This is a genomic window from Corynebacterium sp. HMSC064E07 (assembly GCF_001815745.1).
Classification (GTDB): domain Bacteria; phylum Actinomycetota; class Actinomycetes; order Mycobacteriales; family Mycobacteriaceae; genus Corynebacterium; species Corynebacterium jeikeium_D.
The window spans coordinates 1-57195 of record NZ_KV821810.1; the positions used below are offsets into that span (position 1 = coordinate 1).

Sequence of the window (57195 nt, forward strand, 5' to 3'; positions counted from 1 at the left end):
ACACCGAGCGGACACACTTTTTGTCACTTAACCCTTAGGCGCTAGTCGGCAATCCCATCAATGTGCGCCAGCAGGGCCGAGTTGTAGTACTCCGGGGTTTCCTGGTTGAGCAGGTGCTTGGCCGGCGAAATGACGACCATGGTCGAGCCCGCGATGCCGTCGTGAAGCGAAGTGACGACGTCGAGAGACGTAGAGGTGTCCTGCTTACCGGCGATGACCAGCGTCGGAGCGGTGATCTCGGCGAGGCGCTCGCGGGTGTCGAAGCGAGAGAGTGCTCCGCAGGCGCCGATGTAGCCGTCATCGGGGCAATCTGCGATCATGTCGCGGAAGCGGGCGGGGAGCTCAGGGGCGGTGTCGAAGCACTCGTCGGTAAACCAGTTGCGGACGACAGTGTCCGCGAGCGCGACCGTGCCCTTGTCGCGCACGAGCTCGGCCTTTTCCTGCCAGGCCTCGGGTGTGCCGAATTTCGGCGCCGTCGACGACAGTGTCAGACTGACCACGCGATCGGCGTGTTCTAGTGCGATGGTCTGGGCGATAGCGCCGCCGAGAGATAGTCCCACAAAATGTGCACGGTCAACATCCTCCTCATCGAGGACCTCGATGATGTCGGCGGCCAAGTGGCTCATGTCCCACTCACCCTCGGGGATAGGGGAATCGCCATGGCCGCGGACATCTGGCGTGATGACCTGGTACTTTTCGCTCAAAGCGGCTACCTGGGGCTCCCACATCTCCTGTGTGGTGCCCAGCGAGCCAATCAGGACAACCGTACCGTTGTCCTTGTGGTTGATTGCATGTGCGGTGTAGTCGATGGCCACGAGATCCTCCTTGAAGGTGTTGGCTGTGTCAGCTGTGCCAGCTGTGTCTGCTAATTCTCGGCGTTGCGAGCAGCTTCAGCGGCAGCCCGACCAGGGCCGTCGTCCTTCTTGGCCTCTGCCTCAGCGGCTTCCACGCGCTGCTTCGCCATGGACTCACGAGCGGCCTCCAGCCACTCCGGCATCTGCTCGAGCAAATCCTTAATCTCCGCCGTTGTCAGCGGCTTGTCCATGTCGTTCTTCTTCAACGCCGTGATAGTGATGCCCAGCTTGCGGGCAACTTCTGGACGCGGGTGCGGTCCGTTGCGGCGTAGCTCAGCGAGCCATTCCGGCGGATTGGATTGCAGTTCGGCAAACTGCGCGTGCGAAATCTCACCAGTGCGAAATTCCTCGGGTGTGGCCGGGAGGAAAATGCCAAGTTTTTTGGCTGCGGTTAGGGGTTTCATGGGTTCAACGCTAGCACCCATTCGAGTAACCTTGCGGAGTATGTCGACTCCTGAACCCGCCGTCCTGCGCATCGTGTTCGCCACCGGCACCAGTCCCGAGAAGTGGTTTCGCCGCTTTAGGGATCGAATTCCGGCAACACTGCACACCCACGCCGCCGACGATCCGATGTCCGACCTGGTCGGCGGTGCCGCTGACATGGCGCTGGTTCGGTTAGAGTCCGAAAGCTCGCTGCCCGAGTCGCTCCATCGCATCCGGCTTTACGACGAAGCCTGGGGCGTGGCCTTCGAGAAAGAGCACGTGTTCTCCCTCACAGAGTCCGTGCCGGAGGAGCTGTTGGCGGACGAAACTGTGCTGTTGACCTCCGTGGATCCGGATGAGCTGCGACAGATGCTGCCCGTTGCGGCCACTGGTGCAGGTGTCGTGGTGGGACCTCGCACGATTTTGAAGGCGCTGTCGAAGAAGGCGGTGGCCTCATCGAACTTGGTGGCCGAGGAAGGCGCCACGGAACCGCTGTCTCGGACAGCTATTTGGTTGGTGTGGCCGAAAGTAGAGGACGACGAGCTCCGGCAGGAGTTCGTCGGCATTGTCCAGGGGCGCAGGGAGGGCTCGACACGCACGCAGTTGGGGCGCAAGAGGGCTGACGAGCAGCCGAAGAAGTTGTCGGCCCGAGAAAAGACGCTTGCTAAGCAAGCCCGCCGGCAGCGCGCTGGGACCGTCGTAAAGCATGCGCGCAGTGGTCGTGGTGGACGTCGAAGCAGCGGCGGAAACGGGCGACCGCGCAGGCGAAAGTAATCTTTTTACAATATTTTTGCCGTTTCGTTCGACGTGCGCGGAAAAATTAGCCACACTTGTAGTTATGGCTGAAAAGAAGCGCGATTTCACGATTCGAATGATGCGTGAAGAGGACTATCCACAGATCCAAGAGATCTACGAGATTGGCCTGGATACGGGGCACGCGTCCTGGGAGCACTCCGCTCCCGAGTGGGACGAATTCATCGCACTCAAACGAGTGGATTTGTGTTACGTCGCCGTCGACGCAGAAAACCCGGACAAGATTCTGGCTTGGGCATCGGCAGCGCCGGTATCCAAGCGCCCGATTTTCAATGGCGTCATCGAAGACTCCATCTACGTCCATCCTGACGGGCAGGGCATGGGGCTGGCGGCGACGCTGCTGCAGAAGCTTATCGACGATGCCACGGAGCTCGACTGCTGGTCGATTCACTCGTGGGTCTTCCCGGAGAATGTGGGATCGTTAAAGCTGCATCGAAAGCTCGGCTTCCGTGAAGTGGGGATTTACCACCACATGGCAAAGATGACCTACGGCCCAATGGCGGGGCAGTGGCGCGATGTCATTATTTTGGAAAAGCTCCTGGAAAAGCCAGAGGAGCGCGCACTGAAGCGCGTCCAGGAAGAAGCAGAAGCCGCCGGTGAGCCGAACCGTCCGATTCTGGACAAGCTCGACCGCGCCGACGGCCAGGTGGGGGCATAGCTGCCGGGAGCCGCGGCTCCCGCGAATTAATTATTCGACGGTTTCCTTCAACGGATCCTCGCGAACAAAGAACACAATGATTGCTGCCAGAATAATCACTGGCATTAGTACCAAGAAGATCGGCGTCAAACCATCGTTGTAGCTGGAGATCAGCGCTTCATGGATTGGCGCCGGCATGCTATCTAGTACGTGCGGCGTCAGTGAACCGATCGACTTAGAGGAAAAGCCCTCCGGGCCCATCTGCTTTGCGAACTCTGCTGCAGCCTCCGGTGATGCGGCCTTGATTTGTTCGACAGCAGCCGGAACGCGTTCGCCTGCCAGGTCCTTCATGCGGTGGATGAAAATCGAACCCACAATGGAGGAACCGACCGCACCACCAATCTGGCGGAAGAAGTTATTCGCAGCGGTAGCGGTACCGACCATGGCGACCGGGAAGGAGTTCTGCACGATGAGAACCAGAACCTGCATGCCGGTGCCCAGGCCGAAGCCCATGATGAACAGGTACACACCAACCTGCCACAGCGGGGTGGTGGTCTCCAGCGTGGACAGCAAGTAGAGGGAGACAGCCATAATCATCAGGCCGACGAAGGGGTAGAAGCGATACTTACCAGTCCGCGAAATAATCTGGCCAACGCCAATTGAGGTGAGCAGCATGCCGACCATCATCGGCGTCATCATCAAACCTGCAGCGGTCGGTGACATTGAGTGCACCATCTGCAGGTAGGTCGGAATATAGGCCATAGTGCCGAACATCGCGATACCCAGAATGAGACCCGACACAGTCGTGAGCACGAAGTTCCGGTTATTAAACAAGTGCGTCGGAATCAGTGGGTTGGAAACGCGAGTCTCGGTGAGGAAGAACAGCACCCAGGAAACGACAGAGGCAACGATAAGCGAGATGATGACCCCGGAGTTCCAGTCGTACTGTGTACCGCCCCACGTGGTGGTGAGAATTAGCGTCGAGGCAGCGGCAGTCAAGAACATCGTGCCGATGTAGTCGAAGTTTCCTTCACTCTGGCGTCGGGGCAGCTTCAGGAAGGCCGCAGCTGCCGATAGTGCAACCACGCCCATCGGGACGTTGATCCACAGGCCCCAGCGCCAGCCCGGGCCGTCGGTGAACCAGCCTCCCAGCACTGGTCCCAGCACGGAACTCAGACCGAACACAGCACCCATGATGCCCATGTACTTACCGCGCTGGCGTGCGGGAATAACCTCGGCCAGGATGGCCTGTGAGGAAACCATCAATGTACCGCCAGCAAATCCCTGAAAAGCGCGGGCGGCGATGAGCAGGCTCATGGAGTTGGTGATTGCACCCATGACGGAACCGACCATGAACAGCGCGATGCCCATCATGAACAGGCCCTTGCGCCCAATCATGTCACCGAGCTTGCCGACAATCGGCATTGCCACAGTCTGTGCCAACAGGAATGCAGAAATAACCCACGACATGTGGTCAACTCCGCCGAGCTCGCCGACGATGGTCGGCAGGGCGGTGGCGAAAATCATCTGCCCCAGCGAGCTCATCAGCATAGTGAGAATGAGCGCGAAGAAAATGATTCCCAAGTGGGACTTGTTGTCAGAAACCGTGGTGTCGGTTTGATCTTGAGCAGTGGTGTTGCTAGCTGTCACTATTCCTCCTCCAGAAATTTTTAACGACGTCGGCGGCGTCGTGAAGCGGTGTATCTGTTGTGAATTCGTCCCGATGAGCCGATGAGTACAGCACGCATTCGCGGACGAAACCGACCGACAGTGCTACCTCGTGCCCGACGGGCAGCTCGGGGTGCGTGCGCGACTGTGGATTCATCTCGAAATAGCGCTCAAAGGCAGAACGGACGCGGCGCATTGAGTTGCCAAAATTCGAAATGACAACCGTCGATAGCTTTGGCTCATTGCGCAAAATCTCGCGGATACGCTCCTTGAGCAGACGGTGAAACTCTTCGGTTGCCCCCAGCTCTTTATATCGGAGTAGCTGGGATTGCTGCTTTTTCTCGATGAAATCGAGCATGTCCGCGATGGGGTCTTGGTGAATTTGGGCGAGGAATACCTCTTCATCGTCAGCATCGAATGACATGATGCCGTTGCCGAAGATGGCTTGATCCTTGGAGTCGAAGTAATTGAAGAATGTGCGTCGACTGATATTGACCCGCTGACAGATGTCTTCGATGTTGACTTGGTCGTATCCGCGATCCAATACAAGGGCGGTCGCGGCATCGGCCAAAGCGCAGTGTGTTTGAAACCTTTTGAGCTCCCGGAGACCGCACTCGGGGTGTTGGCCCGGGTCCAATCTGTGATAGGTATTCTCATCAATTTGCACGAGGTGCAAAGTTACACCGAGTGCAATGTGATGGCAAGTTGATGAGTCAACAGGTGTTTGAGTACCTATGCAGAGAGCATCTTTGGGTTGTTCAGGATGCCGTGGACTCAGGCGCAGGGGTCGGGTTGTTGATAGTCGCAACGCGCCATTCAATTACACAACCTTCGTGTTTTGTGTAGGCACGGTGGAAGGCTACGTCTCCTTCAATAGCTCGTGGCGCAGGGCGTCGTTAAGCGAAGTGAAGCGGAACCTGTGCCCCGCCTTTTGCAGCGCTGCTGCCTCTACTCTCTGATTCGCGAGAGCCAACTCCGCAGCACCGCGTTTGCCCAGCAGTACTGCAGGCCCCAGTGAAGGAATCGGAACCGCCGTCGGGCGGTGCAAGACCTCTCCCAATACCCTCGTGAACTCCGCATTATTCACTCCGGAAGCCAGTGGCACCACCGCATTGACAGGTCCGGCAAGTGCGGAATCTGCCAACGACCGGTGATAGATGTCCAACAGGTCGTCCAAAGCAATCCACGGGAACCACTGCTCGCCCGACCCCAATCTTCCTCCAAGTCCGGTGAACACCACGCCCGCTAGTAGCGGCAAGAGTCCGCCGCCACCAGCAAGCACGAGACCAGTACGGACGTTTACGACCCGCTTGCCTGCATCGCGAGCGGGATCCCATGCATTTTCCCAATCGCGCACGATAGCCGAGAGACTGTCCGCGGCGGCGCTGCCGTCGTAACGCTGCGCTTCCGCGCCAGGGCCAGCGTCCTCGGTGAGCACCTCTGGGCCACGATCCGCACCGTAGAACCCCACCGCCGACGCTCCAACCGCGACCTTCACGCTGTCAGTAGATGCAACGAGCTTTGCCAGAGCTCGCGTTGGTTCGACACGGGAATGGCGAACCTTTCGAAGATGCGCCTCCGTGAAGCGCCCCGCAATCGGTGCGCCGGCCAGATGGATGACCGCGTCGACTCCCTCCAGCAAGTCAGCTGCGGGTGCCGCAGTATCCCAATATCGCTTGTCCACACCCGTCTGTTCACGTGAGCGCACCAGCAAAATCACCTCATGTCCGGCCGTGGTCAGTAGCGCGCGCAGCTGCGTTCCGACGGTCCCCGTAGCTCCACTGATCGCCACTGTCAGCGGCTCCTGCACATGCCCCAAATACTCCGAAAGCCTATCGACGGCCGCAAGGTCGCCAGCAACCTTCGTAGCACGGTAGGCGAACATCGAATCCAACCCGGGTACCGGAACCTTGGTGTCAACGGTGTCCTCTAAAACCGTGCCAGCGCTGCCGTCGTCAAGCGGAGTATCGGAGAGAACGTGGGTGTGCTTCCACCCCGTGATGCGGCGAAAGGGCTCGCTGGTGACTTCGTCAATGAATCTCTGGCCGGGGAGGAAACCGGCCGGGTCGTGACGTGCAATCCATTTGAGGCCAGCCGGCATGGAGAATACGGTCGTGCCGTCGGCGAGGTTGGCGGATTCGGATTTCGGTGACATCGGGAGAAGCCCCGGTGTTAGGCGGGTGACAGCGCCTGGGCGGGAGAACCACTCGGCGACGCAACGGCGAGGAAATGCGATGGTGTGGCGATAGGTGGGAATAGTTAGTCACTCTCTGAAACTTGTCCGACGTTAAGGAAAAATAGTAGACCCCGAAGTCTTTCAGCGAAGTGAGACTACGGGGTCTTATGCGTAAGGTGCTCTCACACCTTCGAGTTCAGAAAGAACTAGTCACGATCAGTGTTGGCCATTGCCAGCACGTCGAGGCGCTTGTCCAGCTCTTCCTCGGTCAGCTTCTCGCCGTCGACGAAGCCCATGTCGATAACAGTCTGACGGATGGTCTTACCTTCCTTCAGAGCAGTCTTAGCGACCTTAGCTGCGTTCTCGTAGCCGATGGCGGAGTTCAGCGGGGTCACAATCGACGGGGAGGACTCAGCCAGAGTCTTCATACGCTCAACGTTCGGCTCGATGCCGTCCACCAGCTTCTCGGCGAAGACGCGTGCGGTGTTCGCCAGCAGCTTAGCGGACTCCAGCACGTTACGTGCCATGACCGGGATGAAGACGTTCAGCTCGAATGCGCCGTTAGCGCCAGCAAACTCAACAGCGGTGTCGTTGCCCAGAACCTGCGCTGCGACCTGGGTGGCAGTCTCGCACAGAACCGGGTTGACCTTACCCGGCATGATGGAGGAACCCGGCTGCAGATCCGGCAGGTGAATCTCAGCAAGGCCGGTCAGCGGGCCGGAGCCCATCCAGCGAATGTCGTTAGCGATCTTGTTCAGGGAGACTGCGACGGTGCGCATAGCGCCGGAGAATTCGACCAGGGCATCGCGGTTAGCCTGAGCCTCGAAGTGGTTCTGAGCCTCGCGCAGCTCCTTGATGCCGGTCAGTTCGACGAGCTCAGCGGTGACCTTGGCACCGAAGTCCGCCGGGGTGTTCAGGCCGGTGCCAACAGCGGTACCACCGATTGGCAGCTCGCCCAGACGCGGCAGGGTGGCCTCGATGCGCTCAATGCCAGCCTCAATCTGGCGGGCGTAACCGGAGAACTCCTGACCCAGGGTCACCGGGACAGCGTCCATCAGGTGAGTGCGGCCGGACTTAACAACGGTCTCCCATTCCTTGGCCTTCTTAGCCAGGGACTCCTGCAGAACCTTCAGTCCCGGGACGAGGTCCTTGACAGCTGCCTCGGTTGCTGCGACGTGAGTGGCAGTCGGGAAGGTGTCGTTGGAAGACTGACCCATGTTGACGTGGTCATTCGGGTGAACCTCAACGCCGTTGGCCTTTGCGATGGACGCAATGACTTCGTTGGTGTTCATGTTGGAAGAAGTGCCCGAACCGGTCTGGAAGACGTCAATCGGGAACTCAGCATCGTGCTTGCCTTCGGCAATTTCCTTGGCAGCGGCGACGATGGCATCTGCCTGCTCAGCAGACAGCAGGCCGCGCTCCTTGTTGACGATGGCGCAAGCTGCCTTCAGCAGACCCATAGCGCGAATCTGTGCAGACTCCAGCGGACGGCCGGAAATCGGGAAGTTCTCAACTGCACGCTGAGTCTGTGCGCGCCACAGGGCGTTAACCGGAACCTTAACCTCGCCCATGGTGTCGTGCTCGATGCGGAACTGCTGCTCTGTCATTCGTTGCCTCTTTCAGTTAGGGGAACTTGAGTGCGCGCAGAACGGCCCCTCATTGCGCATGCAATTTTCATGCGATGCAGAACCGTTAGCGCATTCATCTTCAAGTATGAATCAGTTTGTTAAAAAAGTGGTGCCCTGAGGGCACCACTAAAGGGGTAGTTACTTACAGATCGATGTCAGGCATCTCGCCCTTGCCGTAGTCGATGCTGGCGTACTTGCGCAGCTTCTCCAGGGAGTGGAAAGCCTCGATGCGACGAATGGTGCCGGACTTGGAGCGCATAACCAGCGAGCGGGTCCACGCGCCGTTACCGCGGTAAGCGACACCGCGCAGCATGTCACCGTTGGTGACACCAGTGGCAACGAAGTAGCAGTTGTCGGATGCGACCAGGTCATCGGTGGTCAGAACACGAGAAAGATCGTGCCCAGCGTCGAGAGCCTTCTTAATTTCGGCCTCATCGCGCGGGTGCAGTTTGCCCTGGATTTCGCCGCCCATACACTTCATGGCGCATGCGGTGATGACACCTTCTGGGGTGCCGCCGACGCCCATCATGATATCGACCGAGTTCGTGTTCTGAGCTGCGGCAACAGCGCCAGCAACGTCACCATCGCCAATCAGTCGAACCTTGGCGCCAGCTTCGCGGATGTCACGAATCATGTCAGCGTGGCGCGGGCGATCCAGCACGACAACAGTGACATCTTCCGGACGCAGCCCCTTGGCCTTAGCAACGACCTTGATGTTGTGCTCAACTGGAGCCTCGATGTCAATCTTGCCGGCAGCCTCCGGGCCAACAGCAATCTTATCCATGTAGAACACAGCCGACGGGTCGTACATGGAGCCGCGGTCTGCAGCAGCAAGAACAGCGATAGAGTTCGGGCGGCCCTCTGCCATCAGAGTCGTGCCGTCAATCGGGTCAACCGCGATGTCAACGGCCGGGCCTTGGCCGTTGCCGACCTTTTCGCCGTTGAACAGCATCGGGGCTTCGTCCTTTTCGCCCTCGCCAATAACAACGACACCGTTCATAGCCACGGTGTTGATGAGCTGACGCATGGCATCGACGGCAGCGCCGTCGCCCTTTTCCTTCTGACCACGACCGACCCACTGACCAGCTGCCAGTGCAGCGGACTCAGTAACTCGGACGAGCTCCATCGCAAGGTTGCGATCTGGTGCTTCAGGATTCGAGGCGTTCATTGACTTCTGGCCCTTCCGTGGTTTTTGAGAACTCTTTTGAGGTTTGAGAATGTGCTGGGAGACGCCACGCCAGGAAACTGGGGTTTAGCGTTGCAACAATTTCTATTGATTGATGTTTGGCGCATCAGTTTTAGCGCCTTTGCATCTGTTACTAGTGTTCCACCTTTTTGGTGTTCGGGGGTGGACGCAGCGCCAAAGTGGGGGGAGTTTCAGGGCTAAACCCCCACATCACGCGGTTATCAAAAGTTTGTTCCGGCGTCAGTTCGCTTGACGACGTCGACAGCGTCCGTCATCAAGTATTGCTAGCTGCAGCTGTGCGGGTGCGAATGATGACTAGGTTCGTTGCGGGGCCTTTGGCATACTTGAGCGCGTGGCGAATGAGAAACCTAGGATTTTGCAGGACAGTCGAGACATGATTCTCACCCTCGTGGTGATGTTTCTTGCGGTGGCTGTCACCATTGGCTTTACCGGCCTGTGCAGTTTTAACCCCGGGAAGCCGGAAAACGGTCCGGTGCACGAAGTCGATGCTGCCCCATTCGTGAACGTGGAGGCTCGGCGCGTGGACTATCCAGTTCGCCTGCCGAAGGTGCCTGAGGGCTGGACTTCAAACTCGACCCGCGCGGGTATGGCGGCGGGGAAGCAGACGACCATTATTGGCTATGTCACCGCTAGCGGAGCATTCATTCAGGTCACGCAAACAGATGCGGAAGCAGGTCAGCTGCCGGATGATGGTAAGAACCGTCTCCGGGACGGTACTACTGACGTGGAAGGTACAACCTGGACTAAGTATGAGCCGGCTGAGGACAACGTGCGTCGCGTATGGGTTGGGGACCTCGGTGACTCCCGCGCAATTATCGAGGGCACTGCCAACGACGAGGAGTTCACACAGTTGGCGGCGGCTATGCAGAAGGCCGAGCCAATCGATCCGGACGCGACAATGCCGGATTCGTCACAGCCGCAGCCGACTGCGTCCGAGATGCCGTCGGCACCAGCAAAGTAGGCCGAGTCGAGCACTCACCTGGAGTGGTAATCCCGACTAGAGCCATAAAATAGCTGAACTCAGCTATCAGCGAAGAGACGAGAAACGATATGAACCGACGATCGTTTCTCGTCTCTTTTTAGTCCTCATCGCCCACATTCTCGGCAGAAGCCGAGACATCCTGATTCTTGCTGGCCAAGGCGGCTTCAACCTTTGCCCGGGCGCCAGCCAAATGCTCCTCGCAGCGGCGGGCCAGCGCCTCGCCTCGCTCCCACAGCGCCAGGGATTCATCCAGGCTCATCTGTCCGAGTTCTAGGAGCTTGACGGTCTCGACCAGCGCATCTCGAGCCTGCTCGTAGCTCAGGTTCTCCACCGGTACCTGTTCCTCCGAAGAGGGAGCCTGACCCGCGCCGAAAACATTGTCATTCATTAGCGAATACGTCCTTCACATTTAGTAGTTAAAGCTTCAAGGTTGGAAAAGTCATTGCTTACTAATTCGCCGGCTTCGTAGCTAGCGTCGCTGCAGAGATGGAGCCGTCACTGACGCGAATTCGCAGTTGGGAACCCATCGGAGCATCTGCAATAGAGGTCACAATCTGTGGTTCCGGCTGAGTAGCCGATTGTGCCTGCACGATGGCATAGCCGCGAGCGAGTGTGGCAGAGGGGCCAAGTGCTGAAACCTTGCCGCGCAATCCCGATACCACTGCCTCCTCGCGTTCCAGACTGCGGTGGATGAGAAAACGCAGCCGATCCACTTGCGCCGTGACAAACTCTTCACGCACGCGGATGGGAGTGAGCGGATCGCGCAGTACCGGCCGCGACGTTAAATCCCTCAGAGTAGCTACTTCACGGTCAACCCATCGCCGCAGGGATGCCGAGGAGCGCTCACGAAGCTGTGCAATTAGGCGTCGTTCCTCAGCAGCATCGGGCACTGTTTTCTTTGCTGCATCCGTCGGTGTGGCAGCACGTAAATCAGCGACGTAATCCAACAGCGGAGTATCCGGCTCGTGCCCGATTGCAGAAACCATCGGTGTTGTCGCCTTACTCACCGCACGAATCAGAGCCTCATCTGAAAAAGGCAGCAAATCTTCGACACTGCCACCGCCACGGGCGACGATGATGACATCAACCTCCGGATCGGCGTCGAGCTGTGCAAGCGCCTCAATAATCTCCGGAACAGCCTTGGCGCCCTGCACAATTGTGTTGATTACCCGGAAATCCACTTCGGGCCAGCGGGCACCCGCGACCGAAAGCACATCGCGTTCAGCCGCCGAACCGCGACCAGTAATCAACCCGATCTTGTTGGGGAGGTAGGGCAGAGGGCGTTTCAGCCGTGGATCAAAAAGTCCTTCCGCCGCTAGCGCCTGGCGCAGCTGTTCCAGCCGCGCCAATAGTTGCCCCAACCCCACGGGCCTCCACTCCGTAGCCCACAGGGAAAACTGCCCCCGCCCGGCATAAAACGCAGGCTTGCCCAAAACCACTACGCGGTCGCCGTTGCGCAACGGATTATTGCGCAGAGCCGCCGTAGAACAAGTCACCGACACCGAAAACTCCGCGGAGGTGTCACGCAGAGTGATGTAAGAGAGCTTCCAGCTCGGCTTGGAGTTGACCTGGGCGATTTCCCCCTCTACCCAAATCTGTCCAAGGCGCTCAATGTAGTCCTTGACTAACTGGTTCAGGCGTCGAACCTGAACCGGTTTCTCGGCCGACGTTTCCAATTTCGACATACATCAACACTTACACGATGGTGCGGATCGCCCTGCTAATAAACGCACGTTGCCCACAGGCTAAATCTGCCTGTGGGCAACTGTGACGGTAAAAGTGCAAGCCCGAGCTACTTGCGGTAACGAGACCTGCTATCGCGCCCGGTTATGCGTTCCTGGCGAGGGCGCTGCTGTCGCGGTGGCCACTCCTCGGTGCGACGGTGGTTGCTCCCCGGGCGTGCGGGACTCTGTTGAGGCTTTTCGGACCGAGACTCCGGCGAAGACTGTTCTCCCCACATCCGTGCCGTTCCTGCCGCTTGACGACGGGGAAACTCCTGCGTTGGCCGCTGCGGTGCGTTTGGCCGTTCAATCGGACGACGAGGCTGCTGTCTAGTCGAGTTCGGCGAAGTGGAATCCTGAGTGAACTGCGCCTGGCCCGGATGCGGGCGAGACTGCCAACGGGATGTTGGCTGCTGGGCCCGCTGGGCGAAATTCGAGCGCTGCTGGGCGCGCTCCCCAGAGCGGTCAACTGGTCGCTCACGCAGTTGCTCGGCGTTGCGCGATGCCGAGCTGGCGCTCGCTGCCGGTCGGGCACCAGAACGAGAAGTCTCCTGCCGAGAGCGTGCAGCCTGCTGGCGCGCCTGGCGGCGAGCTTCGGCATCTCGGATAATGTCCGCAGCGGGACGTCGTGAAGCAGGGCGTTCCTGAGAGCGAGAAGCTACGCGGCGATCAGATTCGGCGAGACGACGGCGCACCTGAGAGCTGGATTCGACAGCGGCTTCGTCACGATGCTGGCGCTGTTTAGCGGCCTTGCGCTGGGTGTTGAGGGATTTCTCCTGGGTGCGGGTGATTTCGAGGTAACGCCATACTGCGATGATGACACAGATGATCATCAAGATCAGCAGCCACGGGAACTGCTGGATGATGGGATATGCCGAGGTCACCAGGCGAGCGCGTTTAGAGGTCGTCGCGGTCGCGCCACCATTTTCGGGATCGGCGAGAGAACCGGTAAACCACGCTGTGAAAAACGTGACAAGCGCGAACAAAATGGGGATTTGAGCGACGGTAACTACCAGGCCGCGAGGAACCACCAACAGTGTTCCGGCGACAGCAGCCACGGCAAAAGCAATGAAGTAGGGCTTGCCAAGCGAACCGTTGGGAACAGAAAAGAGCAAACCAAAAACTCCGGCCAGAAGCATCAGCAACGGCGGCACAAACATTGGCACGCGTGGAAGCAGGGGTTTGTTCCCACTGCCTTTACGGGTTATTGCTGATCTGTTCGACACGAATGCGTATCCTACCGGTTATTAGTGATAAAAACGGGCAAGCCCGGTATAAGAGCCTGCCCGTGTCTTGGAATCTCGCCCTACTTGTTTTTCTTAGAGAAAGGCCCGGAGACGACTTCAGTGACCTTGTGGAAGGCCTTGGTCATCGTTCCCTCTTCCTGCTTGGTCGGACCAGCATCGGGGGAAACCTTACCGGCGGTGCGAGCATCTGCCTTCACAGCGCTCTCCGCGGAGCTGTCGGAGTCATCACTGCCCAGACGGAACGAAGCCAGTCGGTCGCGCATCGCACGGCCGGCAGCTTCAATCTGAATGCCGGAGATTGATCCGGCGTCCGTGGCGAACTCGATATCCTTTGCAGTCTTGTCGCCCGTACGCAAATCAGTGAGGTCGCCGAGGTAGCGGAACCAGACCGCGACGACTGCAGTGACCGGCACCGCCAGGAAGGCGCCGATGATGCCGAAGATACCGCCACCGAGTAGGACAACCAGCAGGACGATTGCGGCGTGCAGGTCCATAGCCTTGGACTGCAGAATCGGCGAGAGGATGTTGCCCTCAATCTGCTGGACGGCAATGATGATGAGCAAGACAAAGATTGCTGTGGTCAGGCCGTTGGCAACAAGTGCGACAACCACCGCAATGAAGCCGGCGGTGAACGCGCCGACAATAGGAATGAAGCCAGCGAAGAAAGTCACCACGGCCAGGACCATTGCCAGCGGCACATTCAAAATCGCAAGACCGGCACCGATGAAGACCGCGTCGATAAGCGAAACGATAGCCTGCGTGCGGATGTAGCCCGACAGCGTGTTCCAGGAGCGGGTGAGTACCTCCGTGAGATGCCAGCCGAGGCGACGTCCGGTCAGGCGGCGGAGCCATGGCAGGAAGTCCTGGCCGTCCTTGATGAAGAAGAACGTCAGCACCAGCATTGCCATCAAGGTTACGGCGACCGAAGAGACCACCGAGATGCCTTGGAAGACTGTGTTGGCGATATCGCCGGAGCGCTCCTGGAGCCATTGGGAACCCTGGTCCAGAGCGTCGAGGATTTGTTCATCCTTGACGTTAAATGGCGGTGCCTGAATGATGTTCTGGACTTCTTGAATGCCGTCGGTGAACTGGCGACGCAATTCTGGGAACTGCGACTGCACAGTCGGTGCGAGGAACGCGACGACGCCGCCAAGCAGCGCCAGCGCGCCTAGGATGACCGTCAGTGCGGAGAGTGCGCGGGGCCAGCGGTGTTTCATCAGGAACACGGCGGGCGGAGCCAGCACCGTGGAGACAATCAGAGCCAGCAGAATCGGCAGAACGCCAGCCCAAATCTTTCCCAGAATCATAGCGCTGACATACAGCGCCGCTGCGGTGATGAGGAAACGCAGGCACCAACCTGCGAACCATCGGGCGCCCTCGCCAATGACGTCGGCGCGGTCGATGGACTCGGAGTCATTTTCGCTCATAAGCTCATCGAGGTTTTCAGCATCTTCCGGCAGATCCGGTTGCGTTGCCGCTGACTTATGGGCGTCGGAGGGGATAGACAGAGACTGTTCTATACGCAGAGGCTCCGATCCCATTACGTGATCGATAGCGTCTTTTTCGGACTGCGCAGTCCACTCTTCGCCTTCATTGGGTTTATTGCTCACGTATTCATTATGGGGGTTCGGAGGGGATAGGGGGCAACTTCACGAAGTTAGGGCGAGTTCAAATCTTTCTCCCCGAGCCCGTAAGATGAGCAATGTGAGTCTTACACTTGGAATCGTCGGTCTGCCCAATGTCGGAAAGTCAACCCTGTTTAACGCCTTGACACGCAACGATGTGCTGGCTGCGAATTATCCGTTCGCCACCATCGAGCCGAACGTCGGCGTTGTGGAGCTTCCCGATCCCCGTTTGAATAAGCTCGCCGAAATTTACGGCTCCGAGCGTATTCTTCCGGCTACGGTGTCGTTTGTGGACATCGCCGGCATCGTCAAGGGTGCATCGGAGGGCGAAGGTCTAGGTAACAAGTTCCTCGCCAACATCCGCGAGGCTGACGCTATCTGTCAGGTCGTCCGTGTCTTCAATGATGATGATGTCGTGCATGTCGACGGCAAGGTTGACCCGGCCTCTGACATCGGTGTGATTGAAACCGAGCTCATCCTGGCTGATATCCAGACTATTGAGAAGGCGCTGCCGCGTCTGGAAAAGGAAGCCAAGAAGGATAAGGAAAAGGTCGGTGAGGTTGAAGCCGTCAAGCAGGCTCTTGCCGTACTGGAAGAAGGGCGCACTCTCTTCGCTGCTTCCGATGATGTGAAGCTCTCCGCTCTGCGCGAGCTGCACTTGCTCACCGCAAAGCCGTTCCTCTACGTCTTCAATGCTGACGAGGAAGTGCTTGCCGACGAGGACCGCCGCGCGGATCTGGCCGCTGCTGTGGAACCGGCGGACTGTGTATTCCTCGATGCGAAGGCCGAGTCAGACCTGCTGGAGCTGGATGAGGAATCCCGCAATGAGCTGCTGGCCGAAATTGGTCAGACTGAGCCGGGTCTGCATTCGCTTGCTCGCGCTGGTTTCCGCACCCTGGGGCTGCAGACTTACCTGACCGCTGGCCCGAAGGAGTCTCGCGCCTGGACCATTCCGAAGGGTGCTACGGCCCCGCAGGCTGCCGGCGTGATTCACACTGACTTTGAGCGTGGCTTCATTAAGGCTGAAATTGTGTCCTTCAGTGATCTGGTCGAGGCCGGTTCGATTGCCGAGGCAAAGGCTAAGGGGAAGGTCCGCCAGGAGGGCAAGGACTACATCATGCACGACGGCGACGTGGTTGAATTTAAGTTCAATGTGTAGCTAGGCCTTATTAATAGCGTTTGACAACACGCGCTCCTATTTGCCGTCGTATCTCACGAGACGCTGACGTGGATGGCCGCACCATCGACCTGCAGCCTCAGGACTGTGAAGTCATTGCAAAGCAGCGTGGCTTGCACGTTGGACATAGGACATAACGACGTCGATCAGTCCATTTCCGCGTCAAAGAAGAATGTGGCTCGCCCCAACTACGACGCCATGGTGGCATCCCTCGAACGCGGCGAAATCGACGCGATCATCTGCTGGGACCTCGCTGGACAGTCCGATCGGTCGGACAGAATTACTCCCGCACCCCAGCGTAATCAGGGGTGCACCTTAAAAACATTCGGAGGTGGGGGTAACTCCCCCTCGTTGCCCAGAGACAAAATACGCCAGTGGCGTCTGTATGACGCCCCGAAGGTAGGACAAATTCCAATCCAGAGAGGTCTTGCACTGTTGCGGTGCGGTTGTCTTCTTTCTCACCGTATTGCACCCTGCGAAATTAATTGGATACGATAGAACCATGTTGATTTCAGGTTCCGTTTTCATGCGGCCGCTCACCAACCGCTAAGGCGGTTTTCTCCCTCCCGCGGGTCAAAAACCGCTCCGGTCCTTTAGCCGGGCGGCCATTTGCCATGCCCGGCTCCGTTTCAACTCCACGGAGCACACCTGATGTCTACATACGGATACGGCCGTCACGAACATGGCCAAAATTTTCTCACAGACCAAAAGATCATCAACACCATCGTCGATCTTGTAAAACAAACCACCGGCCCCATCATCGAGATCGGGCCGGGAAGCGGTGCCCTCACTCACCCGATATCCCGCTTGGGGAGGGCAATAACGGCAGTTGAGGTAGACGCAAAACTAGCTGCCAAACTCACAAAAAAGACCGCCTCGGCGTCGGTCGAAGTGGTCCATGATGATTTCCTTAACTTCCCGTTACCCGCCACTCCCTGCGTCATTGTGGGAAACATTCCCTTTCACCTCACCACTGCCATTCTTCGAAAGTTGTTGCATGCGCCGGCATGGACTGACGCTGTACTCCTCATGCAGTGGGAAGTCGCTCGCCGCCGGGCCGGGGTAGGCGCAAGCACGATGATGACGGCTCAGTGGTCCCCATGGTTCACGTTTCACCTTGGTTCCCGAGTACCAAGGTCTGCTTTCCGTCCACAGCCTAACGTTGACGGGGGGATCTTAGTGATCCGCCGGGTGGGTGACCCGAAGATCCCGATAGAGCAACGCAAAGCCTTTCAGGCTATGGTGCACACCGTTTTCACCGCCCGGGGACGCGGGATAGGGGAAATTCTCCGAAGGGCAGGGTTGTTTTCATCACGTTCAGATACACAATCATGGTTGCGCTCGCGAGGAATCGACCCCGCAACCCTACCCCCCAGATTGCGCACCAGCGACTGGATCGATCTCTTTCAGGTGACTGGTTCCTCTCCATCGCACCATCGGCCAATTTCACAATCGGGAAGTAGTCAACGCCCTCCTCAACGCAAAAAACGAGGCCGGCGGCGTTAATCTCCCCGCCACCCAAACCGAAATCCACCAGTAGTAGTGGACGACCAGTGCTGGTCTACCGTGAGCCGGGTTATGACAGTGACGTGTTCTCGTCGGGCACAGTCATAGTTCCCGGCGTTGCCGGCGACAGGGTTCTATACCCAGCAGCGGGGCCGATCAAAATTACCCGCACGGGGAACGACCCTGCTGGTGGTTTCGATTTTGATGGAAGCGAGGAGATTAGCCCCTCGACAACTCCCCGTAGCTGGCGAACAGTAGCTCCTGGCGCTGGCGCTCGTTGGTGAGTTTGCGTGCCACACCGAAAGCTTTATTTACTTCTCGGTCCATTTCGTCGTGAGCCTTGAGCAGAGTTTGGTCCATCGCTAACGGGTTGTAGTGCTCCGCGAGTGACCCCTCGGGGTGCCGCTCGCGGGCCCGCAGTACCAACTGTCCAGCGTCGATGATTCGCTGCTGCGCTTTCTCATCTAGTTCACACGGAGCTGGTCCGAAGGAGTAGCTCCCGGTGTACTCCGAAGAACGGAAAAATGAATAGTGGGGATACATCGACTTCCATTTTCCATTCTCCCGGCTCAGAGTATTGAGGGGGCTGGGACCGGGTCCGTAAACCCTTTATGTTTTCCACGCACAGCGGCTTATAGCGACGATCCCTATAGGTTTTCCGCAGAACCTATATGTATTTCTGTGCACCCCCATGTTGTCCGTTTTAGCGGTATTTCGTTGCTACTTCCGCACTTGCGAATAAAATGGTTATTTATCGCCGACACTCCGTGGAGTTCAAATTTAACGTGTAGCGTTATTGACGCTTCGCGTTATGGGGGATAGGGTGAAGCATGATCCAGTCGTTCGCTGACAAGGACACTGAGCGTTTGTGGAATCGAGAGCGAGTTCGCTCGATCGATTCCCGCATTCACTCAGTAGCGCTGCGCAAGCTTCGCCAGCTTGGGTACACGCAGACTCTTGATGAGTTACGGATTCCCCCGGGAAACCGGCTCGAGGCGTTGAAAGGTGATCGGCGGGGTCAGTTCAGCATTCGAATCAACGACCAGTGGCGGATCTGTTTTCGTTGGTCCGCCGCGGGGCCAGAGGAGGTTGAGATCGTTGACTACCACTGACAAGCTCCCTCCGGTTCACCCCGGTGAGATCCTCATGGAGGACTTTCTCAAGGAAATGGGGATCACCCAGCACAAGCTCGCAGTCTCCATCGGCGTTCCGCCCCGCCGGATCAACGAAATTGTTCACGGTAAGCGGGCTGTAACCGCGGACACTGCTCTTCGCTTGGCTAAGTTCTTCGGAATGAGCCCCCAGTTCTGGCTCGGGTTACAGACTCAATATGACTTGGACGTTGCGGAAGACAAGATCCTCTCGGAAATCGAGCGGATTCAACCGGTCCAAGCTGTCTCAGCGTAGCGGTTACCCGAACCAGGTCCGTCAGCGTGAGGATATGCATGCGGATGGTTCGAACTAGGGAATTTGGGGCCGCCGTCGCGTGGACTTGAGTTCCGAGCGCCGCTTTTTCGCTTCGAGACGGCGTCGCACCGAGCTCCGCGTCGGCTTGGTCCTGCGCCGCGGGGGAGGAGGCGGAGCGAGCGCCTCGCGCAAGAGGGCGGCCATGCGTTCGCGTGCCTCGGCGCGGTTGCGTACCTGCAATCGCTGGGTCGATGCGGTAACGGTAAGGACGGTGCCGTCTAGGCGGTGCTCGTGGTTGTGGAGGACGCGGCGACGCTGGGCGTCGGAAAGCGATGAGCACGTAGCGATATCGACGGAAAGCTGCACTTTGCTGTCCGTAGTATTGACGCCTTGGCCGCCTGGTCCCGACGACTTCGCGAACCGCTCCGTCAGGTCGGCGGCGACGATGACCAGACCCCCGGGGATCCCTGGGCCAGGCGCGATGGTCAGGTCGTTCATACCGCCCAGCTTAGTTAGAGTTGTTTCCGGATCAGACCCGCCGTGCGAGATCAGGGTAGTGTACGACCACGCCGTCACCGTCGACCTCCAACTCGACGTCGACTCCCCGTGTTCCGCTTTTGTATCGGACAGTTTCAGCATCGACGGAGCTGTAGTACTGGTCTGATGCGATCACCTGGAGGGACGGTATATCAATCCAAGCCATGATCAGCTGCGTTTTCGGGACCTGAGTCTCAAGCAGCGTCAAGCGACGAATAGGCATTGTGTTGGTGAGAGGGCACAGACCGAGATCGCAATCGAGTGCGGCTTTCAGGTCGGCTGACTGGACGATACCGGGGGAGGGCAGATCTTCAGGCTGGGCGCCCTCTTCATTGGTTTCCGCCGACCACACGCCTTGCTCGGACCTAAACAGCTCGAGGCTTCGCCCCCATCCGTCGCCTTCAACGTTCACCGACACACGTTCGGTCACCCAGTTCTCCGCGGCGCGCAGCTCCCACGTGGCCTTGTATCCATCGCCGTATTGCACTCCGGAAGCGGTCAAACCGGCTCCTAAAAAATGAACTGCGGCCTCGTTCCGGATGAGGGGAGTCTTGACATGCTCCCACTTATACGTGCGCTCCATGGTGAGGATTTTACCACGCTTGATGGTGCGAAAAGGCAGGTAGCTTTCGACTGAAACTCGGTCGAGTTCAAATTCAACGTTTAACGCGGGCAGCCGCCGCCGGATTCTCGGTGGCGATTCCGGCCCGAACCTCGGGGACATTCTCGCGCTTCCTCATCTACGTGAGCTCCGCGATTCCGGCCAGCTCACCGCTACCTCCATCTTCGATAGTTTGAGCGAGCTCGACCACGACCATCTAATCTGGTGCACTGGTTTCCGTCCGGCCCTCGGCCCATTCCGCCACCTCATGCGTGGCCGTGAAACCGCGGTGAAGAATCTCCATCTAGTTGGTTACGGCAACTGGACCGGCGACGGTTCGGCAACCCTGATAGGTGTCGGGTCCTTTTGCTAAATACGCTGCCTAGGTAGTCGCGGGTCGTGTCGATGAAGCGCGGCATCAAAAGTTTTGAGACGACGCTTGGTCCCTGAGCAGCTCGATCCTTCAAAGATCCGCGCTGGAGAGCCAGCGCGCTGGGCGAAGGTGCGCCTCAGCGCTTCGCTCGCGCAGCCCGCAGGCCGTTCAAGATCACGATAACTTCAGCGACCTCGTGAACCAATACGACGGCGGCCAGACCCAGCACGCCGCTGATCGCCAGCGGCATCAACACGATGATGATGGCCAGAGACAGCACGATGTTCTGGTTAATAATCCTGCTGCCTCGACGGGCGTGCTGCAGCGCCTGCGGGATCAACCGGAGGTCGTGGCCGGTGAAGGCGACGTCAGCGGACTCGATTGCGGCGTCAGAGCCGGTCGCTCCCATTGCTATGCCCACCGTCGCGCCCGCCAGCGCAGGAGCGTCGTTGATGCCGTCGCCAATCATCGCCGTCGGCGTCTTGGAGGAGAGCTCGGCGACGATGCTTGCCTTGTCCTCTGGACGCAGCTCGGCGCGCACGTCGTCGATTCCGGCGATTTCAGCCAGAGCCCGGGCGGTGCGAGCGTTATCGCCGGTGAGCATGCTCACTTCCACGCCGTTGGCGTGCAGGGTCTGCACAGCTTCGGGTACCTCGGGCCGCAGCTCGTCGCGGACCCCGATCGCCCCGGCGAGAGCGTCATCGACGGTGACAAGGACGCAGGTCTGGCCCTCGGACTCCATGCGCTCAACGTCTGCCTTCAGTGGCCCGGCGTCGATCCACCGGGGACTGCCCACAAGTACCCGTCGACCTTCGACGGTGCCGCCGATGCCATGCCCGGCTTCCTCGCTGATGTCCAAGGCAGCGGGCGCTTCGGGCCCCGCTGCCGCGATCGCAGCGGCGAGGGGGTGCGTCGATTGCTGCTCAACTGCCGCCGCGAAAGCAAGCACCTGAGCCCGATCGAATCCGTCTGCCGGGACCACGTCGGTAACCTCGGGCTGGTTGCGGGTAAGGGTTCCGGTTTTGTCCACCGCCAGGTGGCGGATGCCGCCGAGTCGCTCGAACGCCGCGCCGGATTTGATGACCACGCCGAACTGGCTGGCCGCGCCGATCGCGGCCACGACCGTCAGCGGCACCGAGATTGCCAGCGCACACGGCGATGCTGCGACCAGGACCACCAACGCGCGGGTGATCCACGTCTCGGGGTCGCCCAGCAGCGAGCCAATCACGCCGACCAGCACCGCCAGGATCATCACCCCGGGCACTAGGGGTTGGGCAATCCGGTCGGCGATCCGGGCGCGGTCGCCCTTTTCCGCCTGCGCCTGCTCGACCAGGTCCACGAGTGTGGTCAGCGAGTTGTCCGTTCCAGCTGCGGTCGTCTCGACCTCCAGCACGCCGGCGGAGTTGATTGCTCCCGCGGGCACCTCGTCGCCGGGCGCAACCTCCTCCGGAATGGATTCTCCGGTGATCGCTGAGGTGTCAAGGCTGGAGCGCCCAGACCGAATGATGCCGTCCGTGGCGATCCGCTCTCCGGGGCGCACGAGCATCAGCTCGCCAGCCACGAGATCCTTCGCTGCGACCTCGACCGTCGTACCGTCGCGCAGCACCGTCGCGGTCTGCGGTACCAATTTCAACAGTGCCCGCAGTCCGCCCTGGGCCCGGTCCATCGCCTTGTCTTCCAGTGCCTCGGCGATCGAGTACAGGAACGCTAGCGCCGCCGCCTCTCCGACGTAACCGAGGATTACCGCGCCGACCGCGCTGATCGTCATCAGCAAACCAATGCCGAGCTTGCGCTTCGTGGCAAGGTTCCGGATAGCGCCGGGCGTGAACGTATACGCCCCTAGCAGCAGGCCGATCCAGAACAGAACTGTCGCGGGTGTCTCTAGTCCGGACCAGTCCAGCGCCAGACCTATGCAGAGGGCTACGCCGGAGAAGATCGGCAGTAGCAACTCGGGGTCCTTCCACCATGGCCGATCGAGATCTTCGATCTCCGTGGCTGGTTCGTGTTCGCATCCACATGCTGAACTCATGCGTCCGCTCCTTTTCCGTCGCAGCCGGGCACCGAGCACTCAGGGTCGATGCACGGGGCGTTTTCGTCGACAGCCAACGTCGCGTTCACTAGTGCGTTGAGCGCTGTCGCGAGGTGCGGATCGGCGATTTCGTAGCGTGTCTTGCGGCCCTCCGGCTCGGCGACGACGATGCCGCAGTCACGCAAGCAGGTCAGGTGGTTCGAGACGTTCGAGCGGGTCAGGTCCAGGTCGCGCGAAAGCACGGCCGGGTAGCTCGGGCCGTCGAGTAGGGTGATCAGGATTCTGGAGCGCGTCGGATCCGCCATGGCCCGGCCGAGCCGGTTCATGACGTCGAGGCGTGAAGCAATAGTCAGCATATACTGAACTATACAGCAATTACTGAACTATTCAACACGCACTGAACTGACATTGAAGCGAAGAGCTTGCGAACTGCAGGAATTAGTCGATGAGATAGCCGGTAACTGGGCCTTCGTGATTCGGCTGCCAACCCAACGCGGGGGCGACATGCGTGGCGAAGTTGTCCAAGATCTTCACGTTGACGTCGACGCCATCCCGGTGGGGATGGTGATGAGCAGGGTGTCGGCGGACATGACGGCGGCGTCGGCTTTGAGCTGCTCAATGAGTTTGTCCGGCTCGGCGGCATAGGTGCGGCCGAAGGTGGAGGCGCCGACGTCGGGAAGCATGCCCACCTGATCGGAGCCGGAGGCCTGCATGCCGAACAACTGCATGTCCGCGCCGTCGACGATGGGGAAGATAGAGCGGGACACCGACACGCGCGGCGTCCAATCGTGGCCCGCCTTCTTCCACGCGGCGCGATAGCGGCTGATCTGATCCGCCTGGATTTCGCCCAGAGTCTCGGCGGTGGTCTCGGAGACCAGGGTGGAGGACATCAGGTTGAGCCCGTCCTTGGCGGTTTGCTCGGCAGAAGCGTGGGTGCCGGAGCCGTAGAAAATATGCTTACGCAGCTCGGGCGCCATGGGGAAGACCGGCAGGGCGGAGCCGGGTTGGAATATGTTGGGGTACTGCCGGTCCAGCGGTGCGGCGGTGGCGAATCCGTTGCCGTCCACTGCAGCCATGAACGCCTCGAGGTGGGCTCGCGCCACGTCCGCGCCGTTGGGCGCTTTACCCCAGTAGCCGAAGGCCTCCCAGCCGCGGTCAGCCACCTCGGGGGCGCCGCGCGAGATGCCCAGGGCCACGCGGCCACCGGAAATTTGGTACAGCGACGCGGCCTCTTCGGCGAGGTAGAGCGGGTTTTCATAGCGCATGTCGATGACACCGGTGCCCACCTCGATGTGTTTGGTAGTGGCCGCGACAGCACCCAGCAGCGGCATCGGGGCGGAGGCCTGCGGCGCGAAGTGGTGGACACGAAAGGACGCGTTGTTCACGCCGATTTCGTCCGCAGCCTGGGTGATCTCCAGATGAGTCTTGGCGATCTTTTCTGCAGATGGCCCGCGCTAGCTGCCGAAGGCGTAATGCCCGAAGCTTAAGAAGCCGAACGCTTTCATTGGATAACACTCCTTTTGATGGTGTTAACGAGAGGGGGTAACTTTGCAACGAGATGCCGTGGAGTTCAAGCTCGACGTCTAGGGCCGTGGCAAGTCGGTAGTACGTTTTTCGATTCGACGCTTTGGGGCACACTACCGGGGTTGCCGGTGCTCTTCTTAGATTGCGCGGTTCAGATTTCCTAACCTAAAGCTCGTTTGAGCGTGCTATCCGCTGGTGTGCCTCCGATGCTGCTGCTCATAAGGTGGTGGGCGCTCCATGAATACAAGGCGTAAGTCGCGCCTTAGGTCAGGCCGAGGAGGATGCCGTGGCTCACTGGGTCGTAGTCCGAGTTTCCGCACCCACTGGCCTCTGGTGTACGCGCTAGCCCCGCTCGGGGTAGCGCACGAGGAGATCGTTGCCGATGACTGCGCCGTCGTTGAGCGTTGCCTCGCTCACCTTCGCCCCGGCTGCACCCAGACCCATAATGTGGCCAACCTCGTCACCGTGGGCGATGAGGTGGTCGGCGATGATACGCCGGTGGCAGCGCCACCACACCGCCTCGGCGCACATGATTGCGGTGGGGGTTTCCGCGGCGTTCGCCCGTAGCTGCGAGATTGCGTCGGAGAACTCCTCGCCCAGCGCATGGTCGGCGTAATTGTGGAAGCTGCGGTTACGCCAGTTGCCGTTAACCTCAAACGGCACCGAGTGGGACACGTTGCGCCGCCCGGTGAGGCCCTCGCTTCTGCTGTAAGTGATGCCACATGTAGGAAGGTGTTCGGCAAGGTAGTCGCCGTTGAACCACGGGTACTTCCTGGATCCGGGCAGCTTGCGCACATCCACGATGGATGCCACACCGGCAGCTTTGATCATTTCAGCGAAGTCCTCGAACTCGAGGTTGGAGTGGCCCACGGTGAAAATGCGCATGTCGCCAATGCTACGCGCCAAGCGGTTACCCCCACATCGGCTTCACGAATGAGAAGGTGACTTTGCAACGACACGTCGTGGAGTTTAAGTGCAACGTGTAAAGGTTTTTCAAGCATCGCGCGATGGGGACGTGGACCCACGATTGCAGGGTCGACTGCGACGGAGTGACCATTGTCTGGCTCAGCCAAGCTATTGACTCTGCGATGCTGCGGATGTGCCATCAGACTCTTCGTGCTGAATGCGTGAGGCATGCAGTCGGGCGTGGGCGATGGCGTCAGGGGTGTTGTCGAAGACGTGATTCTCGTGTGCAAGCTGGTCGAATACGCCGAGTTCGCGCAACACCGGAATATGTTCGGGCTTCGTGGCTGCGAGCAGGACTCTGGTACCGCGGCGTTCGAGGCGCCCGATTGTGTCGGCGAGCATCTGGGCGCCGGTGGCATCGATCGTCGTGACGTAGCGCATGCGGAGTACGACAACCTTGACCGACGAGGCATCAGCGAGCTCGAGGAGGAAATCGTGCGCTGCGCCAAAGAAGAGAGGGCCTTCCATACGGAAGGCGGCGATGTGCTCGTCGAGGAGCTCGCGTTCCTTGTCGCGGTGGTCCCCCTCGTCTAGTGGGGCGGCTTCCAACACCGCAGTGCGGGCGGTCTCGCGCAGTGCGAAGAAGCCCGCCATTACAAGGCCGATGAGTACGGCGACGACAAGGTCGAACACGACGGTGGCGGCAGCTGTGATGAGCAGGGTCGCCCCGTCGCCCTTGGTGGCGCGTATCACCGAGCGGAGGTTCCGCGGGTGGATCATCTGAATCGCAGTGGCGATGAGCACGCCGGCGAGCGCGGCGAGAGGAATCTCGCCCACCCACCGGGCCGCGACGAGCACGGCCACGAGCAGGAGCAGCGAATGGAACACCGCTGCCAGGCGTGTGCCTGCGCCTGCACGCACGTTGACGGCAGTTCGGGCAATCGCGGCGGTTGCGGGAATCCCGCCGAACAGGGGCGCGACGACGTTGGCCACGCCCTGCCCGAAGAGTTCGCGGTCGGGATCGTGCCGGTCGCCGACAGTCATTGCGTCGGCAACCGTCGCAGACAGCAACGATTCCAGCGCACCGAGAGCTGCGACGGCGACCGCTGCAAACAGCAATGAATCCAGGTGCTCCCACGGAATCTCTGGCCAGCGCGGAGCAGGCAATGTCGACGGGATGTAGCCGATTGTCTTCAGGCCGCTGTCTGCCAGCATGTTGATGGCTGTCGCTGCAGCTACCAACACTAGCGCCGCGGGGAAGCCACTACGGACGCGCGCAGCAAGCACGATTCCAGCCGCTACTGCAAGGGTCATCACGGGCGCCTGCCATGCCGGAGCATCTAACCAAGCATTGATTGAGCCCCACGCCAACCCGAGGACTTTCTCGCCCTCCACGTCAACACCAAGTGCTGCAGGCAGCTGTTGTAAGCCGATGATTAACGCAATACCGGCGGTGAAACCTTCGACGACAGGTAGTGGCATGTACTTCATCGCGCGGCCAGCGCCGGTGAACGCCAGTACGAGCAGCATGAGCCCTGCCAGCACGCCGACGACGAGAACCCCATCGGCACCATGGTTGGCCACGATGGGGATTAACACGACGGTCATTGCGCCGGTCGGGCCGCTTACTTGGACGTTACTACCGCCGAAGATCGCGGCCAGGATACCCGCAACGATGGCCGTCGTAATTCCGGCCGCCGCGCCGACACCGGACGCAACGCCGAAGCCGAGCGCGAGAGGGAGTGCGACGAGGGCCACCATGAGGCCTGCCGAGAGGTCGCGCCCAATCGTCGCGCGGGACCAGTCCGAGCGGCGCGGTGCGAAACGCAGGGCACGAGATTGGAAGCCCACCGTAGAGGCGGCGGAGGAGGGGCGGGTCATGCTACTTTCTTGCTCCTTCAGGGCTCAATGACACTCAAAGGATACACAAGGTGTCATCCTCCGACGGCCGCATTCCCGGTTCTGGCCGAGGCCTCATGTCGACGGAATAAAACTTCCTGACCTGGCGGGAGTTCGCTGGAGCGTTGTCGCGGTGCTTGGAGTGACGCGTGTGAGCCGGTGTCCGAAGAGCAGACAGCCCGGGAGAATCGGTACCAGTGCCATACAGTGCGCGACACCACTGCTCATAGGACGGGCCCGACGGCGGGCTGGGGGGGCGAGGGCCGGCTACCGGATCCGGGCTTTCGCGGCGACGAGCAGCAGGGCGGCGTGGTCGACTTCGCCGTTTTTGATCTCGCGATTGAGCTTGTGTAGCACCACGGGGCAGCGCAGGCAGCGGATGCCGGATTTGCAGCACTTCTTCTTCGGCGTCATTGCGGCCAGTTTGAAGGGGTCCTTGCCGGCGAGCTTTTTCGCGGCCTTGGCCTCGGCCTTCGAGTATTCGGGCAGGCGTAGCGAGGTCGTTGCCGCAGCCTTTTTCTTGGTTTTGGCGGCGTGCGTCTTCTTGCCCTTGTCGCCTTTCTTGCCCTTGGCCATGCGCGTTCCCTTCGTCGCGGATTTTCCCGAATTAGGTTAGCGTCACCTCATGCGATGTGGGTAGGCGTGGGTGTATGGCGGGTGTATTCGGCGTGGTGTACGACGACCGACCAGGTTGTAGAGATTCTGCGATACGTGCTTAAGGCGTAAGGCCTGCAGAATTAAGAGCCAAGACAAAGGGCGACTTCGGAAGACAATTCCGAAGTCGCCCTTTGCTTAGTCAACACTGCGCGGACCAAACCGGACAGCAACAAGCCTGCTAGGAGATTGCGAAGCCAGATGCTGGTCCTGGCTTTTCGACGGGCTCGCCAGCCTCGTCGACCATCCAGTCAATTTCCAGCTCCAGCTCGCGCTCGATGCCAGCACGCTTTCGGGAATCGACGACTTCCATCGTGGTATTAAACGATGTCGGCATGGTCATCGTCACCGTGGACTCACCAGTGCCGAGAGTCATTTCCCCGGCGCGGATGCGAGCTGCCAGCGTCTCCAGCAAATCCGCGAGCTCATCGCGGCTGAAGCTTGCCTTGCTCTTCACCAGCTTTTGATTCTTCGGGGGGTGTAATTTTTTTAGGTTTCGGTGCCATGTCCTCACTTACCTTTCCAGCCGTGTAGGTATTTGTGCAGTGTGGAGAATCGGCCGTCACTCCACACTGTCTTTGAAGATGGTCTAGAAAGCTTTCAGGAAGCCTGTCTATCCCCATTATCCCAATAAAAAGTGGTTTTTACCGGGCTAAATAACAAGAGGCTAGAAATTTCTATAGGTAGGTTATAAATTGTGGAAAATCCCTACGCTATGCTCTGGGGTGCAAGGTCCTAAGTGTCTTAGGTTAGGAGCTCTAGTAACGGCGCCCTTGGGTAGCGCCTCAAACGTGTCGACCGACAGCAATAGGGGAGGAGTAAACGTCACATGGTGTCACCCGACAACATCCTGATGTACCTTCTGCCTGAGCAAGAGGCGCAGGTTAAAGAGATATTTGTGCAACTGGCAGAGCGTGGATTCCCGCAGCAGAATCAAAAGCCCCACATCACTGTCACCTTCGCACCGACCATGAGCCCGGAGGTAATCCAACGAGCAGCCGAAATTCTCCCACCGCTGATGCCTGCGGAATTCCGCAGGGTAGGAACGGTAGTTTTCGGCACAAAGAGTAAACAGACTGTCGCATGGTTATTAGAAACAAGCGATGAGCTGGAAGAAGCCGCTCGTGAGATCAGTCGTCTTAACCCTGAAGGTCGCGGCTCCCGCTGGATTCCGCACCTGACTATGGGGCTGCGAATCCCGCGGGATATGGTTCTCGGTTACGTCCAGGCTCTTGATGAACTAACAAGCCCGCACTTCAAAACTCTTAGTGCACCACGCGCTGCGTTCTGGAGTCCCAAAGTGCAGGAATTAACGGAGTTTTAGCGCGCCGCACGCCGCAACTTTTCAAAAGCAGCGCAGCCAAGCGGCCACTAAGCGGCGTCCATAATCTTCTTTGCCTGGGCATCGAAGACCTCCAAGGCGCGCTTCTTTGCCGCTTCCTTGGACTCTGGGGTCGCCTGTGCAAGTTCCATTGGTTGTGTCGCATTTTCCGCGCCGGTTGATGGAACGTCTGGAATCGGGGCAGCGGACACCATCACCATCACGCCATTGACAACGCCGACAATGTCGTAGCTGGTGGCATCAGTATTAGTGCCACCGGAGCTAATGTCCACAACTGTCGCGTGTGCAGTGAGCTCATCTGGCTTGACGGAAAGATCCGGCTCCCACTTTTCCCGGTGCATTTTCATGGTGGTTGTCATATCCATGTCATTGAGCATCTCCTGCGCCTCAGGAGGAAGTTCCTGGCCTTCCATGGATTCGTTTACGAGGTCGGAAGCATCCATCGAAGCGGTCACCTCAGAGCACTTGTTAAGAACATCTGTGTACTCCTGGTAGGTCTGAGGGTTCTTCAATACTGAGACAGCGATGGTGACCTTTTCTGCGTCCAAGTTAGCGAAAGAACTGACAGCTCGCTCCAATTCTTCCGTTGGCTTGATGAAAGTGGCACATTCGGCCGGCTCTATATCTAAAGAATCCTCCGAAAACATCTCCATTGCGTCCTTGTACCCATTAATCCTGTTGTTGGAGAAGTCCACACCTTGAACTTCATTAGTGAGCAGGAGCTGATCTTCGGCTGCAGCTGGAGCTGACCCGTCTGCCTTTGTCATCTTGCTGGTCGACTCTTTGCCTGCCTCGCCACCGGCATTGTTGCTTTCTTCTCCCGAGCCGCATGCGGTGAGCAGGGCGGCGCTTGTACAACCTGCGACGACGGTTGTCGCAATTTTCTTCCACATTCCAGAGCTGCGCTGCTTCATGATTCCTCATTCCATCGAGCTGAATTTCAACAACCTATGCAACCTGATCAGATGTCCTGAGCCGGAGCCAATCTTTTGTGAAAGAAAGAATACAAGAGCTCGCCTCAGCACGCTTCCCAATATCAAGAATTTCAGTCGCGTCTGCTTCACGACGCTCCGTCGGACCTCACCGCAGACTGTGCAACCTTTGCCACGGGGTACGTGGATACCAACGCAATAATCGCACCGAAGATGAAAACGGGCACGAAACCGAATTTCGGTGCCGCGAAAGAAATAACAAAAGGAGCGAAGAAACCAACATAGGTCAGCGAATAGTAGATAGCAGTGGCAGCACCCAGCTCAGCAGGCGGTGCGATAATTTGCACTTCGCGGAGGCCGGAGACCATCATTACGCCGTACGCAGCACCGAGGGCCAGAGCAGCGGGGAAAACGCTCCACACATTCTGGGTGAGTACGACGATGAGGCTGAGCAGCATTCCGACCGTCGTTAAGCCAAGACCGAAAATAGCTGGTGGGATAAAGCTGCTGGAACTGATGCGAGTGACCAGTGGTTGCACCAAAACGCCGGTGCCCATCGTGATACAGGCGATGAGCCCGGCGAAGGCGATGGGGTAGCGGGATTCGGCGATTGTTGGCAGGACGACGAAGGATGTGCACGCAGCACCGAAGACCCACGGTGCCCAAGCGGCGACTGCCCACAGGAACCTCGGGCTTAGAGTGGCAGAGGAGAAGAACCGTTGCGGAGAGTCGCTGTGCCCTGCCGCCGGTAATCCGCCGGAGGCGTTCCATGTTAGTGGTGCGATAAAAAGCAGCAGTGCGAGATGAACGAGGTAGGGGATGACATCAGGGCGCGGGGTGAATTCTGCGACCAACCCGGAAGCCAGGGGGCCGAGGGAGAATCCGGCGGAGAGTGCAACGGTTGCGCGCCGGGCAGAAATTTGAGGTGCGACGGGCGCAATTTCTTTGATCCACGAGGCACCGGCGGCCATTACCATGCCCATCGAAATGCCGATGATAAGACGTCCTACCAGAAGTGATGGGAAGTGGAACCAGATGCCGGTGAGTAGGACGGCTGAGCCAACGGCAGAGGTTATGAGTGCAGGCCGGATGATGGCGCGACGGCCGAGCCGGTCGGAAAGTGGGCCGCAGATGAGTAGTGCGGGGATGAGCCCTGCGACGTAGATGGCGAAGAGAAAGGTGACCTGGGACTGGTTGAGAGCATCGGTTATTCGATACGCGGGCAAGAGTGGTGCGAAGAGGTTGGCTCCAAACGCAACCGCGAACATGCCCAGGGCTACCCGAATCCAGTCTCGTATCACGGTTGCCTCCTGAGGGCTCTCATCTGTGGGGATAGAACAGTGTGGTAACAACAATAGGCCAGCTAACAAACGCTAGCTGGCCTATTGAGTCACTCGGGTCGTCTACCCAAGTTAGTCGCCCTAGTTATTGGCGGCGCCGAAGAACGCGGTAATCGGCGAGAAGAATCCCTTGGACTTCTTTGACTTCTTAGCTGCCTTTGTCCTGCCAAGAATGCGCTCAGAGATGCGGTCGGTGAGGACACCTACCAGCTTGCCGCTGCGGACGACGGGCAGCTCGCTGAGGGGCCCGTCAATAAGCTGGCGAGCCCTGATTGCAGCTGGATCCTCGGGCTTGACAAAGACCTTCACCGGGGCGCCGACGGTGTTCATGTAGGCATCGCGGTCGGCGTACTCACGGAGTTCCTTCAGCGTAATATCGCTGGTCAGGTAGCCTTCATCGTCGACGAGGAAGACACAGGTATCGTCATCGAGACCAGCAAATTCGGCTGCGTAGGTGCTCAGTGCCTCACCGACCGTGATGTCCTCCGGCAGCGCAACGTAAGAATCCGTCATGTGCATGCTTACGGTGTCAGGCAGGAGGCTGTACGGGCTGATTGAAGACTTCGGCTTGAAGAAGTTGGCGATGGTGTTCTGTGTCTGTGTCATTGTGGATCCTTTTCCAGGTATCCCAGCTCCTTTGCTAGGAGGGAATTACTGTTGATTGAAAAATTATGGCTCCCCGCCTAAAAGTGTTGGCAATGTAATGCCGTAACTAAAGGTGGCCACTTGAGATGGAACCTTGCTTCGAGAGGCTTTCGAAACTCTCGATGAAGTGCAGGGCAGCGGCCTATGTGGATATAGGAGCCTTACCTAACGAGGTTGTTCGCTACGCAAAGGTTAACACAAGGTTACGTACACAGTAAAGAGGAATGAACGAAAAGCTTCCTAAAGGTGGCGGAAGCTATAAGCTCATGAACTCTCGAATTGCTGGCCATTCGGCATCAGCTTGCGCCCGGCCGAGCTCGTAGTTGTGCAGCAGCTTCGACCGCCTCCGCTCCGCCTTTGTGATGCTCATGTTATTGGCGTAGAAAACATATGCTTGGCCTTTTCGTTCAAGCTCAGCGGCCCAATCGAGAGAAGCGTTGTAGCGCTCGTGTCTAGTGATAAGCAGCTCAGCCACCACCGGGTTACTGCGGAAAATCTGGCGCAGTAGCTGTGGGCGCTTAGGGGCGGTGCGACGGAATCCTTTCGGGCGAGTCAGGACGATGAGGAACTTCTTGAAACCATCTGCTTCGGCGGCATTAATGGGAATGCCACCTGATGATCCCAGTGCACCGTCGACGAACGGAACGCCATCAATATAGGGCATACGCATGACACCCGGAATCGTCGAACTGGCGCGAGTGTACTTCATCAGCGTAGGTAGATCTGGGATATCGTCCGGCCCCCAGTTGATGGTCTCGCCCGTATCCGCTCGGACAGCAGAAATCCGGTAGGGAGTTGGATTGTTCTTAAAAGTCTCGTAATCCAGGGGCATGGCGCCGTCGGGAAGTCCCGCGTCTTCATAGATGTACTCGGCATCGAAATAGCCGCGTCCGCGCAACATTGGGCGCCAGCCACTGCTGTCCGGCTGCGCGATGAAGTCAGTGAAGCTATTTATAGAGCGCTGGATATCCCGGGAAAGGTAATTGACCACGTGAGAGGCGCCGGCGCTTACGCCACCGACCCAGCCGACATCGATGCTCTCGCGAAGTAGCCGCTCGACGAAAGGTGCCGTGTAACTATTGCGAGTCCCTCCGCCCTCGAAGACTAATGCCACATCGCTGACCTGCATTTACATCCCTCCGGTTGTTCTCGCGCTGCTGCCTTTCGGGCGTTACGATCGTTCAAGACTACCCGAACGTCACCATATTGGATTTCGGTTAGCGCAGTTTACGGCGCATCCTGGAGGATGACTGGCAGCAGCCCCTCGCCCATATCTGGGTTCGGCAGTACGCCCTCCGGGTCGTAGAACAAGATCTCCTTGCCCTCGTGGCTCAGACGTCGCATCGCTTCCAGAATCAACGTGCGTCCCACCGGGTTGACAATGCCAACGCGGCTGACGTCGAAGACAACTTCGCTTTCCGACGGTGTGGAAGTCGCCAACCTGTTGAGAACAATCTCGGCCGCAGTGAAGTTGACGGGGCCCTGAATCTCGATGATCGAGCAGCCATTGCTGACGCGTGTACCGCGCAGCGCACGCGAACCAATCGCATCGGCATCCATGAGATGAAGACCCAAATCTTCGGAGAGCTTCCGGAAGATGGCAATGCTGCGGACGCTATTGCCGTGGTCGTTCAATCGCGGCGAAAAGGCTGCGAGCCCCGCCTGTCCAGGCAGCGCTCCCAGCAAGCCGCCGGCGACACCGCTCTTGGCGGGAATCCCGACGTCGGTAAACCACTCACCGGCCTCGTCGTACATGCCGGCAATAGCCATCACGGACAAGACTCTGCGAACAACCGAGCGGCCGAGCACAGTCTGATTGGTAACCGGGTTAACGCCACCGTTGGCCAACACTGCGGTCATCATGGCGACATCGCGAGTGTTGACCAGCACGGAGCACTGTGCGGTGTAGCCGCGGACAGCATCGTGGGGCGTGGTTTCGATGAAACCGTAAGCTGCCAGCATATGTGCGATGGACATGTTTCGATGGGCAGTGTCCATTTCGCATTCATAGGCATCGTAGTCAACGCGAAGCTTACGGCCAGCCAAAGTCGAGAGAAGCTCCACCATGTGCTTCGTGCGAGTCTTCCAGTTGGCACCTGGCTGGCATACGAACTGGTTGATGGCCAGTGCGCCGACATTAATCATCGGATTTTTTGGTCGGTGCGTGCCCTGCTCCAGCGACAGCTCGTTGAAAGCCTCACCGGAAGGTTCGGTGCCCACAATGCTGTCGATTTTGTCTGTGCCGTGCTCGGTGATGGCTGCGGCATAAGCGAAGGGCTTGGACATCGACTGAATGGTGAATTCAGTATCGGTGTCGCCAGCGGTATAGGTGCGCCCTGACACGGTGGTCATAGCAAGCGCGAGGCGGTCGGGATTAGCTTGGGCAAGGGTGGGAATATAGTCCGCTACCTCGCCAGACTCATCGGGGCGGACGGATTCGACGATTTCGGACAAGTAATCTTTGATCGGCGTTTTCATCAGATTCTGCTAAGCATCTTTCCTGGGCTGAAAAATCCCGGTTGAGTCAATGGAGTCCCGTTCGAACCTACACCAGGCGAGGTCAGCCACTGATGCTCACCTCTGTGCACTCTCACCGTGCGCGCCGGAAAAATCGGCATATCCTGGGGTGTGTGAAATTCCTCAACAATCAGTCCGCGCCCTACGAGTTGACCTACAGCGATGTCTTCATGGTGCCGTCAAAGTCATCCGTCGGCTCTCGCATGGGTGTCGATTTAGCCACCGATGATGGCACCGGCACAACCATTCCGATTGTCGTCTCCAATATGACGGCCATCTCCGGTCGCCGGATGGCCGAAACCACCGCTCGCCGAGGCGGAATTGCCATCCTGCCGCAGGACGTCCCAGCTGACATTGCTGCTGAGACCATCCGCAAGGTCAAGTCCGCTGGGCTGGTTTTCGACACTCCAATCGTCGTCAAGCCTCACCACACCGCGGGGTATGCGCGCCATCTTCTGCCGAAGCGCGCGCACGGTGCGGCAGTGGTGGTGGAAGACAACAAACCGGTTGGTCTGATTACCGGCCGTGATCTGGCGGGCGTTGACAACTTTGCGCAGGTGGGGACGCTCATGTCCACTTCGCTATTTACGCTTCCGGCCGATATTGAGCCCCGTGACGCTTTCGACCAGCTCACCGCATCCGGGCGCAAACTCGCTCCGGTGGTGGATGCCGATGGCGCGCTGGTGGGTATCCTCACGCGTAAAGGCGCGCTGCGGGCGACGCTTTACAAGCCGGCTGTCGACGCGGAGGGCAAGCTGCGCGTCGGTGCGGCGCTTGGCATCAACGGTGATGTTGAAGGGCGCGCGAAGACACTGCTCGACGCAGGTGCCGACGTGCTCGTTGTCGATACCGCCCACGGTCATCAGGAATCGATGCTCCGTGCTTTACGACGAGTCCGCGCGCTCAACCCACCTGTGCCAATTGCCGCTGGCAATGTCGTGACCGCCAATGGTGTTCGCGACCTAGCGGAGGCGGGAGCCGACATTATTAAGGTCGGCGTCGGTCCGGGTGCGATGTGCACAACCCGAATGCAGACCGGAGTTGGGCGTCCACAGTTTTCTGCCGTGCTCGAATGCGCTGCAGCTGCCCGTGAATGCGGCGTGCATGTCTGGGCTGATGGTGGAGTGAAGGACCCTCGCGATGTTGCGCTTGCGTTGGCTGCGGGTGCGTCCAACGTGATGATTGGTTCGTGGTTTGCCGGTACCTTCGAGTCCCCAGGTGATGTCCAAAAGGACGTCGACGGGCGCATGTTCAAGGAGTCGTTTGGCATGGCTTCACACCGTGCGGTGGAGAGCCGAAATGCACAGGTAGAGGCCTTTGAGAAGGCCCGGCGCGAGATGTTCGAAGAGGGCATCTCGACTGCGAAAATCTACCTGGAGCCAGGCCGCGAAGGCGTGGAGGACCAGATCGATCGCATTATCTCGGGCGTACGTTCTTCGTTCACATACGCGGGTTCGGCCACCATCGAGCAGTTCGCTGAGCGGGCAGTGGTGGGAATTCAATCCGCTGCGGGCTTTGCGGAAGGAATGCCGAGGGCGACGCGGTAGCCGTCGTCAAGCCTCTCGGGGCTAAGCCGACTAGCGGTGCTGCGGGCCAATTGGTAGGTATGTAAAGACGTTGTTAGGACGTGTTTAGTACCACGTGCAAGATTGGGGAGGGGCTGGCGATTATGGGTCGGCAGGTAAGAGAAAACAGTGCTGTAACGGAGTCTGGATTGGTAGCAGGAAACGGTGCTAGAGCAGGAAGCGGGAACGCATTTTTCGCCCGCGCCCGCGTTACTGATTCCGATTTGTGCCCGTGTGGTGGGGGACTCTACGGGCAGTGCTGTGGCCCGCTGCACCGCGGTGAGCGGGAGGCAGTGACCGCAGCTGAGCTGATGGCCGCGAGGTACAGCGCTTACGCTGCCCACGAGGCGGACTACATCTGGCGGACGTGGCATCCGCGCTACCGCCCGGAAGTTATCAATGTCGATGACAGTGTGGAATGGGAAGGACTCACCATCATCAACGCTGTCGATGGTGGCGAGGATGACCGCGAAGGCATCGTGGAATTTGAAGCGGCCTTTCATGACCATGACGGTGTCGGCACGATGCACGAGCGTTCTCGTTTTGTTCGTCGTGCGCGACGTTGGGTCTACGTCGACGGCGAGGTCACGTACTCCTAAGCGTCAGACTTGTTAGGCAGAGGCCTCCGCTGCATTTTCCTCGTCAGACTTGTTGTGCTTGCCGTGGCCGAATGGCAGCACGGCGACAATCGCCACAATGATTGCTCCCCAGATGGCGCCGAAAATCAGTGAGCCGGTGGTGTTGGCCAACCAGCCGAGGAAGCCACCGGTAAACAGCTGCTCAAGGTTGTGGACCAGCTGGTAGGGGAGGTGCCAGCCCAGCTCGTCGAGGCCGACCACCATGATGTGGCCACCGACCCACAGCATGGCAAACGTGCCGATAATACCGATTGTGTTCAAAACGATTGGCATGGCTTTGACCAGCGCCGCACCAAACTTGCTGATACCGGCTGACTTCTTGGACTGCAGGTGCAGGCCAATATCATCAATCTTGACCAAGAAGCCCACCACGCCGTAGACCGCAAGCGTGATGATGAGTGCGACCACAATAAGAATCAGCGCGCGGTTGAGCAGTGGCTGATCAGCGACCTCATTGAGAGAAATCACCATGATTTCCGCAGAGAGAATCAAGTCTGTGAAAATTGCAGACTTCACCAGGGAATCTTCATTCTGTGGTGTGCGGTTGGTCGCCGCCTCCATCCGCTCCTGCTCAGTCTGATCGGGAGAGATTCGGTGCTTAATCTTCTCCCAGACCTTTTCCATGCCCTCAAAGCACAGGTAGGAGCCGCCGAGCATCAAAATCGGCGTCAGCGCCCAGGGCAGAAACTGACTTAGCAGCAATGCAATCGGCAGAATAATGACAATTTTATTGACCAAGGAGCCCTTGGCGATACGCCAAATAATCGGCAGCTCGCGTTTCGGCGAGACACCCTCGACGAATTTAGGCGTTACCGCAGCGTCGTCAACCACAACACCGGCGGCTTTAGCGCTAGCTTTGCCGGCCGCAGCCGCAATATCGTCTGTTGTTGCCGCTGCAGCACGTGCAATCGTGGCAACGTCGTCAAGCAGCGCGACAAGTCCGCCTGCCATAAAAACCTCCCGTATTGGAGGACGCGACCAGGAGCCGTCGTCGTATCAAAGAATTACCGGAGCAATTTTAACCGCTTTCCCGGATTGACTCTGTGTTGTCGCTAGGGCGTCGATATCCTGTCGATAGTTCACGTGCTCCTCTGAACGTGGGCACGTGGCAAGATATAGGCCATGAACGCTTCCTTCTCCGAAATCTACCGACAGGTCAATGCGGACAACTCGGACAACGCTGGCACCGGGGCAGACACCAGCAACGACGCCCACTCCGAGGAACAACAGCGCCCGGCGCGCCCCCGCATGGCACTGGTAGTCGTCGACGCTCAGAATGATTTTTCCGCGGGTGGCGCACTTGCCGTCGACGGTGCTGAGGCAGCGTACACCGCTACATATCTGCATGTTGCGGGCACAGCGAATAAGTACTCGGTTCTTGCGACCACCCGTGACAATCACATCGACCCAGGCACGCACTTCTCTGAAACCCCGGATTTCGTCGATACCTGGCCGAAACACTGTGTTGCAGGTACCCCGGGCGCAGAGATTCACCCCGGCATGCAGCGCGCCATCGCGTTTTTTGAGCAGCTCAACCCCGCTGCTGTGCGTATCGATGTCACAAAAGGGGAGTACGCCGCCGCCTACTCCGGTTTCGAGGGAACAACGGAGGCTGGCGTTTCGCTTGCCGACGCTCTCCGCGCCTCTGACATCGAAGAAATCGATGTGGTGGGAGTTGCGACTGACCACTGCGTCCGCGCCACAGTGCTCGATGGCCTCAAGGAGGGCTTTTCCGTTCGTGTTCTGAGCAATCAGGTCGCGGCGGTGGACCCGGAGCGCGGCAAGGCTGCACTAGCGGAATTGGCCGCGGCGGGCGCGACAGTGGTGTAGTGCTGCGACACTGACCGTCAAACAATCCGCCTAGCCGCTTAGCTAGGCGCCTCGGCAGCCGCCTAGTTAAAAGTCACCATATCCAGGTCGACCTCGCGGAGGTGGCGGTGGTTGGACGCTGTTTCCACATAACGCCCTGCATGGGCGATGAAGCCCTCTGCTTCCTCGGCGGAGAGTTCACGACGCACCTTGGCGGGAACGCCTGCAGCCAGCGACCTGGGGTCGATAATCTGATCTTCCAACACCACGGCACCTGCAGCAATGAGGCTGCCAGCGCCGATACGGGAACGCGAAAGCAGGGTGGACTTCATGCCGATGAGGCAACCATTTTCAACCGTGGTGCCGTGGACCAAGGCCATGTGTCCGACGGTGACATCATCGCCGAGAATTGTGGGCACACCTCGGTCGACATGGACTGTGGAGTTGTCCTGAATATTGGTGCGCTGGCCGATGCGGATCGGTGCGACGTCTCCTCGGAGAACAGAACCGTAGAACACGGAGCTATCCGCACCGATTTCGACATCACCGATAATGACCGCGCCGGGCGCAATCCAGGCGCTGGAATGAATGCGTGGGGTCTTATCTTGGTAGGTGAGAATGAGCGGAGTGTTCATCATACAAACCAATATAACTGTCACCTGAGGTCAGCGTAAGAAAAATTCTCAGCGAAACTCTATTCGTCGAAGGGTGCAATTCTGCTTGGACGCGCCTACAGTGGGCGACATGATTTTTATCGTTGTGAATTACCAAGTTAAGTCGGAATTTGCCGACGAATGGATGGACCACGTCGCTGAGTTCACCGCTGCCACCCGCGCAGAGGCTGGCAACAAGTGGTTTGAATGGTCCCGCAGCGTAGAAGACCCCAACCAGTACATCCTCGTCGAGGCATTCGATGATGACGCTGGTGAAGCCCACGTCAATTCCGAGCACTTCGCCAAGGGCCTGGAGGCGATGAAGCCGCTGCTCGCTGAGACCCCGAAGATTGTCTCGCAGGTACTGCCAGATAAGCAGGACTGGGATCGCATGGGCGAGCTGCAGGTCGACTAATGTCCTCAGACACCATTCGCGATAGCGCAGCCGCTTCCAGCAGGGAGACCTATTCTCTGATTGGGCGTGGCCTGCGTATTGGCTCCGCTGTGCTGGCCTCTGCTCTCGTCGTTGGTCTCAGTGCTTGTGGGGATAGCGATGAGGCAGCCCTGGAGGGTAGCCAAAATCAGTCAAGCCAGGAGCAGAGTGCTGTTGCCTCCACTGCTGCCATTCGGGATAACTTGGCTCAGCTGGCGGCAGATACTGCGGCGCTGAAGAAAGCATCGCAGACACTAATTGCAAAGGAATCGGTCTCGGAAGAGACTCGAAAGATTGCGCAGCAGGCGGAGCCAATCTTTGCTGAAGAGGAAGCGCAGCTAGTCAAGACTCTCGGCGTCGATGTTGATCCGTCGGAGACCAAGCTCGACACCGCCACCATGACTCGCCTCGAGAACGAGGAGGGGCCACACGCAGATATGGCTTATCTGACGTTGATGGAAGGCAGCCTGGATAAGATGCTCGGACAGTGGGAAGAGCTGGAAAAGCATGGCGGAAACGACCTGAAAGAGTTGGCACGCTCTTCTCAGCAGCAGCTGGAAGATATTCAGCAGGCGCTGGAAAAACGTATGCAGTACTAGCCGCTGCCCAAAGCTCGTGGGGGGAAATTCAAGTAAAAAGTCCTGCAAAGCGTGCCCGGGGAACCGGGGAAGTGAGTAGCGTGTAAATAAAGCCAGTGCGCTGTGATCGTCGTCAAGCGAATGCGCACTCGGATGAAGCACAATGCTGGCTAATAACCCAGAGTAGAAGGTAGGAAAACACGCCAATGGCAAATAGTATCTCGCGAGTAGGTATCGTCGGCGCCGGTCAGATGGGCTCCGGAATTATTGAGGTCTGTGCGAAGGCCGGTAGCGATGTCAAGGTCTGGGAGGCCAAGGAGGAGTTCCTTGAGTCCGGCCGCGCCCGTATTGAAAAGTCGCTGGATAAGGCCGTTTCCCGTGGCAAGCTAGAGCAGTCTGCACGTGATGAGATTCTGGGACGTATTAGCTTCACCACCAAGCTGGAAGGCTTCGCTGACCGTGAGCTGGTCATCGAGGCCATCGTGGAGAACCCGGAAGTAAAGGCCAGCGTATTCTCGCAGCTCGATGAGATTGTTGAGTCGGAAGATGCCATCCTGGCTTCCAACACCTCCTCGCTGCCGATTCAGTCCATTGCTGCAGCTACCAAGCGCCCGGAGCGCGTCATGGGTCTGCACTTCTTCAACCCGGTTCCGGTTCTGCCTCTGGTAGAGCATGTCGTTACTCTGACGACCGGTGATGTTCAGTCGGAGCGTGCGTACGAGTACGCTTCCGAGGCGCTGGGCAAGACCGTCATTCGCGCTAAGGATCGCTCGGGCTTCATTGTTAACGCCCTGCTGGTTCCGTACATCCTCGGCGCTATTCGCATGCTGCAGGACGGCATTGCTACTGCAGAAGACATCGATGCCGGAATGGTCAATGGCTGTGCGCACCCGATGGGTCCGCTGACTCTGGCCGACATGGTTGGTCTGGACACCATCAAGTTCATTGCCGATGCCATGTTCGATGAGTACAAGGAGCCGACTTACGCGGCACCTCCGCTGCTCAAGCGCATGGTTGAGGCGGGTCACTTCGGCCGCAAGTCCGGCCGTGGCTTCTACGACTACTCCAAGTAGTCCACGCTTTTAGCCCCGTTTGGGGCGAGTATTGAGTTCTTACCGGTTGACGGGCGTTTATCCCGCCAACCGGTTTCTTTTATGCATTTATCAGTGAAAACCCGGAGTCTGATGGGGAAAGCTCCCACGATCGGCGCTAGCATTTTGAAAACTTGTTTCTTTTCAACGCGCCGAAACCTCACAGTGCGCTTAACATAAGTGAAGATTTTGTCAGACCTTGGCTTATAGAGCACTTCACAACTGGTGCCTCCCACGCAGCAATCTGGAAAGGAATGCTTCAGTGTCTTCTTTGAAGCCGCACAAGCGCACTGCAACACGTACTCGCGTCGGCGCTGCTACCGCAGCAATGGCAGTTGTAATGGGGCTTACACCGGCAACGGCCGTGGCAGCTCCGGTCAACCCGTTGGCCGAGCTCGGCAACCGCCTGGACTCTGTTTCTGATCTTCCAGCTAATGTGGCAGCTCCAGAGGGAATCAAGCTCCCCGGCGGTGGCTTCGAGGTCCCGGATTCCATCTCGCTGCCGTCATCTTCCGGTGAAAACACCGACCCGAATGCGCCGAAGCCAACCTCGTATCGCCCGGACCAGATTGCACGCGCGTACCCGTCGGATGCCGCCACCGATAACTGGTTCTACTTCTACGTTGTGCATCCTTTCGTGGAGCTGGAGAAGAACCACCCAGAGGTTATGGACCAGAACCTCGAAACGGTCGTCCGCATTAACAACGCTGCCAAGAATGACCCGCAGGCACAGGAACTCGCTCTTGATGACGACTACCTGGACCCACTGGCCAATATTTCCACTGCTTTCGGTGCAAACCTGGGCCAGCACTTCCGTGATGCCTATGACGAGGATCGCCTGCCGAAGGTAAAGGCCCTGCTGTCCGGCAACCTTGCTCGCGGTGGCGGTCTGGTCAGCTCGACCTTCTTCGAGAAGTACGTCTACGGCTACGATCGCCCGTTTGTGGTGGCACCGGAGCGCATCGAGCGCTACTACCGCGAAGGTCAGGACGACCCGTACTCGACCACCCCGTCCTACCCGTCGGGCCACACCAACAAGGCTGCATGGACTTCAACCATGCTGGCCATGATGCTGCCGGAGGTTGCACCACAAATTCAGGCGCGTGCGTCCGAGGCTGGTCATTCTCGCCTTGTCATGGGCGTCCACTACCCGCTGGACGTTATGGGCGGCCGCATGATGGGCAACCAGGCCGCAGCTGATCGTTGGGCAGACCCAGAGTTCCGCCCACTCATCGAAGAAGCCATGGATGAGCTGCGTACGGAGCTCGAGTACCGCTGTGGCGACACCATCGCCAACTGCGTTGCCAAGGACACTCCGTACATGAGCACCGCAGCTGCCGTTCAGCAGTACACCGAACGCATGACCTACGACTTCAAGCAGGTTGGCCCGGCTAACGAGCCAGTTGTTGTTCCGAAGCGTTACGCAGGTTTGCTGGAGACCCGCTTCCCGCAGCTGACTGAGGAACAGCGCAGCTCCGTCCTCGCTCAGACCGCAATCCCATCCGGCTACCCGCTCGATCGCACTGACGGTGAGGGCCAGCACGTTCGCATGAACCTGGCTCGCGCTCTGGCCGCCAACGTTGTTGTCAACGCCGACGGCAGCGTCACTGTCACCAACTAAAACGTCAACTACAAGCGCAGGGCCGCGTCAAGACGGTCCAGGGCCTCACCGAGGATTTCCGGGGAGGTCGCAAAGTTAAGCCGCACATGTCCAGCCCCGCCTTCGCCGAATGCGAAGCCGGGGTTGAGTGCTATTTTGGCGTTTTCAACCAGCCACGCAGCTGGGTCATCGCTGTCAACACCAGGCACGTCACCCAAATCCAACCACGCCAAGAATGACGCTTGCGGTGGGGTAAAGCGAGCCTGCGGCGCAATAGTGGACAAACGTGTTTGCAGAGTCTCACGGTTGGTACGCAGGACATCGACAAAATTGTCCAACCAGGGCACACCATCGCGGTAGGCGGCGGTGGCCGCGGCGACACCAAGAATAGAAGCGCCTTCGCGCACAATGAAGGGCAGCTCCAGCCAGGTTTTGGCATCTTCGTCGTTAAAGATGATCTGCGCACACTTGAGGCCGGCGGTATTCCATCCCTTCGAGGTAGCAGTCACCGTGATAGTCACGGCCGCCGCAGTATCCGACACCGACGCGGTTGGAGTGTGAGTGCCATCTAGAACAACTGGGCCGTGAATCTCGTCTGAGATAACGCGCGCACCAAAGCGAGCGGCTAAATCGGTAATCTCACGCAGTTTTTCGGGGGAGTAGGTAAAGCCGAGAGGATTATTCGGGTTACACAAGATCAGGCAACCGGCACCGTCGGCGAAGGCGCGTTCGAGGGCGCCGAGATCCGGGCCGTCGGCAAGCGTGGGAATGCACACTGTCTCGCGTCCCAGCGCGGGACCTACCTGGAAAAACGGCATGTAGGCGGGAGTGGGGACGACAATTGCGGAATCGGGGCGGGTGAAGCGTTCAACCGCGAGTGTGACACCGCGGACGACGTCAGCGACGGCAAAGATATTGTCGGGGTTCGGGCGCCATCCGTAGCGTTGTGCAGAAAAGTCCGCGGTTGCGGTCGTAAGCGCGGTGATGTCCTGCGAGAGGTATCCGAATTGTTCGCGCTGACACGCCTCGTCGATTGCGGCACTGACGGCAGGGCAGGTTGTGGCATCGGATTCGGCGACCCACAGTGGCAGCACGTCCGGTGAATATGCGGTCCATTTGACTGTCCTGCGGGAGCGGAGTTCATCGAGGGAGGGGAAAGTGACAGCGTTATTTACACTCATAGTTTCCGTGTATACAGAAAAAGCGGGAAGTCCGAAGACTCCCCGTTTTATCCAGTAGCTACGGCCGCATCAGAAGCAGCCACAGCAATGACCAGCGCTAGGCCAGCCTCAGTGCCTCCTCAGCAGCTGGCAGGGCAGCTTCGCGATCAGCCTTGACCAGCCCCAGGCGTGTGCGGCGATCGAGAATATCGTCGACACTGAGAGCTCCCTCGTGCGTCACATGCCAGGCGAACTCGGCGCGGGTGACATCGAGACCCTCCGCTACCGGGGCGAGCGGTCGATCGAGCGGACAGGATTCGATGAGCTCGAAGGATTCGGCACCGTAGCGATTAAACAGCGGCATCGGGATACGGCCTGCAGCGGCAGCGGTGCGAGCGCGGTCGAGCTCCTCCGGCTCGGAGCCCAGCACAGGGATCGTGCGGGTGGAGCACGGGGCAAGCGAAACACCGAGCTTCTCTTCGACCTTGTCCACGGTTTGCTCAGCCATAAGACGGTACTCGGTGAGCTTGCCACCAGTAATGGAAATCAGGCCGTTCGGGGCCTCCAACAAGGCGTGTTCGCGAGAGAGGTCAGCGGTGTGTGCCTCGCCGGCGTCGATGAGTGGACGCAGGCCGGCGAAAGCGCCGATGACATCGTCGCGAGTGAGCGGAACCTCGAGTGCCTGGTTGATGACATCGAGCAGAAAAGCGATGTCATCCTCCGGTACTTCCGGAACATCCGGGATCGGGCCCGGTGCATCCTCATCTGTCAGGCCAATGTAGACGCGGTTGTGCTCTGCGGGCAGGACAAAACAGAAACGGTTGGTGTGACCGGGCACCGGTACCGTGAGAGAGCCGGTAGGGTTGCCTAGCTTCGCGGCGTCGAGAACCAGGTGTGTGCCGCGAGATGGGCGAATCTTGATGTTCGTCGCCAGTTCGGCTGCCCACACACCAGTGGCATTGACCACAGCGTGAGCCGGCAGCTCGAAGGAATCGCCAGTGAGCTCGTCGACTAGTGTGGCGCTCGTGCCAGAGGCAGTCTCGCAGCGCACCCGGGTCAGAATAGTTGCACCGTAGCTAGCGGCAGTTCGAGCGATAGCGGTGACCAAGCGTGCGTCGTCACGCAGCTGACCGTCGTAGTTGACGTAGCCGAATCTCACCTCGCGCTTACGGACGGTCGGCGAAAGCTGGCTGACTCGGCGGGAACCGACAGTGCGGGACAGCGGCAGGGTAGTGGCGGAGGTACCAGCGATAATGCGCAAAAAGTCACCGGCCAAAAAGCCTAACCGTGGCAAAATTCGGGTCAGCGGTGCAAACTTATCCATCACCGGTACGACCTGCGGCAGGTTATGCACCAGGTGCGGAGCGGTGACGTCGAGCAGCGCACCACGTTCAATAGCTGAGCGGCGAGCGATACCGACATTGCCGCTGGCAAGGTAGCGCAGGCCGCCGTGGGCGAGCTTCGACGACCAACGAGAGGTACCGAAAGCTAGATCCTTCGATTCGACGAGAACGGTATTCAAACCCCTCGATGCTGCATCTAAAGCGATGCCGACACCAGTGATTCCGGCGCCGATGACCAGCAGATCGGGGATGTTGCCCTTAGCGGTTTCTTCGCGCAGACGATTCAAGTCCGCTTGCCGACGAGCCTTGTTCAAAACCGCAGCTGAGCGATCGCGCTGAGGAGCGTGCGTGGCAGTCATAGTTTTTCTTCCTCGACTTTCCCGAAGACGGTAATAGTGATGAAACGATCTGGCGTACGTGATGAAGTTGTGGAGTGCGTAGTGAGCGTGAACTATTTCGGGGCGTAACCCATTGCAAGGCAATTAGAAATAGACTAAGTTGTTCATTATCAACGACCGGCACGGATATTGATTCAAGAAGTCTTTCTTAGTTGCGAATCATATCCCGGGGATCACAAGGAAGGAGGCACCTCGATGGCTATGCACCCAGCGTCCAACCGCTCTGAGTCCATGAACCGAGCTTTCGCCGCTATTGCACCATCGCTGCAGATGTGTTGCTGCTGTCTCCAGTCCGTGCCGCCCCAGACAGGTCGTAACTAAAAAGACGCGCTTAGGCATGTAAAACGCCACGCTGTTTGCGGTCGCACGGACGAAATCGCACCGATTGAGCCGACCCATCCCACCATCCGAGCATTCTCGCTTGGAATTCTAGGAAGAAGCGACAGCGACAATGATCGCAGCACTCGAATCTTTTACCCTTGACGATTACGTTTCACTGTTTATTTATGACGGCCCAACGTCGCCAGAAATCTACGCCAGTGAACTGGTCAGTCTAGCTCGCTAACCGAGGCTGGCGGCTAGACAGGCCGGGTTTGCCGTGTTCAGCAGCAAATAGCGGTTGGGCCGAAGCTGGCGGCGACAGGGTTAGATCATGTTGCCGTCGTAACGCTCTTCCAAGGAGCGCGGGCCGGTAGCTAACTTGCCCGGGTTGAGGATGCCAGCGGGGTCGAGTTCGTCCTTGATTGCGCGCATGACCTTGGCGAACAATTCGGTGTTCTCCTCGTAGTACTGCGGGCTGTGATCCTGGCCAATGCCGTGGTGGTGCGTGATGGTTCCGCCGAATTTCATCATGGCCTCTGATGCCGCGGACTTGATGTCCATCCACTGCTGGAGAATCTCGCCCTCGGTTTCGCGGAAGAAGTACGTGAAGTACAGCGAGCAGCCGGATTCGTACATGTGCGAGATGTGGCAGAAGACGTACACCGGGGTGCCATGCTTTTCGCCAGCGGCTTCCATCGCGGAGGCGATTTCGCGGCGCAGTGTAGCGGCGTTATCCCAGGTGGTGGCGGTCTCCAGGGTGTCGACACCGACGCGGCGGGTCATCATGACATCGCGCAGGTACGGCGAGGAGAAGCGGTGGTTAACCCAAGCCATGCCCGGAATGGAGCCCATGCGGACGCACTTCTTGGTCAGCAGGCGACCGGCCAGGCGCTCACGGGTGACGCGGGCGCCGACCGGATCAGTCTGGGCGAAGCCAAAAATCACCATGCACGGGGTATCGATGCCACGCAGCTTCAGGTACTTTGTGACCTTCTCGGACATGCTGGCGGAGCCCAGCTGAGTGAGGCCAAACAGCGTTTCCTTCTCGTCGGAGATGCGCGCTAGGTGCGGGATATTTCCGCTCTGCTCCAACTTGCGCAGCTCCTCGGCGGCTTCCTCAAAGGAGTTGAAGAAGTAGGTGTCGAAGAGCATCTCCTTTTGCGGACGCTGATTTAGGGCAATCGTCACATGCGTGATGATGCCCAGGGTGCCCTCCGACCCCAGGAAAAGCTCACGCGGGTTTGGGCCGGATGCCGACGACGGCATGTCGCGGAACTCCATGGTGCCGGCTGGCGTGACGACGCGCATGCCAATCACATTGCGGTCGATGCGACCGTAACCAGAGGATTCCTGGCCTGCAGAGCGGCAGGAAACCCAACCGCCGACAGTGGAGTACTCGAAGGACTGCGGGAAGTGACCAGCGGTGAAGCCGGCCTTGGACAGTTCCTTTTCCAAGTCGGGGCCGAAAACGCCGGTCTCAACGGTGACGGTGCCGGCGATCTTGTCAATGTCGATGATCTTATTAAAGGCGGTCATGGACACTGCGATGGCCTTACCCATGCCACCGTCAATAGCCTCCACGCCGCCGACGACCGAGGTGCCGCCGCCGAAGGGGACGACTGCAATCTTGCGCTCAGCGCAGACCTTGAACAGGTTCTCGATATGCTTTTCAGTTTTCGGTAGTACAACAGCATCTGGGGCGACATCGAGCTTGGCTGCGCGAAGGCGAACCAGGTCGGGGTAGGAGCGGCCGACAGCGTGCTTGACACGAGTGTCATGGTCGGTGGCGACGGCATCCGCGCCGATAATAGCCCCCAGGGCCTCGATATCCTCGTTGCTGAGGCGACTATCGGGGATGGTGACATCGGCGATTTTGCGCGGCGGGTTGTTTGCGTCCAGCGACATACCGATTTCGCGCTGCAGTAGCTTCTCGCTGGCCACGGTGATTGGCTTGTCGTTGCCGTCAACACCCCAGCCCCACCAGCGCATGCGGTACGGAATCGTGAGCTTGTTAGACATCCTGAGCTTCTCCTTGGGCATCGGTGCTGAGAGCCTGAACTGCGGAATTATATGTAACTTGCGCGGAAGCACATCTTTACATCTTTTATTATAGCGGTATTACGTTACGTTTTCTCAAAAAATGTCAATCAATCTTGGTAAGCTTTAGTTAGATGCATTAACGCACTCCCATAAAGGCCAGTATTGACCGGTCAAAAGCCCACGTAAAAGTAGGTATTTCTTCGATGAACGCTAACGACAAGGATCTCAACTACCCGCTGGGAACAACTGAGATTCGTACCCTTGCTCTGGTCACTAACCCCCACGCGGGTCATGGCGCCTCGCAGATTGCGTCCGCCCGGGCGAGCCGGGTGTTCGCGGATCGCGGCATCGATGTCATCGCTCTCCAAGGTGCTAACCCCGACGACGCCCGCAAGCTCATTCGTGAGGTCATCGCCGACGGCCGAATTGATGCCCTGGCAGTCTGTGGTGGCGACGGCATGATTAACCTCGCACTGCAGGAGCAGGCACAGACCGGCATCCCCCTCGGTATTATCCCGGCCGGCACCGGAAACGACCACGGTCGCGAATACAATCTGCCGCGTGGCAATGCTCGCGATGCCGCTCACGTTATCGCCGATGGCTTCTGGACGACCACTGACCTCGGCCGCATCACCAATGAGGCAGGGGAGCAGCGCTGGTTCGGCACTATCATGTGTGCCGGCTTCGACTCGATTGTCTCCGACCGCGTCAATCAGATGACCTGGCCGCATGGCCGTAACCGCTACAACCTGGCCATCGTCCGCGAGTTCTTGGCTTTCCACTCGCTGCCATTCCGCATCACGCTCGATGACAATCGGGTTCTCGAAGATCCAATCACGCTGGCCGCCTTCGGTAACACCCGTTCTTATGGCGGTGGTATGAAGATTTGCCCGTCCGCAGACCACTCCGACGGACTGATGGATATCACTGTCATCGGCAAGGCCGGGCGCATCAAGGCCGCCCTGGCCTTCAAGTCCGTGTTCGACGGCACCGTTGAAAAAATCGGGGAGGTCAGCACCTACCGCGCCAAGAAGGCTTACGTGGAATACATCGGCCCGCCACGCCAGATGAACGCCTACGCTGACGGCGACCTCATGTTCCCGATGCCGGTCACCGTCGAAATTGTTCCGGGCGCTGGCCGCTACATCGTTCCCCGTCCGTAAAAGGGCGCAGGAGTGCCCGTCGTCAAGCGTTTCCTGCATGCTTGACGACGGCGCGTTACCCCTTGATGCCGTATTTCTTCAGGCGCAGACGATCCGCCGCCGAGGCCGAAGCCGTCAGGCGTAGCAACTCGGCGTAGATACCGTCAGTCTGCGCCAATTCTGCGGGTGCGCCCACCTCGTCGACGTGACCGTCACGCAGCGTCACGATGGTGTCCACATCGGAAATTGTGGACAGGCGGTGGGCGATGATAACCGTTGTGCGTCCCTCCATCAGCTTGTCCAAGCCTCGCTGAACTTCGCGTTCGGCCTTGGTGTCTAGCGCCGAAGTGGCTTCGTCCAGGATGAGCAGGGGAGCGTCCTTCAAAATAGCGCGCGCGATGGCGATGCGCTGCTTCTGGCCACCCGAGAGCTTCAGACCTCGCTCGCCGATAGTGGTGTCGTAGCCTTCGGCGAAGCTGCGGATGAAGTCGTCGGCGTTGGCCTTCTTCGCGGCGGCAATGATTTCTTCGTCGGTGGCGTTGGGTTTGCCGTAGGCGATGTTTTCCCGAATCGTGCCGGAGAATAGTGACGAGTCCTGGAACACGACGGCAGAGCCAGCACGCAGAGTGGAACCGGAAACCTCGGAGACATCCGACCCCAGCACGCTCAAGCGGCCTGCGGTCGGGGCGTAGAAGCCGAGCAGCAAGTTGACGATGGTGGACTTGCCGCCACCCGACTCGCCGACCAGGGCGATTTTCTGGCCCGAGTACGCCTGGAAGCTGACATTGGAGAGCACCGTCTTGTCCTCTTCGTAGACAAAATCCACTGCGTCGAAGTCGACAATGGGAGCGCCAATTGCCTCCTGTTCGGCTGCGCGTTCCAGGGAGGAACGGTGGGCGCTGTCGACGGACTCTGCGTCTGCGGTGGAACTAACGGACGCGGAGTCGAAGTCGCCGTTATTCGCGGTCGCTGCACTGAGCAGCTCCGGCTGCGTGCGAGTCTCTGGAGTAAGCTCCATGACCTTGAAGTAATCGCGCGAACCGGCGACTGCGCGTTGGGCAGCGTCGACCAGGAAGCTCATCATGGTCACTGGTTGGCGCGCCATGTTAATCAGCTGAATGAGCATGACCATGGTGCCGATGGAGAATTCTCCCGACAGCGTACGCAGGAAAAGCAGCAGGTAAATGCCTGCGAAGATGATGTTCAAAATGCCCCCGCGAAGGGCATCCATGCGGTGCCACCACGTTGACTGATCGCGGGTCAGGGAGATGGTGCGGCGGAAGCGGGAACCAAAGAAAGCGATTTCGCGCAGCTCTGCAGTGAAGGAGCGGACAACCTTGACTTGGCCGATGACCTCGGCAAAACGGCCACCGGCGACATCGATTTGTTCGTTCTTTTTCGCTTCAATCTTCTGCCAGCGCTTCGAGGTCAGCGCGGTCAGCAGGGTGTAGACCGGGAAAACGATAATCAACAGCACCGCCAGTGGCCAGTAGTGCCAGGCGGTGATGCCCAGTACCGCGCCGACGGTCAACAGCATTGGGAAGAAGTTGTTGGAAAACGCCTGGAGGAACTGCGTGATATTGGTAATCGAGCGTTCCAGGCGGGAGATAATTGTGCCGGTGACCTGACTGTCGAAATAGCGTTGCGGCAGCGACAGCAGCTTTGCATAGTAGCGGGTCGACAGAATCTCGCGCATGCGCGCAGTCATCACATCGCCCAGGTAACCACCGATGTTATGCACGATGGTTTGCGTCAGATCTGCGATTAACAGCCCGATGACCAGCCAGATTACCGTGCGAGTGGTATCGGACATCGCCGCCTGGCTCAAGCCTTCATCGCTGGACACCGCGCCGACGATGGCGTCGGTGGCATCGCGGATGAGGAAGGGGCTAATCAACGACGCGGCGGCGGTGGCCAGCGAACAGATGATGACCCCGATATAGAAAGGCCAGAGCACTCGTGTAGTGGACAGGATTCTGCTGAGCAGACGCACGAAAGACCTCTATCTTGCGGGAGGATCACTCCCGCTATGAAATTACTGCGACAAAAGCCCTATCCTAACAGCGAACGCACAGCACCAAGCGGCAGCGGCAGCCAGTTGGGGCGGTTCTGCGCTTCGTAAAGGCACTCGTAGATGGCCTTATCCAGTACAAAAGCCTCCAGTAGTGCCGGGTCGCTGGCGTCGCCATAGCCTTCCAGGAAGGCATCGATATTGCGGCGAGCCCACTGCTCAACACGCTCGGTAGCCGCCTCGGTGTCTTCACGTCCGGTCAGCAGCGGGTAGTGAGCGGCGTAATCGAAGGAGCGAATCATGCCGGCGATATCGCGTAGGCGGTGATCCGGCAGCCGGCGCTCCTCCCACGGGCGCGACGGCTCGCCTTCGAAGTCAATCAAGCGCCAAGAGCTCGGCGTGCGCAATACCTGCCCCAAGTGCAGATCACCGTGGATTCGCTGGACGACGGCGCCACCTTCCGGAACCGCAGCCTCCGCGCGATCGAAGATAGCCTGAGCCTTATCCTTGACCTCAGCAATTTGTGGCACCACACCAGCAACGAAGTCCAGTCGAGCTCGCAGTGGGGCTACCAGCTCCGCACCGGTCAGACGCTCCTTTACCGCGACAGCGGCAGCGAGGCTGCTGTGTACCGAGGCCACTGCTGCGCCGAGCGCACGCGCTTCGGATGTAAAGTCGGTGCCCAAATCTTCCAGCGGGGTCTGACTGTCGCGGATGGCATCGCGCACTGCGCCAAGAGCCAACTCCCAGCCATCGACCGAGTTCGGTGCGAATTCCTGCAGCATGGCGGTGGTGTAGGTGTCTTCGCCAATGGTGGTCTCCACCCAGGAGTAGAGCTCAGGGACGAACTTGCAATCCGCCTGGGCCAGTGCGGCCAGCAGCTCCACATCGGCATTAGTACCGGGGTAGAGGCGACGGAAGAACTTGCACATCACGCGGTCGTCGAAAATGACCGAGGTGTTCGACTGCTCGACTCCCATGGGGCGGCCGGATTCCGGTCGGAGCTGCTCAGAGCCCGGCACACGCCGCAGTTCCATGCGGCCGAGCTTGCCTTCGTCGGAAAGCTTCTGGCCGAGTGCTGTGATGGCATCCGGATCAATCAGAGCGTCGTAGCCGACGATGCCCTCCGCACGAACCAGCAGGGACTGCTCGTGGCCATCGGGGACGTCCTCCGCCCAAGCGATGGGCAGCTGATAGGTCGGTGCGGAATGCGCGGTGTGCACCCTCACCAATGCGATATCGACATCGGGGCTGTCGGGATTGTCGCGCAGTACGGGGTCAAGCGCGAGGATCTCGACGTGGTCGATGTCAGAGACCTTGTCAGCGAAAAAGCGCATCTTGACCAGTGTGTCTGCCAGCTCTTCGGCAATGAAATCGGCGGTGGGAATAGTCATTTCAGTTCGTTCGCCTTTCGGGACTTAAAAGATCACTCTTTATTATCGGCGTTTGTGACGGCATCGGCTGCGGCATCGGCGGCCGTGCCTGAGTGCTCGCGTGATGACGTCACCGGCGCGTCCGATATCGCCTGCGCAACCGGGATTGTCGGCGCCGACATGGAGGCGCTCGATTCGAGCTTTGTCTCTGGCGGCAACTGGATTTCGAACCAGTAGAAACCGTGACCAGGAAGCGTGATCTGGTAGGGATCAGTGCCAATTGTGGGGAAGGGAACCGAGCCTGTGAGCTCTACCGGGGTGGCGCCGGCGAACTCGGACAGATCCAGCGAGACGGCCGCGGGGTAGGAGGACAGGTTGTTGACGCACAGCAGCACTTCGTCGCCGTATGTGCGCAGATAGGTCAGAACAGAGGCGGTGTCGCTATTCAGCTCGCGGAAATCACCGAGACCAAAAGCCTCATAGCGCTTGCGGACCTGAATCAGTCGACGCACCCAATTCAACAGGGAGTTGGAGTAGCTCGCTTGGTTTTCGACATTGACTGCCTGGTAGCCGTAGGTCGCATCCTGAATGGTCGGCAGATAGAGCCGACCGGGGTCGGCCTTGGAGAACCCGGCGTTGCGGTCGGGTGACCACTGCATCGGTGTGCGCACACCATCGCGGTCACCGAGCCAAATGTTGTCGCCCATACCAATTTCGTCCCCGTAGTAGAGCACTGGCGAACCCGGCAGGGAGAGTAGCAGGGCATTGAAAAGCTCGAGCTGAGTGCGGTCATTTTGCAGCAGTGGCGCTAGGCGACGGCGAATGCCGATGTTGGCCTTCATCCGCGGATCATGCGCATACTCGGCGTACATGTAGTCGCGCTCGGCATCGGTGACCATTTCCAGCGTCAGCTCATCGTGGTTGCGCAGGAAAATGCCCCACTGAGCCGAAGACGGAATCTCTGGCGTGGACTCCAGGATCTCCGAGATGGGGAAGCGGGACTGCTTGCGCACCGCCATGAAAATGCGTGGCATGAGTGGGAAGTGGAAAGCCATGTGGCATTCGTCGCCACCGACCTCCGGGTCGCCGAAGTATTCCACCACATCGGAGGGCCACTGGTTGGCCTCCGCCAGCAGGACGCGACCCGGGTATTCCTCATCCATGACCTTGCGGCAGCGCTTCAGAAAAGCGTGGGTCTCGGGCAGATTCTCGCAGTTAGTACCTTCGCGTTCGAAGAGGTAGGGAACAGCGTCGAGGCGGAAGCCATCGATGCCGAGATCGGACCAGAAGCGCAGCACATCGAGCATCGCTTCCTGCACCGCCGGATTGTCATAGTTCAAATCCGGCTGGTGGGAGAAGAAACGGTGCCAGTAGTACTGGCCACGCACCGGGTCATAGGTCCAGTTGGAATCCTCGGTATCGACAAAGATAATGCGTGCGCCCGAGTAAGTGTCCGGGTCATCAGTCCAGACATAAAAGTCGCCGTAGGGGCCATCCGGATCAGTGCGCGACTGCTGAAACCACTCATGGGTATCGGAGGTGTGGTTCATCACCAGGTCAGTAATAACGCGGATACCGCGCGCATGGGCCTCGTCGAGAAGCACCTTAAAATCCTCGACCGTGCCAAACTCGTCGAGCACGGCGCGGAAGTCGCGGATATCGTAACCGCCGTCGCGCAGCGGGGAGTCGTAGAAAGGCGGCAGCCAGAGGCAGTCAACGCCCAGCCATTGCAGATAATCGAGCTTCTCCGTCAGCCCTTTGAGGTCGCCGGAGCCGTTGTTGTCGGAGTCGAAGAAGGCCCGGACGAGCACCTCATAGAACACCGCGCTGCGGTACCACTCGTAATCTTCCTTGGCGATAGTCATGCATCCCAGCGTAATGACTATGCCACTAGCCTGCAGAGAGAGTTTTCCTGCGAGATCCCACAAGACCGCGCGAGACGGCCGTCCTGGGAGACCTCATTAAACAGCATTCTAAACAGCCTTGTGTTCCTGAATCAGCGCGGTGAGCTGGTACGCATCATCCAACTTCAACTCCGTTGCCACCGGAGTGACCGCTCCCGGCACCATGTCGATTCGCACGTTTGCCACTCCCGCCGCTTTCTTCAGCGGAGAAATGGTTAGTGTATGCCCCTGGATGCGCTGCCAAGGGACTATGAACCGCGTATGCCAGAACCGCCCCTTGGTCACTAACAGCCCCCGCCGCGTGGCCTGCACCTTTTGGAATTTCCAGTCAATTGGGCTGAGCCACCACGCCGTGCGTGGAGTCTGCCAGGAGCCCAACAGGTCATCCGCGGAGGACGGTCCCGCAATCTCAGTCATCAGGTAATCGACAATCGCGTCCGTCTCCGGTGCCGGTGCCACTGGCACCAGTGTGTTGTTCGACTGTGTGCTGTCCAGGCCATAGCCCGCCACCGAGACATCCGCACGGGACCATCTCCACGGACGCCACCAGAGCGGTTGCACCACTTTAAACCCATGAATGCGATCAATGGGAATGGTCTGAGCGCGCGTCGACAACAGTCCGGCGGTAATCGCCAGACGCCTGCTTTCCGACGATACCTTCAGCGTGAAATCCCACGACTGATTTAGTACCCCGAAAAGGCCGACAGCGAAACTGCCAATCACAATCAGAGTAGTGATGGTTACTCCGCTGAGGATTTCTACGATGAGGTCGGTAAACAGCGCAGAGACAACGGCGAGGAGGATGAGAGCTATGCCGACGAAAAGACCGGGTCCAATGGCCACGGATGCAATCAGCCGTCCGACATCGACCGGGCCAAAGATGGTCTTCGCTTCGGGCATGCGAGAGGACATGTGAGCGCCGGAGTCGAGGGGCGCGGTGGAGCTGTCACCGTCGTAAAGCGAATGCGCCAGTTCGGTGTCCAGCTTTTCTACCTCACCCAGCACGTCGGCGCGGAACTGTTCGCACTGCGGGGGAGTGAGGTATTTGATTGTGAAGTGTGAATCGGAGCCGCCGGCTGTTTCAATGACAGTTTCGGCGAGCCCGAAAATGCGCGCCAACAATGGTTGGTTGATATCCACCGCCTGCACGCGGTCGAGCCGTGCCGCGCGTCGAGAACGCAGTAGCCATCCGGAGCCGTAGCGAACCTCATCGTCGGTGAGCTCGTAGAACGTATACCGCCAGGACAGCCACGAGAAAAATGCAATCAGACCAATAATTATGGCGACCGCACCGGTACCGACAAGGAGACCGAGCCATGCCCAGTCGTAGAGCTGAGTCACGACCGCAACGGCCAACTGCCACTGATTCGCGACTGCGAATGCAGTCACCGCAGCGATTGTGGCAAAGCTTTTGAGCAGCGGAGATAGGGGATGAACTCTATGCCTCATTTAGAGACCCGCCATCCGGTCGTGGGCGCGCTGAGATAGACGAGCGCGCAGGGCGAGCGCTTCTTCACGTGGCAAACCGTGGACGGCTGCATCCGAGCTCGCCGATGCTGTGTTGAGCTTCAGCGTTGCCAGTCCGAATAGTCGAAGGAGAGGTCCTTCATCGATGTCGATGAACTGGATTCGTCCGTAAGGGACGACAGTGACCGAGCGCCACCAGCGTCCGGACGCAACAATGAAGTCGTTGTCCTCTTCGAGGTATCGGTGGGCACGAACTCGTCGACCGATGAGCCAGTAGATATATGCGAAGTAGAGCACGCAGGCGAGGACGCCCAACCACATCCACGGAGTCCACATCACAGCGGCGACGACGGATGCAATCGTGATAACTAGCAGGGGAGCGGCGTGCGCGACTCGCTTCACCTTAGCCAGCGCGGGGTCGACCGGCTGCAGCGCGGAATTCTCGGGGACTAATAAATCAAGCGGCTCCATAGTTGACAGTTAACCACAGAGGGTAAAGCTTGCGTCTGGCCTGGTGCTTCGGTAAGAACGGTGGCTATGGATCGCAGGAAACTCATAGCAGTACTTATCACGCTGATCACCATTTTGGTCTGCGTCGAGATTTATCGGTACATGCAGACTTTGCCAGCTTAAGTCGCTGGGCTCAGTTGTTGAGCACAACAGCACAGCGCTAACCAGCGCAAGCCTCACCCGCCTTATGCCTTATGCGCCAAAGAGCTGGCGCGGAGCCGCCCACGCATCGATGGCAATGTCCTCGACTGCCTGGGCGTCAGCGCCAGCAAAGGTGGTCACCTTGCGGTCATTGTTGTAGCGGGGCATGTGTGAGGTGCCTTCGCGGATGAACTCGACCGCCACTTGGTGGAATGGATGGTTGGGTTCCTTCATACCGAAGAAGCGTGCAATGTCGATGCAGTGCGGAGCACCACTGGTGCGGCCAGCAGGTGCATAGCCCAACCCTTCTCCCGGTTCGAACTGTGCCGCCCACACATCCAGCTCAGCCGCCACGGACCGTTCGGCGACTTTAACAGCGTATGAGCGAATCGCTGAGTCAGAAATGACATTCCCCATCGGACGTTCGGCATAGGCGGTGGCCGGAAATTCGCCGTGGCCGCGATGCCCCTTGGCGTAGCGCCGAGCCATCCACTCCCGCATGGGCAACTTGTCCATCGCCACAACCGGCGGTTCTGAGAAGAACTCTTCGCTGGTGGCAGTCACCATCGTTGGCAGTGTGGGAGCAAAGCTGTCAAAGCGAGGCCCAATTGCCGGACCCGAAGGTGAGGATGCCGACACCAATTTCTG

54 protein-coding genes and 1 pseudogene (1 of these 55 only partly in view) are annotated in these 57195 nt (G+C 58.9%); 18 read left to right on the plus strand and 37 right to left on the minus strand.

The genetic code is table 11. The features are described from left to right. Positions 1-41: 41 nt before the first annotated feature. Both HMPREF3053_RS03685 and HMPREF3053_RS03690 read right to left on the minus strand, forming a co-directional pair. Entirely contained in the window at positions 42-815 is a 774-nt protein-coding gene (locus HMPREF3053_RS03685; RefSeq protein ID WP_070767292.1) for an alpha/beta fold hydrolase, read from the minus strand. A 50-nt stretch (positions 816-865) separates the two neighbouring features. Then, positions 866-1258: a DUF5997 family protein gene (locus HMPREF3053_RS03690; protein ID WP_042389451.1), complete on the minus strand. Its 393-nt coding sequence runs from the start codon at positions 1256-1258 to the stop codon at positions 866-868. 40 nt (positions 1259-1298) lie between these two features. Here HMPREF3053_RS03690 and HMPREF3053_RS03695 point away from each other — a divergent pair, with 40 nt between their 5' ends. Next, positions 1299-2051, plus strand: a complete 753-nt coding sequence (locus tag HMPREF3053_RS03695; RefSeq protein ID WP_070767293.1) for a type 2 periplasmic-binding domain-containing protein — start codon at positions 1299-1301, stop codon at positions 2049-2051. 64 nt (positions 2052-2115) lie between these two features. Then, positions 2116-2748, plus strand: a complete 633-nt coding sequence (locus HMPREF3053_RS03700; protein ID WP_016423177.1) for a GNAT family N-acetyltransferase — start codon at positions 2116-2118, stop codon at positions 2746-2748. A gap of 30 nt (positions 2749-2778) precedes the next feature. Here HMPREF3053_RS03700 and HMPREF3053_RS03705 read toward each other — a convergent pair whose 3' ends face one another. From HMPREF3053_RS03705 to glpX, 5 genes are all read right to left on the minus strand, one after another. Next, positions 2779-4377, minus strand: a complete 1599-nt coding sequence (locus HMPREF3053_RS03705; protein WP_049172271.1) for an MDR family MFS transporter — start codon at positions 4375-4377, stop codon at positions 2779-2781. Next, positions 4367-5062 (minus strand): TetR/AcrR family transcriptional regulator, encoded by a 696-nt coding sequence (locus tag HMPREF3053_RS03710; protein ID WP_049172273.1) that lies wholly within the window; start codon positions 5060-5062, stop codon positions 4367-4369. The genes HMPREF3053_RS03705 and HMPREF3053_RS03710 overlap by 11 nt, the downstream gene beginning before the upstream one ends. 192 nt (positions 5063-5254) lie before the next feature. After that, positions 5255-6550: a TIGR01777 family oxidoreductase gene (locus tag HMPREF3053_RS03715; RefSeq protein WP_246819366.1), complete on the minus strand. Its 1296-nt coding sequence runs from the start codon at positions 6548-6550 to the stop codon at positions 5255-5257. A 227-nt stretch (positions 6551-6777) separates the two neighbouring features. Continuing rightward, a complete protein-coding gene (locus HMPREF3053_RS03720; RefSeq protein WP_016423173.1) occupies positions 6778-8178 on the minus strand; it encodes a class II fumarate hydratase in 1401 nt (466 codons plus the stop codon). Between the two features lie 163 nt (positions 8179-8341). Further along, complete coding sequence (gene glpX, locus HMPREF3053_RS03725) at positions 8342-9367, minus strand: class II fructose-bisphosphatase (RefSeq protein ID WP_005510610.1); 1026 nt, start codon at positions 9365-9367, stop codon at positions 8342-8344. Positions 9368-9737: 370 nt separating this feature from the next. Here glpX and HMPREF3053_RS03730 point away from each other — a divergent pair, with 370 nt between their 5' ends. Continuing rightward, positions 9738-10367 (plus strand): DUF4245 domain-containing protein, encoded by a 630-nt coding sequence (locus HMPREF3053_RS03730; protein WP_005510716.1) that lies wholly within the window; start codon positions 9738-9740, stop codon positions 10365-10367. A 118-nt stretch (positions 10368-10485) separates the two neighbouring features. Here the strand turns inward: HMPREF3053_RS03730 and HMPREF3053_RS03735 are convergent, their stop codons facing one another. The 4 genes from HMPREF3053_RS03735 to HMPREF3053_RS03750 form a co-directional block, all read right to left on the minus strand. Beyond that, the gene (locus HMPREF3053_RS03735; protein WP_005510689.1) at positions 10486-10776 is read right to left on the minus strand and encodes an exodeoxyribonuclease VII small subunit; all 291 of its coding nucleotides are present in this window, start codon (positions 10774-10776) and stop codon (positions 10486-10488) included. A 61-nt stretch (positions 10777-10837) separates the two neighbouring features. Continuing rightward, complete coding sequence (xseA, locus tag HMPREF3053_RS03740; RefSeq protein ID WP_005510622.1) at positions 10838-12073, minus strand: exodeoxyribonuclease VII large subunit; 1236 nt, start codon at positions 12071-12073, stop codon at positions 10838-10840. A 107-nt stretch (positions 12074-12180) separates the two neighbouring features. Beyond that, complete coding sequence (locus tag HMPREF3053_RS03745) at positions 12181-13335, minus strand: DUF6542 domain-containing protein (protein WP_016423169.1); 1155 nt, start codon at positions 13333-13335, stop codon at positions 12181-12183. A gap of 80 nt (positions 13336-13415) precedes the next feature. Further along, positions 13416-14966, minus strand: a complete 1551-nt coding sequence (locus tag HMPREF3053_RS03750) for an AI-2E family transporter (protein ID WP_069359260.1) — start codon at positions 14964-14966, stop codon at positions 13416-13418. Positions 14967-15060: 94 nt separating this feature from the next. On the opposite strand from HMPREF3053_RS03750, the gene ychF reads away from it, so the two are divergent. The 3 genes from ychF to erm all read left to right on the plus strand — a co-directional run bounded on the left by ychF (position 15061) and on the right by erm (position 17664). Next, positions 15061-16140, plus strand: a complete 1080-nt coding sequence (gene ychF / locus HMPREF3053_RS03755; protein WP_049189393.1) for a redox-regulated ATPase YchF — start codon at positions 15061-15063, stop codon at positions 16138-16140. A 72-nt stretch (positions 16141-16212) separates the two neighbouring features. Then, complete coding sequence (locus HMPREF3053_RS11190) at positions 16213-16656, plus strand: recombinase family protein (protein WP_223845690.1); 444 nt, start codon at positions 16213-16215, stop codon at positions 16654-16656. A 153-nt stretch (positions 16657-16809) separates the two neighbouring features. Continuing rightward, the gene (erm, locus tag HMPREF3053_RS03760; RefSeq protein ID WP_070429178.1) at positions 16810-17664 is read left to right on the plus strand and encodes a 23S ribosomal RNA methyltransferase Erm; all 855 of its coding nucleotides are present in this window, start codon (positions 16810-16812) and stop codon (positions 17662-17664) included. Positions 17665-17883: 219 nt separating this feature from the next. On the opposite strand, the gene HMPREF3053_RS11150 is transcribed toward erm, so the two are convergent. Next, positions 17884-18207, minus strand: coding sequence for a type IIL restriction-modification enzyme MmeI (locus HMPREF3053_RS11150; protein WP_049189366.1), 324 nt, complete (start codon positions 18205-18207; stop codon positions 17884-17886). 287 nt (positions 18208-18494) lie between these two features. On the opposite strand from HMPREF3053_RS11150, the gene HMPREF3053_RS03770 reads away from it, so the two are divergent. Further along, positions 18495-18776, plus strand: a complete 282-nt coding sequence (locus tag HMPREF3053_RS03770) for a type II toxin-antitoxin system RelE/ParE family toxin (protein ID WP_049189367.1) — start codon at positions 18495-18497, stop codon at positions 18774-18776. A gap of 34 nt (positions 18777-18810) precedes the next feature. Beyond that, the gene (locus tag HMPREF3053_RS03775) at positions 18811-19071 is read left to right on the plus strand and encodes a HigA family addiction module antitoxin (protein ID WP_049189394.1); all 261 of its coding nucleotides are present in this window, start codon (positions 18811-18813) and stop codon (positions 19069-19071) included. A 54-nt stretch (positions 19072-19125) separates the two neighbouring features. On the opposite strand, the gene arfB is transcribed toward HMPREF3053_RS03775, so the two are convergent. Then, positions 19126-19569, minus strand: coding sequence for an alternative ribosome rescue aminoacyl-tRNA hydrolase ArfB (gene arfB, locus HMPREF3053_RS03780; protein ID WP_010187974.1), 444 nt, complete (start codon positions 19567-19569; stop codon positions 19126-19128). Positions 19570-19600: 31 nt separating this feature from the next. Continuing rightward, positions 19601-20191, minus strand: a complete 591-nt coding sequence (locus HMPREF3053_RS03785; RefSeq protein ID WP_180950653.1) for a putative glycolipid-binding domain-containing protein — start codon at positions 20189-20191, stop codon at positions 19601-19603. 211 nt (positions 20192-20402) lie between these two features. Between HMPREF3053_RS03785 and HMPREF3053_RS11195 the strand changes: the two genes are divergently transcribed. Next, on the plus strand, positions 20403-20582 hold the full coding sequence (locus tag HMPREF3053_RS11195) for a hypothetical protein (protein WP_246819367.1): 180 nt from the start codon (positions 20403-20405) through the stop codon (positions 20580-20582). Between the two features lie 136 nt (positions 20583-20718). On the opposite strand, the gene HMPREF3053_RS03790 is transcribed toward HMPREF3053_RS11195, so the two are convergent. From HMPREF3053_RS03790 to HMPREF3053_RS03820, 7 genes and pseudogenes are all read right to left on the minus strand, one after another. Then, positions 20719-22611 (minus strand): heavy metal translocating P-type ATPase, encoded by a 1893-nt coding sequence (locus HMPREF3053_RS03790; protein ID WP_070767295.1) that lies wholly within the window; start codon positions 22609-22611, stop codon positions 20719-20721. Continuing rightward, the gene (locus HMPREF3053_RS03795) at positions 22608-22967 is read right to left on the minus strand and encodes a Cd(II)/Pb(II)-sensing metalloregulatory transcriptional regulator CmtR (protein WP_012359887.1); all 360 of its coding nucleotides are present in this window, start codon (positions 22965-22967) and stop codon (positions 22608-22610) included. The genes HMPREF3053_RS03790 and HMPREF3053_RS03795 overlap by 4 nt, the downstream gene beginning before the upstream one ends. A gap of 82 nt (positions 22968-23049) precedes the next feature. Next, positions 23050-24116: pseudogene (locus tag HMPREF3053_RS03800) on the minus strand (LLM class flavin-dependent oxidoreductase). A 361-nt stretch (positions 24117-24477) separates the two neighbouring features. Then, positions 24478-25020: a DUF488 domain-containing protein gene (locus HMPREF3053_RS03805; RefSeq protein WP_049171224.1), complete on the minus strand. Its 543-nt coding sequence runs from the start codon at positions 25018-25020 to the stop codon at positions 24478-24480. A 189-nt stretch (positions 25021-25209) separates the two neighbouring features. Then, a complete protein-coding gene (locus HMPREF3053_RS03810; protein ID WP_049171222.1) occupies positions 25210-26922 on the minus strand; it encodes a SulP family inorganic anion transporter in 1713 nt (570 codons plus the stop codon). 285 nt (positions 26923-27207) lie between these two features. Beyond that, positions 27208-27516: a hypothetical protein gene (locus HMPREF3053_RS03815; protein WP_049170660.1), complete on the minus strand. Its 309-nt coding sequence runs from the start codon at positions 27514-27516 to the stop codon at positions 27208-27210. 259 nt (positions 27517-27775) lie between these two features. Continuing rightward, positions 27776-28051 (minus strand): amphi-Trp domain-containing protein, encoded by a 276-nt coding sequence (locus HMPREF3053_RS03820; protein ID WP_049170663.1) that lies wholly within the window; start codon positions 28049-28051, stop codon positions 27776-27778. 372 nt (positions 28052-28423) lie between these two features. Here HMPREF3053_RS03820 and HMPREF3053_RS03825 point away from each other — a divergent pair, with 372 nt between their 5' ends. Further along, positions 28424-28918 carry a 2'-5' RNA ligase family protein gene (locus HMPREF3053_RS03825; RefSeq protein ID WP_070429177.1) on the plus strand — a complete coding sequence of 165 codons (495 nt, stop codon included), beginning with the start codon at positions 28424-28426 and terminating at the stop codon, positions 28916-28918. Positions 28919-28965: 47 nt separating this feature from the next. On the opposite strand, the gene HMPREF3053_RS03830 is transcribed toward HMPREF3053_RS03825, so the two are convergent. The 5 genes from HMPREF3053_RS03830 to HMPREF3053_RS03850 all read right to left on the minus strand — a co-directional run bounded on the left by HMPREF3053_RS03830 (position 28966) and on the right by HMPREF3053_RS03850 (position 34331). Next, positions 28966-29850: a hypothetical protein gene (locus HMPREF3053_RS03830; RefSeq protein ID WP_070429176.1), complete on the minus strand. Its 885-nt coding sequence runs from the start codon at positions 29848-29850 to the stop codon at positions 28966-28968. 146 nt (positions 29851-29996) lie between these two features. Beyond that, on the minus strand, positions 29997-31238 hold the full coding sequence (locus tag HMPREF3053_RS03835; RefSeq protein ID WP_070429175.1) for an MFS transporter: 1242 nt from the start codon (positions 31236-31238) through the stop codon (positions 29997-29999). Between the two features lie 51 nt (positions 31239-31289). Further along, positions 31290-31814 carry a CBS domain-containing protein gene (locus HMPREF3053_RS03840; protein ID WP_005510587.1) on the minus strand — a complete coding sequence of 175 codons (525 nt, stop codon included), beginning with the start codon at positions 31812-31814 and terminating at the stop codon, positions 31290-31292. A 295-nt stretch (positions 31815-32109) separates the two neighbouring features. Then, positions 32110-32982, minus strand: coding sequence for a patatin-like phospholipase family protein (locus tag HMPREF3053_RS03845; protein WP_070546084.1), 873 nt, complete (start codon positions 32980-32982; stop codon positions 32110-32112). A 98-nt stretch (positions 32983-33080) separates the two neighbouring features. Then, a complete protein-coding gene (locus HMPREF3053_RS03850) occupies positions 33081-34331 on the minus strand; it encodes a glutaminase (RefSeq protein ID WP_070767296.1) in 1251 nt (416 codons plus the stop codon). Between the two features lie 152 nt (positions 34332-34483). Here HMPREF3053_RS03850 and HMPREF3053_RS03855 point away from each other — a divergent pair, with 152 nt between their 5' ends. Together HMPREF3053_RS03855 and HMPREF3053_RS03860 are read left to right on the plus strand one after the other, a co-directional pair. Then, complete coding sequence (locus HMPREF3053_RS03855; protein ID WP_070438731.1) at positions 34484-35917, plus strand: GuaB1 family IMP dehydrogenase-related protein; 1434 nt, start codon at positions 34484-34486, stop codon at positions 35915-35917. An 80-nt stretch (positions 35918-35997) separates the two neighbouring features. Further along, on the plus strand, positions 35998-36534 hold the full coding sequence (locus HMPREF3053_RS03860; RefSeq protein WP_308314140.1) for a YchJ family protein: 537 nt from the start codon (positions 35998-36000) through the stop codon (positions 36532-36534). Positions 36535-36546: 12 nt separating this feature from the next. On the opposite strand, the gene HMPREF3053_RS03865 is transcribed toward HMPREF3053_RS03860, so the two are convergent. Continuing rightward, positions 36547-37524, minus strand: a complete 978-nt coding sequence (locus HMPREF3053_RS03865; RefSeq protein ID WP_070642068.1) for a DUF808 domain-containing protein — start codon at positions 37522-37524, stop codon at positions 36547-36549. Between the two features lie 171 nt (positions 37525-37695). On the opposite strand from HMPREF3053_RS03865, the gene HMPREF3053_RS03870 reads away from it, so the two are divergent. Beyond that, positions 37696-38403 (plus strand): isochorismatase family protein, encoded by a 708-nt coding sequence (locus tag HMPREF3053_RS03870; RefSeq protein ID WP_070438728.1) that lies wholly within the window; start codon positions 37696-37698, stop codon positions 38401-38403. A gap of 62 nt (positions 38404-38465) precedes the next feature. Here the strand turns inward: HMPREF3053_RS03870 and HMPREF3053_RS03875 are convergent, their stop codons facing one another. Continuing rightward, complete coding sequence (locus tag HMPREF3053_RS03875; RefSeq protein WP_005510604.1) at positions 38466-39020, minus strand: gamma carbonic anhydrase family protein; 555 nt, start codon at positions 39018-39020, stop codon at positions 38466-38468. Positions 39021-39126: 106 nt separating this feature from the next. On the opposite strand from HMPREF3053_RS03875, the gene HMPREF3053_RS03880 reads away from it, so the two are divergent. The 4 genes from HMPREF3053_RS03880 (at position 39127) to HMPREF3053_RS03900 (ending at position 42758) form a co-directional block, all read left to right on the plus strand. Beyond that, the gene (locus tag HMPREF3053_RS03880) at positions 39127-39450 is read left to right on the plus strand and encodes a putative quinol monooxygenase (RefSeq protein ID WP_070767297.1); all 324 of its coding nucleotides are present in this window, start codon (positions 39127-39129) and stop codon (positions 39448-39450) included. Then, a complete protein-coding gene (locus HMPREF3053_RS03885; RefSeq protein WP_070767298.1) occupies positions 39450-40067 on the plus strand; it encodes a hypothetical protein in 618 nt (205 codons plus the stop codon). Before HMPREF3053_RS03880 ends, HMPREF3053_RS03885 begins: the two co-directional genes overlap by 1 nt. A 185-nt stretch (positions 40068-40252) precedes the next feature. After that, complete coding sequence (locus HMPREF3053_RS03890; RefSeq protein WP_070602923.1) at positions 40253-41119, plus strand: 3-hydroxybutyryl-CoA dehydrogenase; 867 nt, start codon at positions 40253-40255, stop codon at positions 41117-41119. 280 nt (positions 41120-41399) lie between these two features. Continuing rightward, entirely contained in the window at positions 41400-42758 is a 1359-nt protein-coding gene (locus HMPREF3053_RS03900; protein ID WP_049170684.1) for an acid phosphatase, read from the plus strand. Between the two features lie 8 nt (positions 42759-42766). On the opposite strand, the gene HMPREF3053_RS03905 is transcribed toward HMPREF3053_RS03900, so the two are convergent. The 3 genes from HMPREF3053_RS03905 to HMPREF3053_RS03915 form a co-directional block, all read right to left on the minus strand. Beyond that, the gene (locus HMPREF3053_RS03905; protein ID WP_070767300.1) at positions 42767-43918 is read right to left on the minus strand and encodes a MalY/PatB family protein; all 1152 of its coding nucleotides are present in this window, start codon (positions 43916-43918) and stop codon (positions 42767-42769) included. Between the two features lie 97 nt (positions 43919-44015). After that, a complete protein-coding gene (locus HMPREF3053_RS03910; protein ID WP_070767301.1) occupies positions 44016-45599 on the minus strand; it encodes a glycerol-3-phosphate dehydrogenase/oxidase in 1584 nt (527 codons plus the stop codon). A gap of 684 nt (positions 45600-46283) precedes the next feature. Continuing rightward, a complete protein-coding gene (locus HMPREF3053_RS03915; RefSeq protein ID WP_083317213.1) occupies positions 46284-47978 on the minus strand; it encodes an FAD-binding oxidoreductase in 1695 nt (564 codons plus the stop codon). Between the two features lie 224 nt (positions 47979-48202). Here HMPREF3053_RS03915 and HMPREF3053_RS03920 point away from each other — a divergent pair, with 224 nt between their 5' ends. Then, positions 48203-49162 carry a diacylglycerol kinase gene (locus HMPREF3053_RS03920; protein ID WP_049170694.1) on the plus strand — a complete coding sequence of 320 codons (960 nt, stop codon included), beginning with the start codon at positions 48203-48205 and terminating at the stop codon, positions 49160-49162. Between the two features lie 55 nt (positions 49163-49217). Here the strand turns inward: HMPREF3053_RS03920 and HMPREF3053_RS03925 are convergent, their stop codons facing one another. The 6 genes from HMPREF3053_RS03925 to HMPREF3053_RS03950 form a co-directional block, all read right to left on the minus strand. Further along, positions 49218-51134, minus strand: a complete 1917-nt coding sequence (locus HMPREF3053_RS03925; protein ID WP_070767302.1) for an ABC transporter ATP-binding protein — start codon at positions 51132-51134, stop codon at positions 49218-49220. A gap of 59 nt (positions 51135-51193) precedes the next feature. Beyond that, a complete protein-coding gene (locus HMPREF3053_RS03930; protein ID WP_070767303.1) occupies positions 51194-52546 on the minus strand; it encodes a maltokinase N-terminal cap-like domain-containing protein in 1353 nt (450 codons plus the stop codon). A 32-nt stretch (positions 52547-52578) separates the two neighbouring features. Then, a complete protein-coding gene (gene treS / locus HMPREF3053_RS03935) occupies positions 52579-54390 on the minus strand; it encodes a maltose alpha-D-glucosyltransferase (protein ID WP_070767304.1) in 1812 nt (603 codons plus the stop codon). A gap of 108 nt (positions 54391-54498) precedes the next feature. Further along, a complete protein-coding gene (locus tag HMPREF3053_RS03940; protein ID WP_070767305.1) occupies positions 54499-55818 on the minus strand; it encodes a PH domain-containing protein in 1320 nt (439 codons plus the stop codon). Positions 55819-55878: 60 nt separating this feature from the next. Beyond that, positions 55879-56367, minus strand: coding sequence for a PH domain-containing protein (locus HMPREF3053_RS03945; RefSeq protein WP_049170706.1), 489 nt, complete (start codon positions 56365-56367; stop codon positions 55879-55881). A gap of 231 nt (positions 56368-56598) precedes the next feature. Continuing rightward, positions 56599-57195 carry the 3' portion of a carboxylesterase family protein gene (locus HMPREF3053_RS03950; protein WP_070767309.1) on the minus strand. The gene runs 678 nt beyond the window's last position, so only the last 597 of its 1275 coding nucleotides appear in the window; its start codon lies off the right edge, out of view; its stop codon occupies positions 56599-56601.

Coding starts and splice junctions, on each gene's coding strand:
- HMPREF3053_RS03690 (WP_042389451.1), bottom strand. CDS start 1,258: ATGAAACCCCTAACCGCAGCCAAAAAACTTGGCATTTTCCTCCCGGCC.
- HMPREF3053_RS03695 (WP_070767293.1), top strand. CDS start 1,299: ATGTCGACTCCTGAACCCGCCGTCCTGCGCATCGTGTTCGCCACCGGC.
- HMPREF3053_RS03700 (WP_016423177.1), top strand. CDS start 2,116: ATGGCTGAAAAGAAGCGCGATTTCACGATTCGAATGATGCGTGAAGAG.
- HMPREF3053_RS03715 (WP_246819366.1), bottom strand. CDS start 6,550: ATGTCACCGAAATCCGAATCCGCCAACCTCGCCGACGGCACGACCGTA.
- HMPREF3053_RS03720 (WP_016423173.1), bottom strand. CDS start 8,178: ATGACAGAGCAGCAGTTCCGCATCGAGCACGACACCATGGGCGAGGTT.
- glpX (WP_005510610.1), bottom strand. CDS start 9,367: ATGAACGCCTCGAATCCTGAAGCACCAGATCGCAACCTTGCGATGGAG.
- HMPREF3053_RS03735 (WP_005510689.1), bottom strand. CDS start 10,776: ATGAATGACAATGTTTTCGGCGCGGGTCAGGCTCCCTCTTCGGAGGAA.
- xseA (WP_005510622.1), bottom strand. CDS start 12,073: ATGTCGAAATTGGAAACGTCGGCCGAGAAACCGGTTCAGGTTCGACGC.
- HMPREF3053_RS11190 (WP_223845690.1), top strand. CDS start 16,213: ATGGCCGCACCATCGACCTGCAGCCTCAGGACTGTGAAGTCATTGCAA.
- erm (WP_070429178.1), top strand. CDS start 16,810: ATGTCTACATACGGATACGGCCGTCACGAACATGGCCAAAATTTTCTC.
- HMPREF3053_RS11150 (WP_049189366.1), bottom strand. CDS start 18,207: ATGTATCCCCACTATTCATTTTTCCGTTCTTCGGAGTACACCGGGAGC.
- HMPREF3053_RS03770 (WP_049189367.1), top strand. CDS start 18,495: ATGATCCAGTCGTTCGCTGACAAGGACACTGAGCGTTTGTGGAATCGA.
- HMPREF3053_RS03775 (WP_049189394.1), top strand. CDS start 18,811: ATGGAGGACTTTCTCAAGGAAATGGGGATCACCCAGCACAAGCTCGCA.
- arfB (WP_010187974.1), bottom strand. CDS start 19,569: ATGAACGACCTGACCATCGCGCCTGGCCCAGGGATCCCCGGGGGTCTG.
- HMPREF3053_RS03785 (WP_180950653.1), bottom strand. CDS start 20,191: ATGGAGCGCACGTATAAGTGGGAGCATGTCAAGACTCCCCTCATCCGG.
- HMPREF3053_RS03790 (WP_070767295.1), bottom strand. CDS start 22,611: ATGAGTTCAGCATGTGGATGCGAACACGAACCAGCCACGGAGATCGAA.
- HMPREF3053_RS03795 (WP_012359887.1), bottom strand. CDS start 22,967: ATGCTGACTATTGCTTCACGCCTCGACGTCATGAACCGGCTCGGCCGG.
- HMPREF3053_RS03805 (WP_049171224.1), bottom strand. CDS start 25,020: ATGCGCATTTTCACCGTGGGCCACTCCAACCTCGAGTTCGAGGACTTC.
- HMPREF3053_RS03810 (WP_049171222.1), bottom strand. CDS start 26,922: ATGACCCGCCCCTCCTCCGCCGCCTCTACGGTGGGCTTCCAATCTCGT.
- HMPREF3053_RS03815 (WP_049170660.1), bottom strand. CDS start 27,516: ATGGCCAAGGGCAAGAAAGGCGACAAGGGCAAGAAGACGCACGCCGCC.
- HMPREF3053_RS03825 (WP_070429177.1), top strand. CDS start 28,424: ATGGTGTCACCCGACAACATCCTGATGTACCTTCTGCCTGAGCAAGAG.
- HMPREF3053_RS03830 (WP_070429176.1), bottom strand. CDS start 29,850: ATGAAGCAGCGCAGCTCTGGAATGTGGAAGAAAATTGCGACAACCGTC.
- HMPREF3053_RS03840 (WP_005510587.1), bottom strand. CDS start 31,814: ATGACACAGACACAGAACACCATCGCCAACTTCTTCAAGCCGAAGTCT.
- HMPREF3053_RS03845 (WP_070546084.1), bottom strand. CDS start 32,982: ATGCAGGTCAGCGATGTGGCATTAGTCTTCGAGGGCGGAGGGACTCGC.
- HMPREF3053_RS03850 (WP_070767296.1), bottom strand. CDS start 34,331: ATGAAAACGCCGATCAAAGATTACTTGTCCGAAATCGTCGAATCCGTC.
- HMPREF3053_RS03865 (WP_070642068.1), bottom strand. CDS start 37,524: ATGGCAGGCGGACTTGTCGCGCTGCTTGACGACGTTGCCACGATTGCA.
- HMPREF3053_RS03870 (WP_070438728.1), top strand. CDS start 37,696: ATGAACGCTTCCTTCTCCGAAATCTACCGACAGGTCAATGCGGACAAC.
- HMPREF3053_RS03875 (WP_005510604.1), bottom strand. CDS start 39,020: ATGATGAACACTCCGCTCATTCTCACCTACCAAGATAAGACCCCACGC.
- HMPREF3053_RS03880 (WP_070767297.1), top strand. CDS start 39,127: ATGATTTTTATCGTTGTGAATTACCAAGTTAAGTCGGAATTTGCCGAC.
- HMPREF3053_RS03885 (WP_070767298.1), top strand. CDS start 39,450: ATGTCCTCAGACACCATTCGCGATAGCGCAGCCGCTTCCAGCAGGGAG.
- HMPREF3053_RS03890 (WP_070602923.1), top strand. CDS start 40,253: ATGGCAAATAGTATCTCGCGAGTAGGTATCGTCGGCGCCGGTCAGATG.
- HMPREF3053_RS03905 (WP_070767300.1), bottom strand. CDS start 43,918: ATGAGTGTAAATAACGCTGTCACTTTCCCCTCCCTCGATGAACTCCGC.
- HMPREF3053_RS03910 (WP_070767301.1), bottom strand. CDS start 45,599: ATGACTGCCACGCACGCTCCTCAGCGCGATCGCTCAGCTGCGGTTTTG.
- HMPREF3053_RS03915 (WP_083317213.1), bottom strand. CDS start 47,978: ATGTCTAACAAGCTCACGATTCCGTACCGCATGCGCTGGTGGGGCTGG.
- HMPREF3053_RS03920 (WP_049170694.1), top strand. CDS start 48,203: ATGAACGCTAACGACAAGGATCTCAACTACCCGCTGGGAACAACTGAG.
- HMPREF3053_RS03930 (WP_070767303.1), bottom strand. CDS start 52,546: ATGACTATTCCCACCGCCGATTTCATTGCCGAAGAGCTGGCAGACACA.
- treS (WP_070767304.1), bottom strand. CDS start 54,390: ATGACTATCGCCAAGGAAGATTACGAGTGGTACCGCAGCGCGGTGTTC.
- HMPREF3053_RS03945 (WP_049170706.1), bottom strand. CDS start 56,367: ATGGAGCCGCTTGATTTATTAGTCCCCGAGAATTCCGCGCTGCAGCCG.